Origin of the sequence: Streptomyces sp. NPDC015532 (genome assembly GCF_043078065.1) — a bacterium.
Lineage (GTDB): Bacteria > Actinomycetota > Actinomycetes > Streptomycetales > Streptomycetaceae > Streptomyces.
In genome coordinates this window covers 938,996-995,117 of the sequence record NZ_JBIBSY010000002.1, presented here as the reverse complement: position 1 = coordinate 995,117, position 56,122 = coordinate 938,996, and the positions used below count along the sequence as shown (strand labels likewise).

Sequence of the window (56,122 nt, the reverse complement as noted above, 5' to 3'; positions counted from 1 at the left end):
GCGTTACGCCTCATCGGCCGCCGACCTGGCGTCGGCGCGGGTGCTGGCCCGTCTGTCCGGCAAGAAGGTCGAAGCCCTGTCGGAGCGGACGGAGACGTCCACGACGTGGGTGAATGCCAGTGGCTCGCTGACCACGGAACTGTCGGCCGGTCCGGTGCGGTTCAAGGACGCGGGCAAGTGGCGCTCGGTCGATCTGGATCTGCGGGCGGTCGGCGGGCGGGTGGAGCCCAAGGCCCATCCGAGGGGCCTGAGTCTGGGCGGCGGCGAGGCCAAGGCCGGCGCGAGGCGGTCCGCTTCGGCGGCGCGTGATCTGGTGACGCTGGGCGAGGGCGACCGGCAGATCGCCCTGCAGTGGAAGGGTGATCTGCCCAAGCCGAAGCTGAAGGGCAACCGCGCGACCTACAAGGGTGCGGCCTCCGGCGCGGACGTGGTCGTCGAGGCGACCCGTACCGGCTTCGAGCAGTACGTCGTGCTCGACGCCCGTCCCGGCAGCGGCTATTCCTACACGCTGCCGCTGAAGGCCAAGGGCTTGAAGGTGCGTCAACTGAAGGACGGGAGCCTGCTCTTCACGGACAAGAAGGGCAAGAAGCAGGCGACCATGCCCGCCCCGGTGATGTGGGACGCGCGGGTGGACAAGGTGTCAGGTGAGCACACCCACCAGGCGCCGGTGAAGGTCAAGGTCGTCCGTGGCAAGGGGACGACCAACCTGGTGTTCACCCCGGACGCGAAGTTCCTCGCCGATCCCGAGACGCGGTATCCGGTCACGGTCGACCCCTCGACGTCCGCACTGTCCAACGTGTTCGACACCTATGTCCAGCAGGGCGAGACGGTCGACTGGTCCAGCGATGTCGAGCTGGACATGGGAAACCCGGGAACGACCAACAGCGACGGTACGCCGCGTACGGCCCGTTCCTTCATCACCTGGAACACCGCGCCGGTCTCGGACGCGCTGGTCTCCAGCGCGAAGCTGAGCCTGTGGAACTTCCACTCGGGCAACACCGACTGCAAGCCCTACCCGTGGGGTGTCTACAGCACGGGCAAGGCGTCCACCGCCTCGCGCTGGACCTCGCAGCCGACGTGGGCATCCACCGCCTCGGCGACCTCGACGGAGACCAAGGGCAATCCCGGCTGCACCTCGGCGCCGGACGGCTGGGTCAACGCGGATGTCGCCGATCTGGTGCAGACGTGGGCGTCGGCGAAGAACGCCACCTCCGGCATGGGCCTGCAGGCGCCGAGCGAGACGGCGACGGCTCAGTGGAAGCGGTTCAACTCGGCGAACGCCGCGTCGAATCCGCCCAAGCTGACCGTGACCTACAACTACCGGCCCAAGACCGGCACCGACCAGCAGGCCGGCCCGCCGTTCTTCCAGGACGCCTCCGGGACCTGGTACGTCAACACCACGACGCCGACGCTGAGTGACACCTTCGTCGACGTCAACAACGACAAGGTCGACGGCACCTTCGAGATCGACGACGCCACCACCAACGCACAGGTCGGCAACTATCTGGTGTCGCCGTTCGTGCCGTCGGGGCAGCCGGCATCGGTGACGGTTCCCTCGGGTCTGCTCACCAACGGCAAGACATACAAGTTCCGCACCAACCCCTACGACGGCCTGCACTACAACAACGACTGGTCGGCGTACGCGACGTTCACCGTCGACACCTCCGCCCCCTCCGCACCGACCGCGGTGACCTCCACCGACTATCCCTCCGCCTCGTGGGTCAAGGGCGTCGGCCAGGCGGGCGTGTTCAAGGTGACGCCTCCGTCGGGGGACCAGAACGGCATCGAGTGGTCACTGGACGGGACGACCTGGACGAAGGTGGCCACCAGCGGCACCACCCCGGTCAACGTCACCGTCAAGCCCGCCAAGGCGGGCACCAACACCCTGCAGGTGCGGGCGACCGACAAGGCGGACAACAAGTCCGAGGCCCTGTCCTACACCTTCCACGTCGGCCCCGGTGGCGTCACCAGCCCCGACGAGGGCACCCGCACCGCCGCGCGTCTGCCGCTGACCGCCGAGGCGGACGGCGCCAAGTACGACAAGGCGACCTTCTCCTGGCGCCGCGGCGAAGCCGACACCTGGACCATCATTCCCACCGGTGACGTGACGGTGGCCGGCCAGCCGCTGTCCGCCTGGCCGGTGGCTCTGACCAGCGGCAAGAGCCCGAAGCTGACGTGGAACGCCACATCGAGCGTCAACCCGGACGGGGCGGTGCAGATCCGGGCCGACTTCACCGGCCCCTCCAGCGCGTCGGTCTCCTCGGATCCGGTCAACGCCACCATCGACCGGACCGCCGACGGTGCCGCTGGCGAGGACGTTGGGCCGGGTTCGCTGAACCTGCTGACCGGCGACTACACGCTCTCCGACAACGACGCCTCCGTCTTCGGTCTGTCCGTCGACCGCAGCGCCTCCTCCCGCTCCCCGCGGGCGGCGGCCGGCACCGGCCGGCAGGCGCCGATCTTCGGAAAGGAATGGCTCTACGGCGCCGCCGGAGACCAGGCCACCACCCCGTGGACGGTGCTGCAGAAGACGTCGGTGACCTCGGTGAGCATCGGAGCGTCGGGCGACGACACACACCTGAACTTCACCCAGAACGCCGCGAAGACGGGCTGGACACCAGAAGTCGGCGCCGAGGACTACGACCTCACCGGTGACTTCAGCGGGACCTTCACCCTGAGGAACAGCGAGGGCGAGGTCACCACCTTCACTGCCGCAGGCGGCAGCACGTCGTTGTGGAACGCCTCCACCTCCTATCTGGACGGCCTGGCCGACACCACGACCACCGCGGTCAGCGAAGCGGTCACCCTGGGCGAGAACAAGACCTCACGCCCCAAACTGCTCATCGCCCCCACCTCGGCGGTCACCGCATCGGCGTGTGCGTCCGCGCCGTCGACGAAGGGCTGCCGGGTCCTGGAGTTCGTCTACTCCGGCTCCACCACGGCCACCGGTTCCGCGCTGGGAGACGTGAAGGACCAGGTGTCGGCGATCAAGCTGTGGTCGACCGCGCCCGGGGCCTCCGCCGCCACCGCGCAGACCATCGCGTCCTATGCCTATGACGACAGCGGCCGGCTGCGCGAGCAGTGGGACCCGCGCGTCACCCCCGCGCTGAAGACCGCCTACAGCTACGACAGCGCCGGCCACGTCACCACCCTCACCCCGGCCGGACAACTGCCGTGGACCTTCACCTACGGGCAGGCGGGATCCAACCCGGCCGCCGGCGCCGGCATGCTGCTCAAGGCCTCCCGCCCCACTCTCACCCCGGGCAGCGCCGGCCAGACCAACGGCACCGCCGCCACGAGCGTCGTCTACGGCGTCCCGCTGACCGGAGCCTCCGCACCGGAAAACCTCGGCTCCACCGCGACAGATTCCTGGGGGCAGACCGACAAGCCCAGTGACGCCACCGCTGTGTTCCCTGCCGACCAAGTGCCCGCGGACAACGACGGCAGCACCCTGACCGCGACCGCCTACACCCGTGCGGACATCCACTACCTGGACGCCTCCGGCCGTGAGGTCGACGAGGCCACCCCGGGCCACCACATCACCGCCACCGAGTACGACCAGTTCGGCAACACCGTCCGGGCCCTGAGCGCGGGCAACCGCGAACTGGCCCTCGGCGTCACCGCCGACCAGCGGACCCGGCTGACCATGCTCGGCATCATCAACCTGTCCTCCGCCGAACGCGCCCAACTGCTGTCGGCCGGCACGGTCTACAACGACGCCGGCACCCGGGTGCTCGAAGAAGACGGGCCCCTTCACCAGGTCGTCCTCGCCTCCAAGCTGGCGAACGGCGCGGCCACCGTCGCACAGGCCGGCAGTTCGGTCATCGCCCGTACCCAGACGCTCAAGGAGTACGACAGCGGTCGTCCCACCGACGGCACCGCAGCAGTACAGGACCAGGTCACCAAGCAGACCGTGGGCGCCCAGCTTCGGGCTTGGCCCACGCTGACCGCCGATCCCAAGGCCACGGTCATCGGCTACGACTGGGACAAGGGCGTGGCCACCACCAGCACCGCCGACCCGGGCGGGCTGGCGCTGACCACGACCACCACTTTCGACAGCCAGGGCCGCGTCACCAAGACCCAACTGCCAGCCTCCACCGGCACCGACGCCGGAACCACCCAGACCAGCTACTACACCGGCGACGGAACCGGCACCTGCGGCGGTAGGCCGGAATGGGCCGACGCCGTCTGTCAGACCGGCCCCGCCGCGGCCATCACGGGGGGCGGCTCGAACCCGACGCAGTTGCCTGTCAAGACCCTCGAGTACGGCACGCTCGGGCAGACCACCAAGGTCACCGAGACCGCCAACAGCGTCACCCGCACCACCACGAACGGTTACGACACCGCCGACAGGCCTACCACGGTGACCGTCTCTGGCGGGGTCGGGGCAGCCGTCCCGGCCACGACCAAGTCGTACGACCCCACCACCGGCGACGAGGTCAAGCAGACCTCCACGACGGGTGGCACCATCACCCAGTCGTTCGACCAGCTCGGCCGGCGGATGTCCTACACGGACGCCGACGGCGGTGTCACCAGCACCCAGTACGACGCGCTCGACAGGCCGGCCGTCGTCACCGACAACGTGCCGTCGACCACCACCTACACCTACGACACCGCCATCGACCCGCGGGGGCTGGCCACTTCGGTGACCGACTCCGTCGCCGGCACCTTCTCCGCCCGCTACGACGCCGACGGCGCGGTGGCGAGCCAGGGCCTGCCCGGCGGCTACACCGTGCAGCAGGACCTGGATCCGTCCGGACGTCCCGTCGCCCGCACCTACACCCGCAACAGTGACGGCACCGTGCTGGTGTCCGACAGCGTCGCCGCGACGGTGCAGGGCCAGGTGGCCACCCACACCGGCACGCCCGGTGTGACAGCCTCTCAGACCTACGCCTACGACAAGGCCAGCCGCCTCACCCAGGTGCAGGACACCGGCGTCGACGCGGTCTGCACCACCCGTTCCTACACCTTCGACAAGAACAGCAACCGCAAGGCGCTCGCGGCCGCCGTCGCGACCCCGGGCACCGACTGCACCACCACCGGGGCTGCGAACACCTCTTACACCTACGACAGCGCCGACCGGCTGGTGAACACCGGCTACACCTACGACGCCTTCGGCCGCACCACCGCACTTCCGGGTACCACGCTGGCCTACTTCGCCAACGATCTCGTCCAGCAGCAGACCGCCGGCACACAGCGTCAGACCTGGACCCTGGATTCCGGCCTGCGGTTCCGTTCCTGGACCACCGAGTCCAACGCCTCCGGCACCTGGGCCCAGACCGGATCCAAGCTCAACCACTACGACTCCGAGGGGGACGACCCGCGCTGGATCGTGGAGGAGACTGCAGGCGGGACCCTCAGCCGCAATGTCGACGGGCCCGACGGCGCTCTCGCCGCCACCACCGGAAAGACGGGTGGCACGGTCCTCCTGCTGTCTAACCTGCACAGCGATGTGACGCTCGCGTTGCCGGTCGACACCAGTGTGGCGCCCACCGTCTTCGACGCCGACGAGTACGGCAACCCGCGGGCGGATCAGGCGGCGACCCGCTACGACTGGCTGGGCGGCAAGCAGCGTTCGTCCGAGACCGTCACCGGTCTCACCCTGATGGGCGTCCGCCTGTATGACGCGAACACCGGCCGGTTCCTCCAGGTGGACCCGGTCGCCGGCGGCAGCTGCAACAGCTACGACTACGTCTGCGGCGACCCGGTCAACATGGTCGACCTCGACGGAAGAATGGCCGCCATCGCGCTCGTCGGAGCCGCCGGCCTCGGAGTGAGCGCCGGCACGGCACTCACCATCATCGGCGTCGCGGCAGTCGTCGCGATCATCGCTCTCATCTGGTGGTACGGCAAGAACTGGGCCATCCACAAAGTCCGGATCCTGTGGGCCAAGGCCAGCAAGAAGTCCGGCAAGGAGAGCGCGAGCGACATCCCCTCCTGGGCCAGAGGAAAGGCGAGAAAGGCCGGGGAGTCCATCGACGAAGCAGTCGACCGAATATTTCGTGAGCATTACGGCCGCAATCCGACTCAGCAGGAACGTCGGAGTGGGCACGAGTGGAAGAAGATCAAGAAGCATTTGACCCGGAAGTAGAGAGAGGTCCAGGAGGCGGCTGGTTGACCTCGGCCGCCTCCTGGCCGGTCATGAATGTCGCGGTCCGGAAATGCCGTGTCCGCACGTCGCCGGGACATGACATACTCCGTGCATGACTTCACGAAATCGCAGACTTCCCCGCGATCGCGCCTGGCCTCTCACTGTCACGGACATCGAAGAAGCTCTCGGCAGTAAAATGTCGCACGTCAAAGATCTGAGGTTTCTCACTGGGAACAGTGATGCCGGAGATGTCATCGGGATTGAATGGGTAGCTGCGCAGCACTTTAATTATGGACAAGGAACCCACCCGGATGCGGTCGGCTTCCGTATTGATGTCTTGCCGGTGCCGAAGAGGGATCGCGCTGATGTGCGTAACGCTTTGCGGACGCATGCGCTGCCTCGGATCGGCGAGTGGATCGACCGTGCTCTCGTCGCCGATGAAACCTGGCGATCGAGCAATCACAGCCGTTACTGGTTGTTCGTCGACGGAAGCGTTGCCCATCGCGACGAAGCGTGAGACCCGCTCCGAAATCGTTCGATCGTCAGTAGGCTGCGAAACCAGAAGGATATGTAACGGCGTATTGACGGCTGTCGGCCCACCTCGCGCCCGTATATAGTTCCCACGCATCCGTCGAACAAGACGAACGCCCTGACGCGAGTATTGCACGAGTGAACCTCTGCAGGGGTCGCTCGCTTTACGGAAACATCTGACATTTCCCCTTTCCTACCTCGAAGTGACATCGGCTCTTCCGTCCAGCGGACGGGCGAGTCGACTGATGCTTCCCGGTTGTCCTGGAGCACGAAAACACGTGAAGAAAAAGAAGGCAACGGACAGCGCTGCCCAAAATCGCGCGTCCCGGCGTCGATTGATCGGCTTAGCCGCAGCGACCGCGCTGACCGCGGGAGCCTTGACCGCCCTGGTGCCGACGGCCGCACAGGCCGGAACCGACGTACAGGCCAGAACCGCCGCTTCGTCCGGATCCAGCGCACGACAGCGTGCCTTCACGGCCGCCGCCGCCAAGTACCACGTTCCTGTCAGCGTGTTGCTCGCCGTGGCCTACCAGGAGTCGGCGTGGGACGCCCACGCCGGCCGGATGAGCACCAGCGGCGGCTACGGCCCGATGCACCTCACCGACGTCACCCCCGCGATGCTGGCCGGCGGTCCGGCCGGGATGGTGGGCCGGGCGGACCTCGCGGCCAGAGCGAAGGATCCGGCTCTGCACACACTGCGGGCCGCGGCGAGACTGACCGGCCTGCCCCTCGCCGAACTCCGCGACGAGCCCACCGCCAACATCGCTGGCGGGGCCGCGCTTCTGGCCTCCTATCAGCAGGCCGTGGCCGGTGGCCGCTCCGTGGACGCCGGCCGGTGGTACGGGGCGGTGGCCCGCTACAGCGGCTCGTCGCAGAGGCGGAGCGCCACCGCGTTCGCCGACCGTGTCTTCGCGACGATCAGGTCCGGGGCCACGCGTGTGACCCAGGACGGGCAGCGGGTGTCGCTCGGCGCCGACAGCAAGGTCCGTGCCGAGAAGGGTCAGTTGAGCGGGCTCTCCCTGACCGGCGTCGCGGCATCGGCGGCGACCGAGTGTCCGCCGGAGGTCTCGTGCACGTTCGTGCCGGCGGCTTCGTCCAACGGTCAGGTCTCCAGCCGTCCGGCCAACGGCATCAGGATCGACACGATCGTCATCCACGACACGGAGTCGTCGTACGAGTCGGCCATCGCGACCTTCCAGAAGGCGGGCGGCAGTTCCGCGCACTATGTGATGCGGGCCTCGGACGGCGCGGTGACGCAGATGGTGCCCACCAAGGACGTCGCCTTCCACGCGGGCAACTACTCGACCAACCTGCACTCCATCGGCATCGAACACGAGGGTTACGCCGCGCACGGAGGCACCTGGTACACCGAGGCGCAGTACGAGGCCACGGCATCCCTGGTGCGGTACCTCGCGGACCGCTTCGGCATTCCGCTGGACCGTGAGCACATCATCGGCCACGACAACGTGGCCGGCCCGAGCTCCAGTCTCGTCTCGGGCATGCACTGGGACCCGGGCACGTCCTGGGACTGGGAGCATCTGATGAGCCTGGTCGGCGCTCCGGTGACGGGAGAGCACGGGGTCGGTCCGGTCGGCTCGGCGGTGACGATCACCCCCGGCTTCACCGGGAATCAGCAGACCGTGCAGATCTGCCCCGGCGACGACCCCACCGGCGCCACTCCTTCGTGCGCCGGGCAGCAGCAGGCCTCCAACTTCGTCTTCCTGCGCACCGCTCCCAGCGGCACCGCCCCGCTCTTCGGTGATCAGGCCATCCACAAGGGCACGGCGGGCACCGACCGGATCAGTGACTGGGGTTCCACCGCGCAGGCGGGGCAGCAGTACGTGGTGGCCGACGTCGACGGCGACTGGACCGCCATCTGGTACAGCGGCACCAAGGTGTGGTTCTACAACCCGGACGGCAGCAACACCACTCCCGCGCACGACGTGACGCTGGTCTCCGCCGCGGGCAACGCGCCGGTGTCGGTCTACGGCTCCAGCTACCCCGACCGGGCGGAATACCCCGCGGGACTGTCTCCGTCGACGCAGGCACCGATCAGCTGGTACACCGTTCCCGCTGGTCAGGCGTACGTCGCCACCCGACCGCCCGTCAACACGGATGACTACTTCACCTCCGGGGCGATCGTCACCGGCGCCAGGCAGATGTACACCGTCCAGTACAACCACCGTGTCGCGCTGGTCTACTCGTCGGATGTGACAGCGACCGGCGCCTGACCCCGAACGCCGGCTCATCACGCCGACCTGCCTGACGCACCACCCGTGCCCGGCCGGTCTTCCGACGGGCCGGGCACGGAAGGTTCGCCAGGGTCCGAAGAGCCCGTGCCGGTCGGCGGCCGCCAGTGCACAGAGCAGGATGAGCCCGGCCATCGACGTGATCTATACCTCTGAATGTCCATGCGGTGCGGGCAAGTTGCGGATTTCACGGGTGTGCCGGCGACTGATTATGATCTTGGCCATGTCTGTGCAGAACTCGAACCCCGACAGAGCCCTGTCGCGCAAGCAGCGCCTTCAGGAGAAGCAGCGCCGCCAGTTGGCGGTGGTCGACACCGTGGACAAGGCCGAGGCCAAGGTTCGCAAGGCCGAGGTCGAGGTGGCCATGGCTGTCGCCGAGGCGGTGCAGGTGTTCGGCGGAATGCAGGAGGCGTCGGAGGGGCTCGACATGCCGATCCAGACGATCCAGCGCTTCCTCGGCATGGCACAGGACGAAGCGGTGAGCGCCGGCGACGCCGTCGAGTCCGTCGGCGGATCCTGACCCTGGTGTCGATGGTGGGCCCTCGCGGGAGGGCGCGGGCCCGCATTGCTGTAGGACGGCTTTCAGGAGGCCTCTTGGTCTGGGCCGCGCCCCAACTGCGTTGGTGGCGTGCCCGTTTGTACGAGGTGCACGCCTCGCGCCACTTGAAGGCCCTGTAAGCCCTTCGCGGGGCGCGGGAGCGTCACCCTCGACGAGATGGAGTCCCGTCGGCGGGCGGTGACGTGGGCACTCCCTCCCGGATTTCGTGCAACGCCTCGTCGAACATGGTGCGGGCCCTGGTGAACCAGTCCGCCAGCACGGCGATCTCATCCGGTCCGTAGTCACCGAAGAGCGACGCCAGCCGCTGATAGACAGGGCCGTAGATCTCCAGGACGCGCTCCTGAGCGGTCTCCTCCATGACCACGTACACGCGTCGGCGGTCGCCCGGGTCCGCGGTGCGCCGGATGTAGCCGGCCTTCTCCAGGCGGTTCAGCACTCCCGTCACCGCTCCCGTGGTCAGCCTGGCCCGTTCCGCGAGATCGCCCGCGACCAGTGATTCGCCGGCCATCGACGCCTCCATGAGGAAGCCCAGGCAGGTGAGGTCCGTGACGTTCAGACCCATCCGGCGGGCGACGTCCTGCTGTCCGAACTGGGCGGTGGCGATCATCCGGTCCATGGCGTAGAGAGCCTGGTCCGCCGTCGCGGCCGGGCGCTCCTTGTGATCACTCACGAGTCCTCTTAGTATCTAAGATAATTAGCTCGCGAGATAAGAGACCTCGCGACGGGGTCATCCCTACCATTTTCACAGCTCTCAAGGAGCGAGATCATGTTCATCCACGGTGACGACGACCACGACCTGGGCCACACCGTCGCCGGCTGGAGCGGTGCGGGCATCGCGGCGCTGGGGTTCGGACTGTGCGGACTCGCGATGGTCACGGCGTCCGGGCCCCTTGCGCTCGCGGGAGCGGCGGCGCTGGCCCTCGCCCTGCCGGTCACCTGGGCGCTTCACCTGGCGGGCTGGGGCAAGCCGAGCGGCCCGCGTCCTGCCGCCCAGTGGGACTGGCGCGTCAGGGACGTCACCGCCCGCGACGGCCACGGCGACTGTCTCGGCTGCCGCCTCGCGGGGCGAGGGGCCCCGCGCCGGCAAGCCGCGGAGCGACCTGCCGAGACGGTCGTCGCCGACGCGTGAGCGGGGCGGGTGCTCCGGTCTTCCCTGCGGGGCGTCGAGTTTGCCGTACTACCCGACTGCGGCGCCGATTAACCCGCGTTGAAGAACCCCGTCTCGTGGTCCCCTCTCGGCCGCGAGGATGAGGGGTTCTACGCGACACGGGAGTGGTGACCATGGGCAGGGCACGGAACGACGCCCCGGCGATCAGTCTGACCAAGATGCAGGAGCGGGCCCCGGATCTGGTGAGTCTGTACAAGGCGGCCGGGTCCAGCGTGCGCGCGCACGGTCTTGAGGGGGTGCGCGCCGCCGTGTATCTCGTGCTGGACCGCTCCGGTTCGATGCGGCCGTACTACAGGGACGGCACCATGCAGCATCTCGGTGAGCAGGTCCTGTCCTTGTCCGCGCACCTCGATGACGACGGCTCGGTGCCGGTGGTGTTCTTCTCCACCGACGTCGACGGATCCACCGATCTCAGGCTGGGAGGTCATCGTGGCCGTATCGACAAACTGCACGAGAACCTCGGCCACATGGGACGGACGAACTACCACTGGGCCATGGACGAGGTCATCGACCACTACCTGGCCTCCGGCAGCGACGCCCCGGCGCTGGTGATCTTCCAGACCGACGGCGGCCCCACCAGCAGGTCCGCCGCCGAGCGGTACCTGTGCAAAGCCGCACGCCTGCCGCTGTTCTGGCAGTTCATCGGCTTCGGCGACCCCGACGACAACGAGTTCGCCTTCCTCCGCCGCCTCGACAACCTCGCCGTGCCCCGACACCGCGTCGTCGACAACGCGGGCTTCTTCCACGCCGGCCGCGATCCACGAAAGGTGCGCGACGATCTGCTCTACGACCGGCTCCTCCAGGAGTTCCCCAGCTGGCTCTCGTCGGCCCGCACCGCTCAGGTCCTGCGGTGAGCGCTCCCGTGGCCGGGTCGCATCGAGCGTCCGGGCGCGACCTGGAACGCTGACCGGCGGGGAGCGACCTGACCCGTTGTCCTGGCCTCGTCCGCGAGCGGCGTCACGCGGTGCCGGATCCATGAGTGATCGCCAGCAGCGCCAGGTCGTCGCTTCTGCGGCCGCCGGTGTGCTTGTGCACGTCGGCCAGCAGGGCGTCGAGCAGGGCGTCCGGACGGGCGTGCCGAAACCGGTCGAACCTCCCGAGAGGGTCGTAGAAGTCACCCTTCGCGTTCCGGGCCTCCGTGAGTCCGTCGGTGTACAGGAGCAGCGTGGCGCCCTCCGGGAACGTCACCGTGTCGACCTGCTCCGGGCCGGTGGCCAGCGCGGTCAGGCCCAGGGGCAAGGCCGGCCGGCTGGGTTCGACGTACCGTACGGCGTCCGGAAGGACCAGCATGGGGGCCGGGTGGCCGCGGTTGATCATGCGGACCTCGTTGCCGAGCCGGGGGAACTCCACCACCACGCTCGTGATGAACCCTTCGAGTTCGGTCACACCCCCGTACTGCTGGATCTCAAGGTCGACGGCTCGCTCCAGCCGTTCCACGAGCGCGGTGAGACTGGGTTCTTGCAGGGCCGCCTCACGGAACGTGCCGATGCTGCCCGCGACCGCCCTGACCGCCTTCAGCCCCTTGCCGCGCACATCGCCGATCACGCACCGCACACCGAACGGCGTGTCGACCACCGCGTAGAGATCTCCGCCGATCTGAGCATCCGTCTGCGCGGCCTCATAGCGGGCGGCGAACAGCAGGGGACCGCTCGTTTCCGGCGGGTCCCGCAGGACGGCCCGCTGGACGGCGGCGGCGATGTCACGCGCCGACCGCAGCTGGGTGTGCAAGTGATACAGAAGGCGATTGAGGAAGACCGCGATCACGGCCACCGTCGCGACCATGGACAGTTCGCTGAACTCGGTCGCGGTTCCGTGGAAGCCGAAGTACCCGAACATGGCCAGGTCGAGGAGGAACGCCGTCACACCGGTGATGACGGTCCCGCTCAAGGACAGCAATGCGGCGGACGTCAGGATCGCGGCCGCGTAGAGAGCCGCCGCGCTGACCGTGGGCGGCGTGACGAAATCGATCACCACGGCCGCGAGCAGCAGAACCGCCGGCAGCAGGAGCCTCCACTTTCCCAGCCGCTGCCACATATCCAGCCCGGCCACGCGCTGCTCCAGACGTCGACTGAACTCCCTGCCGGCTCAGGCTATGGCGCCCCCGCCCGCCCCGCCGCCGCATCGCGCCCCGGCTCGCACGCCACGCCGTGGCTTTGACCCGAACGCCGCACAGCGGGGAGACGCACCGCGGCCGACCGGGCGGCGAGTGCCGCTGACGCCGGGCCGGCACCTTGACGGCCGTTCGCCCGGCGACCCTCGAATTCGCGCCCCGAGCGGCGCCGACTGCCTGAATAATTCGGCACCGGTACACATGAAGAGGGGCTCCGGTGACGCGTCGCACCAACACGTCATGCCTGGGTGTGGCCGTCAAGGGCTATCTGCTGCTGAACCTGTGGGTCGCCGTCGGATACGCCCTCGCTCTGCCGGTCACCATGCCGGATCTGATGGCGTCCCAGGAACCGCCGCTGCACGTTCAGGGCCCGGCGCAGTACGCGGTCGTCTACGGCATCCCCGTCGTCGCCGCCGCGGGCGTGGCCCTGTTCGCGAGCCGCCGACGGCCGTGCGCCCGATGGGTTCTCCTCGCCCGGGCGGCAGCGGTGCTCGTGCTCGGCCAGATCGCCGCCCGCTGGGCCGCGGCCCGGTTCGACGCGCCCGAGTGGAGTGCGCGCGCGATGGCCCAGTGCGGTGCCGCGGGTCTGACCGCGTACCTGTGTCTGGTGGCGGTGCGCTGGTGGGACCGCCGTGGTCTCAACCCCGGCGGCCGGCGTCCGGGGCCGGGCGAGATCTGGCACGCGGCGGTGCCGTTCCGGGACACCGAAGGTCGCAAGGAGCGCTATTGCGTGGTCATGAGGAACCGTCGTCACCACGCGGAAGTCCTCAAGATCACCAGTCAGAACAAGGACCACCGCCACGATCACATCCGTATGCCCGGCGACGGCTGGGACGTCAGCTCGGGCAAGGACCACTGGGTCGAGATCGGCCTTCAGCCGCTCAAAGTCCCCTATCAGGACTTCACCGACGGCCGCCCCAAGGGCCGTTGTCCCCGATCGGTCTGGCGCCGGCTGCGGGCCGGGAGCCCGGCACCCGCGGCATCCGGGGTGTGAGAGACCCCGGCGTTCGGGACCGGCATCCGGGCGTCAGGACCCCGGCATCCGGCACCGATAGGCGAGGTGTGAGGGCAGTGGAGCGGGTTTGCGGGTCACAGCAAGGACACGAAGCGTTCGCGATCATCCACTCCAAGTCACACAGGCGCCAGAATGGCGGCGCTCCGAGCCGTCCTCGGGGGAACCAGGCGCACAAGCTCCGTCGCTGTTGGCCGCAGTGATCACCAGGCGGACCTCCTGGCCGAAGACCCTCACCGGACCGGAACGTTCAAGTAGCCAGCCCGAGCAGGGGAGAACCCGCCATGCAACGCCGTGCCGTCATCGCCGCCGTCACCGCCCTGCTTGTCTCTGTCCTCGGCGCATGCAGCAGCGCCGCGCAGTCCAAGCGTTCCAAATCGTCGCCCTCGTACGCCGCCGACAGTGTCAACGCGCGCTGCCGGGCGCAGGACTGGCCCCAGCGCATGCCCGACGTCGAGGGCCGGCCGTTCGACCCGCTCGGCAAGGACCTCATCTGCTTCGACAACATCGAGGCCGTGGCGCCGGACGGACATGACGTGATGACCGACGCGGGAAGCGGGCTGGGTGCCTGGACCGTCGTTTCCAGCACTCCGGGCCCGGGAGCCAAGGTCCGGATCACCACACCGATCACGCTCGAGCTCCGCAGGGGATGAAAGCCCGAGGGAAGCGACCGCGGCCCCGCCCCGCCTGAGAGGGGCGCCCCGCCCCACCTGGGAGAGGGGCGCCCGGCCGGCCATGGCCATGGGTGCCCCTGTCCACGGTGTGAGCGCTAGCCGATGAGGGTCGCCTTCGGGCGTACCACGCAGAACTCGTTCCCCTCCGGATCGGTCAGCACGGTCCACGACTCCTCGCCGCTCTGCCCCACGTCCGCCCTGCGGGCCCCGAGCGCGAGGACGCGCTCGATCTCCGCCTCCCGGTCCTCGGCCGGGGAGGTCAGATCGAGGTGCAGGCGGTTCTTGACGACCTTCCGGTCCGTGACCGGCATGAAACAGATGCCCACCGGTGCCGTCTCGTCCGGCCCGATCACGACCTCCCGCTCCCGCTCGGAGAGGATCCGCCACCCCAGCACCGCGGCCCAGAACCGAGCCAGTGAGGGGAGGTCGTGCGCGTCGATGACGATGTGATGCAACGAGAGGGGCATATCCACCAATGTGCCCGGGTTTCACCCGGTAGCCGCGTCGGCACACCGGGCCGCGTCCGTCGGAGGGATCGACGGGTCGGACGGGTCGGACGGCGTCGCGTGCCCCGGCGGTACGACCGGCGGCCCCGCTGTCCGGAGGAGGCCGCGGCGGGCGGCTCTACCGCCCGCCGGCCCGGAAGTAGTGACCCTTGTCCAGGTCCTCGATCAGGCCCGGCTCGGTCGGGTGCCAGTCCAGCAGGTCGCGGGTCCGCTCGCTGGAGGCCGGGCTGTCGAGGCCGAGGAATCCGGCCAGCCAGGTGAAGTGCTCGGCCGCCTCCTCGGCGGGGACGGAACGGGTGGGCACGTCGAGGTGGCGCCCGATGACCTCGGCGACCGAACGCAGGGGCACGCCGTCCTCGGCGCTCGCGTGGAGGACCGATCCCGCCGGTGCGCCTTCCAGGGCGAGGCGGAAGAGCCGGGCCGCGTCGACACGGTGCGTGGCGGGCCAGCGCTGGGTGCCGTCGCCGATGTAGCCGGCGACACCCTTGTCGCGGGCGATGCCGATCAGGGCCGCCATGAATCCGTTGTCGCCCTCGCCGTGCACGGTCGGGGGGAGCCGTACGACGGACGAGCGGATGTTCCGCTCGGCGAGGGCGAGGGTCACGTGGGCGGTGCCCATCCGGGTCCTCGGGCCGCCCGGCAGATGTGCGGACACCTCGTCCGGCGTCCGCCCGTCGGCTTCCGTGCTCGGGCGGCCCGAGGCCAGTCCGACCAGTCCCGACGCGATGAGCAGCGGTCGCCCGGAGCCCGCGAGCGACTCGCCGAGGAGCTCGACGGTGCGGCGGTCCGCGTCGGCGGCGTCCTGGAAACCGCCGGTGAACGCGAGGTCGTGCTTGAACGCGAGGTGGATCACGCCGTCCGACGCCGCTGCCGCCTCGCGCAGGACGTCGAGGTCGTCGAGGGTGCCGGACACCGTGTCCGCCCCGGCCTTCGTCAGGGCCGCGGCCGAGGCGTCCGAGCGGGCGAGCCCGACAACCTGGTGACCCGCGCCGATGAGCTCGGGGACGAGTGCGGAGCCGATCCATCCGGATGCCCCGGTAACGAAAACACGCATGAGAAAGCCTCCAGCCTGGGGTGACCGCCCGTGCGCCGAGCCGACGCGGGGAGGCCACCGGGTGATGTCAGTGACTGTCATCGAACGGTAGCACTCGATGTCAGTGACTGCCATCGAGTACGATGCCGGGCATGGGTCGATGGCAGCCAGACGCGCGCGGCCGCCTGGCACGGGCGGCACTGGAGCTCTACGTCGAGCGCGGCTTCGACCGCACCTCGGTGGCGGAGATCGCCGAACGGGCGGGGCTGACGGAGCGGACGTTCTTCCGGCACTACGCGGACAAGCGCGAGGTGCTGTTCGCGGGGTCGGGCGAACTGCGGGAGGTGCTCGCGCGTGCCGTCGCTCAGGCTCCCGAGTCCGCCACCCCGATGGACGCCGTGGCGGCGGCCCTCGAAGGTGCCGCGGCCGCGCTGGAGGCGCGCCAGGAGCACGCTCGGCAGCGGCAGTCCGTCATCGACGCCAACTCCGACCTCCAGGAACGCGAGCTGATCAAACTCGCGTCGATGTCCACGACCCTCGCGGACGCCCTGCGGCTGCGGGGTGTGGACGAGGCCTCCGCCGGCCTGGCCGCCGAGGTGGGGATCGCCGTCTTCAAGTTCGCTTTCCGGCGCTGGGTCGAGCGGGCCGAGGAGAAGGAACTGGTCCAGTTCATCCGTGAGTCGTTGGCCAATCTGAGGGCGGTGGCCGCGGACGCGTGACCTCGGCTCGTGCTGACCGCGTTGACGGCCCCACCAGGCCTGCCGGGGCGCGTCCCGGCGGCCGGTGTCAGGGCACGAGCACGATCTTGCCGTGGGTCTGCCGCAGTTCCAGCTCGCGGAACGCGTCCCGGACCCGCTCCAGGGGGTAGGCGCGGGCGATCGGTACCTCCAGCTCTCCGCGCGCGGCGAGCCGGGCCAGTTCACCGACCACCACCGCGCAGGCCGCCGCGCCCTCGCCGTATGTGTGCGCGCCGACCCGGGCCGCCGCCTCCCAGTCGCGGATCGTGTTGACGCGCTCGGGCCGCACACCCAACTCCACGGCCAGATCCACGTATCCGTCGCCGAAGGTGTCGATGAACGCGTCGACCGTCCCGCCCGAGGCCTGCCGGATCCGTTCGGCCGCGCCCTCGCCGTAGCGCACCGGCACGACCCCCCGCTCCTTCAGCCAGGCGTGGTTCCGCTCGCTCGCCAGCCCGATGACCGTGGCACCGCGCCGCCGTACGAGCTGCACGGCGAGGGAGCCGACGCCGCCGGCCGCACCGGACACCACGACGGTGTCGCCTGGGCCGGGGTCCACCGCGAACACGGTGGCGTACGCCGTCGTGCCGGCCACGTACAACGAGCCGGCCACCTCCCAGGGGAGCCCCTTCGGGCGCGAGGCCAGCTTCACGTCCTCCACCACGACGAACTCCGCGTGGCTCGCCCTGTCGTGCGTGAAGCCGAGAACCTCGTCGCCCACCGCGAAACCCCGTACGTGCGGACCGGTCCCCACCACGACTCCGGCCAGATCGCTGCCCTGCCCGGAAGGGAAGGCCGCCGGCCAGCGGTCGTGCCGTGCTCCCTCGCGGATCATCGTCTCGCCGGGCTGGATCCCGGCCGCGCGGACCTCGACGAGCACCTCCCCGGGGCCGGGCGTCGGACGCTCCACCTCCTCCACCCGCAGCACGTCGATCCCGCCGTACGCGTGGAAACGGACCGCCTTCATCCTGTGATCACCGCTCTTCCTCGTTCGGGCGAAACGGGGGCGCCGCAGCTCTGGAAGGGCCGTCCGGCGACCATGCCTTCGGGGTCAACTGCCCTGCAGGGCAGTAGTGTTCCCGGAAACAAGCCATGCCGGCCGCTCACGCGTACCGAGAGGACTTCATGACTACGGACCCCGGCACAGCCCTGGTCGCCGAGCGGCCGTGGTTCGCGGTCAACGAGATCCTGGCGTTCGTGGTGGAGCTCGCGGCGCTGGCCTGTCTGAGCTGGTGGGGATTCACCGTCGGTCACAGCCGGTCGCTTCACATCCTGCTCGGCCTGGGCGTGCCCCTGACGGCCGTCGTGCTCTGGTCGCTGTTCGCGGCACCGAAGGCACGACTGCGGCCCGGGCTGCCCGTCGTGCTCCTGGTCAAAGCGGTGGTACTGGGTGGTGGTGCGGCCGCGGTGTACGGAGTGGGTCATCCCCTGGGAGCTTTGGTCATGGCGGTCGTCGTGGTCGCGAACACGGCGGTCGCCGAAACCCTCCGCCGCAGGGTTCCCGGCCGCCCCGTGGGGTCGGACGGCGCGGCCGGCTCACCGGGGTCCGGCTGAGACCCGCCGGAGCGGGCTCACGTGTCGCGAGCCGGGATCACGCCTCGAATTCGGTGAGGTCGATCGCGTGGACGGTCAGGGGGAAGTCGTACACGGGGTGGACCGTCTCCCTCTCCGGCTTCATGCCGAGCTTGCGGACGACGTTCAGCGAGGCCTCGTTGCTGATCCGGTCGACGCTGATCACCCGGTCGAGGCCGCGGTCCTGGAGGGCGAACTCCAGTGTGGCGTGGGCGGCTTCGGACGCGTAGCCCTGGCCCCAGAACGGTGAGCCGAACCGCCAGCTGATCTCCACGGCGGGCAGGACCTCGGGCAGGTACTCGGGCACCGACAGCCCCGCGAAGCCGGCCAGCTCACCCGAGGCCAGCAGTTCGACGGCGAAGATGCCGAAGCCCTCCTCGTCCCATTCGTCCTCCCACCGCTCGATCTCCTCGGCCGTGGCGTCGAGGTCGAGGACCGAACCGTCGCCGATCCAGCGCATGACCTCGGGGTCCGCGTTGATGTCCGCCATGGGGGCGAGGTCGTCGTCGTACCAGCGGCGGAGGAGGAGGCGGGGGGTGCGGATCTCGGTCATGGCGTCCATCCTGCCCTACAGGTGAGAGCACACCCGCGGCAGGCCGAGCGGGTCATTGTTTTGCACGGGTCGACCGGGGCAACCGGCCGTCATGGAGACGAATGACGGTGCGGAAGAAATGATCGAGACCCAGGGCGACGAGCATCACGTCGTGCTCAGCGCCGACACCAACGGCGACGGAAAGACCGACGTCTGGATGACCGACACCACAGGAGACGGCAAGGCCGATCTCTACCAGTTCGACACCACCGGTGACGGGCACATCGACCTGACGATGGTCGAACGGGGCGACGAGCCGGGCGTCGACCGGGTCGTCGTCGAGGGCGACGGCGGCCACCCGATGGAGAGCTGACCCTTCGTCACAACACCACGCCCGTCCGCCGGTCCTACGGCGTGCCCGTCCCCGTCAGCGGTCGCAGGGCGGCGGCGCCGGCCCGCAGGATCGCGGACACGGGCGGCCCCATCCAGCGGGTCAGTTCGCCCGGCAGCGCGGGGTCCAGTTCGATCGTCACCCGGACATAGCGCGTGTGCAGCCGCGCGACCTTGGCGTGACGGGGTGCGGCGGCATCGGGTTCCCGTTGCAGGGCGGCCCGGTAGGTGTCCTTGCGCTGGTTCACATCGTGTCCTGACGCTTGATGAGTTCGTCCGCGAGATCCATGTACGCCGATCCCTTGACCGTGACAGGGCTGCCGAACGACTGGGAGTACAGGTCGAGTCGGGGAATGTGGGTGGACAGCACGTCGAAGCCGCGTTCCGTGAGCGCTTCGCGGGCGTCCGCGTCGGGACCGGTACGGGTGGCGTCCGGACGGTTCGTCCGGTTCAGCAGGACGGCGGAGCGGGCCGGCCGGGCCCGCAGGGACTGGACGTCGCCCATCTCGCGGCCGATGGGCGCCATGCGGTCCAGTTCGATGGGGGACGGTGTCACCGGCACGATCCACTCGCTCGCGTACCGCATGACGCTCCGGGCGATGTGGGCGTGATCCTCCATCTGGGGGGCGTCGAACACCACGGCCTCCCGGTCGCCGAGGAAGTCGTTCACGCGCCGGTGCACGTCGCCCACCGGGAGGGAGAACACGGGGAAGGGGAAACCTCCCGCCAGTTCGCTCCACCGCAGCGCCGAGGACGCGGGGTCGCTGTCCACCAACAGGGGTGAGAAGCCCGACTCGTGCAACGCGTGGGCCAGCCACACCGCGCTCGTCGTCTTGCCCACTCCGGGTTTCAGGTTCACAAAGGCATAGCTCATCGACACAGGGAGCCACGCTAGTGACCACGGGGGACCGGCGGTCGCCCAAGCGGGGGGTACCGTCTCGTCGTTCACCCCGCCGCGCCCGTGAATCATCCCAATGGATCAACGTGCTGTGCCGTCGCACAGACCCGCACCGCGGCCACTGTGCACCCGCCGCCCGAAAGCACCGCCCCCTGTTCGCGCCCCGGCGCGGCTGATGCCATGCCCGGCATGTCTTCCGCAGCTTCCGCGCCTCCCGCATCCTCCGTATCGCCCGCACGCCGCACATCTCCCGCCACTCCGTCCCCTCCGGTCCACGGAACACGGACGAGCCCGTGCGCGGCGGAGCCGTCGGAGGACCGCCGATGAGTTCCGGCGACGGAGAGTCGCTCGCCGTCATGGTCTTCCTCGGCTTCGTCGCCGTGTCCCTGCTGTTGTGCGGCCTGGCGGCGGCCGACCTGGACGACCCCGAGCACTTCTACGCGGGCGGCGGCGCGGCCTTCGGGCCGGTCGGAGGCGGGCTGGCCATCGCCGGTGACTACATCTCCGCGGCCACCCTGCTCAGCACCACCGGCGCGGTCGCCCTCGACGGGGCGGACGGCATCCTGTTCGCCTGCGCCACCGTCGTCTCGCTCTATCTGATGATGCGATTCCTGGGTGAACCCCTGCGCAGGAAAGGGGTGTTCACCCTGGGGGACTTCGTCGCCGACCGCCTCGGGGCCTCCGCCGACCGCCTCGGCGCCCCCTCCGTGCGCCGGGCGCTCGGTGTCACCTCACTCGTCGTCCTCACCCCGCTGCTCCTGGTGCAGCTCTCCACCGCCGGACGCATCATGGCGGCCATGTTCGGGCTCCCGGACGGCGCGCTCACCGGGTGCACCGTCGCGGGCGGGGCCCTGATGGTCTGTTACGCCGCCTTCGGCGGCATGCGCGGCGTCGGCTACGTACAGATCCTGAAGGTCGGTGTGGTGCTCACCGCAATGCTGCTGCTGGCCGGGGTCGTCCTGGCCCGGTACGGATGGTCGCCACCGGCCTTGTTCGATGCCGCCCAGGAGCAATCCGGAGCGGGTACGGCCTACGCGCGCCCCGGACTCCACTTCGGTGACTCCGTCGCCGGGCGCCTCGACCTGATCGGCTTCGAGGCCACCCTCCTGGTCGGAGCCGCCTGTCTGCCGCACATCACCATGCGGATGCACCCGGTCCGGGAGGCCCGTACCGCGAGGCGCGCGGTCGGCTGGGCGGTCGGCCCGGTGGCGGTGGTGTGCGCCGGGGTCGTGGTGGCCGGGCTGGGTGCCTGCGCCCTGATGGGCCGGGGCCCGGTGCGGGCCGCCGACCCCGGGGGAGCGACCGCCCTGTTGATGGTGACGGGTGTGCTGGACCCGGTCGCCGGGGGCGTCCGGCACAGCATGCTGTTCGCGATCGTCGCCTGCGCCGTCTTCGCGACCACCCTCGCCGCCGTCGCGGGCATCACGCTGGCGGCCGCCTCCAGTCTCGCCCGTGACTTCGGCGGGCGGCCCGCGCACGGGGGCGGGGGCCGTTCGCCCGCCGGGGAGATCCGCCGGGCACGGCTGGGGATCGTCCTGGTCGGAGCGGTCGCCGTCGTCGTGTCGGCGGGCCTCGGGGACCGCGGCAGGCTGACGCTGATCTCCTTGTCGTTCGCCGTCGCGGCCTCGGTGCTCGCTCCGGTTCTGCTGTACGCGCTCTTCCTGCCCGGTCACTCCGCCACCGGGGTGCGCTGGACCGTCTACGGGACCCTTCCGCTCATCGTGCTGCTGCTCACGGGATCTCCCGCGGTGTCGGGCACCCCGTTCGCGGTCTTCCCCGATCACGACGTCCGCTGGTTCCCGCTCCAGACACCGGGGCTCGTCACCGTTCCGGCCGGCTTCCTCCTCGGGCTCGTCGGCCGCACGCCCAGGCGCACCCGCACGCTTCGGACGTCGTGGCCGCGGTCCTCAACCGCCGTGGGTGCGGGACCTCTTGACGGGGCTGGTGCAGACCTTTAGCGTCACGGCACATGAGGTTCACAGGTGAACTTTGTGTTCATCCATGTGAATCTCGCCTTCCCCCACCGTCTGCTCCATCCGACCAGACGAAAGGCCCTGACCGTCATGGTGAACAAGCGACCACATACCCGAACACCCTCCTTCCTTGCCGGACGTGCCGCCCCTCGGCTCCTGACGACGGCCACCGTCGCGGGCGTCGTCGCCGTGGTCACCGTCCTGGGCACGTCCAGCGCCGGCGCCGCCGACCCGAACGTCGCGCCCGGCGGCAACTTCGACCTGGCGGTGTGGCAACTCCAGGAGCCCGTGGGCTCCCCGGGCTCACCCACCACCATCTCCTCCGCCCGGCTGCAGGGGGCGAACGGCTACCAGGACGCGTACTTCTACACCGACACCCGCGACGGCGCGATGACCTTCTGGGCGCCCGAGAAGGGCGTCACGACGCCGAACTCCAACTACGCCCGCTCCGAACTGCGGGAGATGAACCGCGGCGGCAGCGCGGCGAACTGGTCGCTCAGCGGCAGCCACCGGCTGAGCGCGACACTCCGGGTGGTGTCGGTCACCTCCAACGTGTGCGTCGGTCAGATCCACCTCGGCTCCGGTGGAACATCCACCAAACCGCTGGTGGAGCTGTACTACCGCGCGAGCGGTGACATCGTCGTCGGCACCGAGAACTCGCCCTCGGGCGGCCAGACGACCCACACGGTCGGACATGTGGCCGTCGGCAAGACGTGGACGTACACGATCGCCGTCTCCGGCGGGGACACCATCGACCTGACCGTCAACGGCAGCACCACGCACTACGCGATCCCGTCGTCGTTCTTCCCCTACAAGCAGTACTTCAAGGCCGGCTCGTACAACCAGTCGTCCTCGGAGAGCACCACGAAGGGGGCGAGGGTCGCCTTCTACGGCCTGCAGGTCGCGCACGGCTGACGATCCGTCGGACACGGCGAAAGGGGTGAGCACGGCGCGATGCCGGGCTCACCCCCTTGCCGTCGGGGCGTCCGCTCAGAGCGACGTCATCACGTGCTTGATCCGGGTGTAGTCCTCGAAGCCGTAGGCGGAGAGGTCCTTGCCGTAGCCGGACTGCTTGAACCCGCCGTGCGGCATCTCGGCGACGAGTGCCATGTGGGTGTTGATCCACACACAGCCGAAGTCGAGCCTCTTGGACATCCGCATCGCCCGCGCGTGGTCCTTGGTCCACACCGAGGAGGCCAGCGCGTAGTCGACGCCGTTGGCGTACGCGACGGCCTGGTCCTCGTCCGTGAACGACTGGACGGTCATGACCGGGCCGAAGACCTCGTTCTGGACGATCTCGTCGTCCTGCTTCAGGCCCGAGACCACGGTCGGGGCGTAGAAGTAGCCCCTGTCGCCGACCCGGTGGCCGCCGGCCTCGATCCGCGCGTGCTTCGGCAGACGCTCGACGAACCCGGTCACCTGCTGGAGCTGGTTCGCGTTGTTGAGCGGCCCGTACAGCACGTCCTCGTCGTCCGGCTGCCCGGTCCTCGTCCCGGCCGCGGCCTTGGCGAGGGCGGCGGCGAACTCGTCGTGCACCGACGCGTGGACCAGGACGCGGGTGGCCGCCGTGCAGTCCTGACCGGCGTTGAAGAAGCCGCCGATCACCAGGTCCTCGACCGCCTTGGCCAGGTCGGCGTCCTCGAAGACCACGGCCGGGGCCTTGCCGCCGAGCTCCAGGTGGACCCGCTTGACGTCCTTGGCCGGGATCGTGCGCCGCACCACCGACGAGGCACTGCTGCGCTTCCTGGGGGACCGGCCCCATCTGCTCCTGACCCGGGGCGAGGACCGCTATGTCCTCGGGGTGCCGGAGCTGGCGGCGGCGGTCGGTGAGCTGCCCGGGGTGGCGGCCGGGGCCAGTCGCACCTTCCAGCCGGGGGACGCGCTGAAGGTCGCGCAGCGCGAGGCCCTGTGGGCGGTGTCCAAGGCCGCCGAGTCGGGCCGTGCCGTCGTCCACTACGGCGACGACGGGGCGGGCCGCTGGCTGCCGGACGATCCCGCCGTTCTGTCGGCACTGGTGGACCATGTGCTCGGCGATGTGCTGCGGTACGACGAGAGTCACGACTCGCGGCTGCTGGTCTCCGCCCGCACCTGGATGGAGCGCGACCGCCGCACCGAGACGGCGGCCGCCGCGCTGCACATCCACCCCAACACCCTCGCCTACCGGCTGCGCCGCTTCGGCGAGCTCTCCGACCGTGACCTGACGTCGACGGGAGCTCTGGCCGAGGTCTGGCTGGCGATCCAGGCGGCGGGAGCGCTGGGCCTCACCGACTGAGCGGGGCGGTGAGTACGGCCGGGCCGGACCTGGCCGTCCGGGCCGGACCTGCCCGGTCGCGGCCTGCTGCCGGATGGGTGTGGATCAGCCCGCGCGCCGCGCGACCGCCTCGACCAGCCGTGTGATGTCGGCGAGATCGGCCTCGAACTCGGCGGTGAGGTCGAGGGGGAGGTCCAGCCACGGGTGGAGCGCGCTGTGGCCGGGGAGTTCGCTGTCGTCGAGATGGCCCCGACGGCCGCGCGGGTCGCCGGCGCCGGGAGCGAAGCGGCCCGAGGCCTCGGACGCGGCGAAACCGATGACGAACGTGCTGATCAGGCGCTCCAGCCGGGGCACCTGAGGCTCGGGGACCCCGGCCTCGATGAGTGCGGTGTAGATGATGTCTACCGCCCGCAGGCCGTCCGGGGTGACAGCCGGCCGTGAGAAGAGCAGGTGTGCGGCCCAGGGGTGCTCCTGGGTCACCTTCCGGGCCGCGTGCGCGAGGGCGCGGAGCCGTGCGTCCCAGGTGACGTGCTCGGCCGGATCCGCCGGCAGCAACGCGGTGAGCAGCCGTCCGACCATGCCGTCCAGCAGCGCCGACTTGTCCGTGACGTGCCGGTACAGCGCCATCGGCGTCACCCCGATGCGATCGGCCAGGGCGCGCATCGAGACGGCGTCGACACCGTGCTCGTCGGCGATGCCCACCGCGGCGTCCAGGATCTCTTCCCGTCTCCCACTCATGGGTCTACAGTGTAGACGTATACGGTGTAGACGTGTACGCCGTATACGGCCACGGCCGTACACACGTACGGCGCAGACCTCATGAAGGACGGACGATGCTGATCGCAGAGGGATTGGTGAAGCGCTACGGCGCTCGCCACGCGCTCGACGGGTTCGACCTGACGGTCCCGGCCGGGGAGATCGTGGGCCTGATCGGTCACAACGGCGCGGGCAAGACGACGTTCGTCGAGATCGTCGCCGGTCTCGTACGTCCCGACGCGGGCCGCGTCACCATCGGGGCGCTCGACGCGCTGCGGGACGGCCGGGCCGCCCGGCGCTCTCTCGGCGTGGCCCCGCAGGAACTCGCCCTGTACGGCGGCGCCACCGCGCGGGAGAACGTGCGGCTGTTCGCGGGGCTGGCGGGATTCCGCGGACGCCGCGGGGACGCCGAGATCGCCCGGGTCCTGGACGAGCTGTGCCTGGAGGCCGTGGCCGACCATCCCGTGGCCGCCCTGTCCGGGGGCCTGCGCCGCCGGGTCCAGGCGGCCACCGCCATGGTCGGCTCACCGTCCTTCCTCCTGCTGGACGAACCGACCGCCGGAGCCGATCCCGAAACCCGCACAGCCCTGCTGAACGCGGTCCGGGCCCGGGCCGAAGCGGGCGCGGCCGTCGTCTACACGACCCACTACCTGCCGGAGCTCGTCGACCTCGGCGCCACGCTGGCACTGGCACGGGCCGGACGGATCATCGCGCGCGGCACACAGGAAGAGCTCACCCGCCACCTGCCCGGTGAGCTCAGGGTCACCTTCGCCGACCCCGGCGAACCCGAGCTGCGCCGGCCGACCACGGATCCCGGTGCCGATCTGGCGGCCCTGCTCGCGTCCGGTCGTACCCCCGTGTCCGTCGACGTCCGCCGCCCCGGACTGGACGATCTCTACCGGTCCATGGAAGGCGCGGAGACCGCGCCGCGGACGGAGGTTCGTGATGCCGCGTGAGTCCGCCGCCCGCCTGGCCGTGCTGGTCCGCCACAACGTGCTGCTGATGGCGCGCGAACCCGGTCCCGTCCTGAGCCGGATGATCCTCCCGCTCGTCTTCGTCACCTTGCTGCGCCCGCTCTATCTGACCGGGCAGGGCCGCACGGCCGGAACGGAACAGGCGGTCGTCGGTACGCTGGTCACCTTCTCGCTGCTCGCCCTCGGCATCTGCGGCGGCGCGATCCTCACCGAACGGCTCGGCCGCACCTGGGACCGCCTGCGCGGAACCGCCCTGCGCCCCGCCGAGCTGCTGGCCGGCAAGGCCGTTCCGGCCTTCGTGGTCCTGCTCGCCCAGCAGTTCCTCATCGTCGGCTTCGCCGTGTGCTTCTTCGGTCTGCGTGTCCCGCACCCGTTCCTGCTGCTGGGCGTCCTGCTCAGCTGGAGCTGTACGCTCCTCGGACTCGGCACCCTGCTCGGTGTGCTGGTCCGCAGCCTGGGCGCGCTCTCGGCCGCCTTCGACATCGGCGGCATGCTGCTGAGCAGTCTCGGAGGGGCGCTGGTCCCGCCGGCCGCCCTGCCGGCCTGGGTCTCGGACGTGGCCCCCGCCTCACCCGGCTACTGGGCCGCTCGCGGCCTGCGTGCCGCCCTGTCCGGCGACACGTACGCCGTGGCGGAGTCCTGCGGCACGCTCCTGGCCGTGGCACTGGTCTGTGGCGCCGGGGCATCGGTCCGACTGGTGGGCCGCAGCGGCCGGTTGGTGGCCCTCTAGGCCTTTGGCGCCGTCACGGTCCTTCGGTTCGGCGCAGGCCCGCGACGAGTGTCCCGACCAGTCGGCGCGCGTCGTAGCGGGGGTCGTTGTGGGCGCCGATGCAGAGGTTGCCGACGCCGCGCATCAGTTGATAGGCCGTCAGGCCGGGGCGGATCTCGCCGGCTTCGGCGGCGGCGTCGAGGAGTCGGGTGCACACGGGGAGCAGCCGGTCGATGAAGTACTTGTGCAGGCTGTCGAACGCCGTGTTGTCGGGCTGAAGGGCGGCGGCGAGCCCGTGCTTGGTGACGAGGAAGTCGACGAACAGGTCGATCCACCGTGACAGCGCGGTGTAGGGGGACGCGCAGTCGTTCAGCAGGGCCGGACCCGCCTCGGCGCAGGCCTCGACCTGGTGCCGGTAGACGGCGACGATGAGATCGGCCCGCGTCGGGAAGTGGCGGTAGATCGTGGCCGTACCGACGCCGGCCCTGGCCGCGATGTCGCGCACGGGTGCCTCCACACCCGACGTGGCGAAGATCGCGGCGGCCGCGTCCAGCAAGGTCTCCTGGTTGCGCCGGGCGTCGGCCCGCCTGGGCCGTGCCGACGCCTTCCCCGTGGTGTCTTCGCTGTCGTTCATCGCGCCCTTCCCTGTACGGCCGGACAGCCAAACGGAACAGTGTTCCGTATCGCCTTGCTAAGCGGGACAGTGTTCCGTATCGTCAAGCGGGACAGTGTTCCGTTTGCTCATGATGGCAGACCGGGGACCCGGCGACCAATCTCGCCGCCGTCCTCACGCTTACCCGTATCGAAGGAGGCAGGGGCATGCAGTACCGCACTTTGGGCCGCACCGGCGTGCAGGTCGGCTCGCTCGCGCTCGGCGCGATGAACTTCGGCAGGATCGGGCGCACCACCCAGGACGAGGCCACCGCCATCGTCGATGCCGCCCTGGAGGGCGGGATCAATCTCATCGACACCGCCGACATGTACGGCGACGGCGAATCGGAGGAGATGGTCGGCAAGGCCATCGCCGGCCGCCGCGACGACATCGTGCTGGCCACGAAGGCGGGCATGCCGATGGGGGAGGAGCGCAACCACCGGGGCTCCTCGCGCCGTTGGCTGATCACCGAGCTGGACAACAGTCTGCGCAGGCTCGGTGTCGACCACGTCGATCTCTACCAGATCCACCGGTGGGACCCGGCCACCGGCGACGAGGAGACCCTGTCGGCCCTGACCGACCTGCAACGCGCGGGAAAGATCCGCTACTTCGGCTCCTCGACCTTCCCCGCCCACCGCATCGTGCAGGCCCAGTGGGCCGCCCGTGAGCATCATGTGAGGCCGTACGTCACCGAACAGCCCAGCTACTCCATCCTGCAACGGGGTATCGAGGCCCATGTCCTGCCCGTGACCGAGGAGTACGGGCTCGGTGTCCTGGCCTGGAGCCCGCTGGCCTCGGGCTGGCTGTCCGGCGCGGTCAGGAAGGGCCGGGAGATCACCACCAGCCGTTCGGCGTTCCTGCCGCAGCGCTTCGACCTCTCCGTCCCCTCCAACCAGGCCCGGCTGGATGCCGTGGAGCGTCTGGCGGTGATCGCCGAGGAGGCCGGACTCACGCTGATCCAGCTCGCACTCGGCTTCGCCACCGCGCATCCCGCCGTGACCAGCGCGCTGATCGGCCCCCGGACCCTGGAGCACCTGCGCACCCAGCTCGCCGCCGCGGACACCGTGCTCCCGGCCGACGTGCTCGACGCGATCGACGCCGTCGTGTCCCCGGGGACCGACCTCGCCGCTCACGAGAAGTTCGACACCCCGCCCGCCCTGCTCGACCCGGCACTGCGCCGCCGCTGACGGCCCGGTGGAACGGTCCTGACGACCCCGTCCGGGTCAGAGTTCCGGAGTGGGGCCGCCAGGAGTCCGGGGGCGAACGCGGTGTGCCGACCGGTGTACGCCTCGATCGGCCGGTGTGCGACGCGGTCAGCCGGTGTACGCCTCGAACTCGGACAACTGCCCGGCGGGCCAGCCGGTGTTGCCCGTGACGACCACGCGCAGATAGCGGGTGGGGGTGCCGGACAGGGTGAGGGTCGCGGTGTTGCCGCTCGACGGATCGAACCTGTATCCGGCCGACGCCTTGAGGGTGGTGAACGTGGTGTTGTCGGTGCTGCCCTGGAGGCTCAGGGTCTGGGTGCGCGTGGCCCACGCGGTCGCCGGAGGCAGTCTGAGGACGACGCGCTTGACCGCTTTCGCGGCGCCCAGGTCGACGGTGAGGGACTGCGGGAAGGCGTTGTTGACGCTCTCCCAGTAGCTGTTCGCGTTGCCGTCCACCGCGTTGGCCGCGGGGTAGACGTCCGTGTGGCTCGACTCGGTGACCGGCCGGTTCTTGGCGAGGTTCACGGTGGGGTCGGTGGGCGGGTCGGTCGGAGGATCGGTGGGCGGATCGGTCGGCGGAGGAGTGCCGCCGCCGGGTACTCCGCCATTGGTCCACTTCGGGGCCGGCCAGTTCCCCGTGCAGGCCGGCGGATCGGCGTACCAGCCGCTGTTGCCCGCGCCCCGGGTGATCTGGAAGCCGGAGCCGACACAGTTGTGGATCGGGTTGGACTGGCCGATGTTCGTGGCCGTGACGTTGCTGAAGGAGGCCGTCCCAGGGGCCTGGATCTGGAGTGCGTAGGTGCCGGCTCCGTCGATCCGCACATGGTCGAAGCGCAGACCGTTCGTGGCCCCCTCGATGTTCATGATCGCGGCGTAGGAGCTGTCGAGGATCTCGCTGTCGGTGATGTCGACGGTCGCGTTCAGGGGCTCGTTGAGTCCGCTGAACCAGACCGCGCCGACCCCGAACTGCCAGTTGTAGTCGTTGTTCCCGGCCCGTATCAGGGTGTTGCGGGCGGCCGTGATGGTGCCGGAAACGGCCGTGCCCTGGCCGGAGTTGACCCCGGGATAGCGGTTCGCGACATGCAGGCCACCGCCGTTGGTGACGGTGTCCGCCATGACGTTGTCGGAGAGGGTGATGTCCTTGCCGCCGTACGTGACGATGTTGTTCGCGAGGATCGGCAGGACCACCGTGTCGAAGGTGAACTTGTTCTTGACGTTCGGGACGCTCTCCGCCCACATCGCGAGGCCGTCGTCACCGGTGTTCCGTACGAACGTGTTGGTGACGGTGGAGTTGGTGACGCCCATGTGGAAGTTCACGCCGTCCGCGGTCTGATCGAGGATGCGGCTGTTCTTGATGGTGAGGTTGTTCATCGGGCCGTCCATCCAGGCCCCGCACTTGGTGTGCTGCATCCACACGTTGTCGACCGTGGAGTCGGACAGGGCGCCGCCGATCGCGTTGACCTGGTCGTTGTCCACGCGTTCGCGGATGTCGCCGATGATGGCGAAGTCCTTGAGCGTGACGTTCTTGCTGCCGCCCTGACCGGCGTACTTGCCGTAGACGCCGACGGCTTTCGACCGGTCCACCGGGTCGCGGCCGGTGAGGACGCTGTACCAGGGGCCGGCCCCGGCCAGCGTCACCTGGTCGACGACGATGTGATCGCGGACCTGGAACGTGCCCTGCGGGATGTACACGGTCCTGCCCTGCGCCTTGCCCGCGTCGACGGCCGCCTGGATCTTCGCGGTGGAGTCCGAGGCGCCGGTCGGATCCGCGCCGAAGTCGCCGACGACGTCGAGGGCTCCGGACGGTCTGCCGACCGGCGCGCCCACCTGTTCGAAGTCGGCGAGGTCGATGGTGAACGAGGGCGACTCGCTCGTGGAGGACACCTGGAGGCGCACCTTGCTGCCCGCCGGCAGCGTGGAGCCGAACATGGTGCGGGTCTCGTCGTAGAAGTGATGCGGATTGCTGTCGCCCGGGTTGTTGTTGAACGGATAGCCGCCGTAGTACCAGCCGTACTTGGAGGTCACCGGGACACTCTTGAGCCGGGTGCCGTCGACCTTGAGGTCGAGGCTCGCGTCGCGTCCGCTGCCCGCCGCGTTGTCGGGCAGCGAGTAGCGGAACGACATCGCGTTGGCCGGCGCGGTCAGCGTGAACTCGACGTACTCGCCCGTCGCGTCCAGCGTGACCGCCTGGCGTCCGGACGCCTCGGAGGGGAGATGACCGTAGAGCCGGTCCGGGCCGATGAGGGTGCCGTCGGTGGCGGCGTACTCGGCTTCCTGTTCCTTGAAGGGAACGGCCGCGCCCCGGCCGGAGATCCCGACGGGGGAAGGGGCGGGTACCCCCGCGGCGGCAGCGTGGGGGGCCAGGGCCACCGCGACGACGGTGCCGGCGGCGGCGAGTGCCAGCGACACGGACGCCGCCGTGCCGCGTCGCAGGGATCTGCCTTGGGGAAAGGGAGTCACAGGTGTGCGTCCTTAGGGCTCGTGGGGTGAGCGGACGCAAGAAGGCTAGGAGTGGGGGCAAGAGAAGTCTATGAACGTGCGCAAGATTGATACAGAGGTCCGCAATTAATCGACTGTCCTGCTGCCGGGGCTCCGTGTATCGCGGGCGTATCGAAAACCGCATACGCCACCGCAACCGGCCGTCCCTTTCACTGGCGGCATGAGTCACGACGCACCCTTGTCAGCACCGCCCCGCCGCACCCGCGGGATCGTGCTCCGCGGCCTGGCGGTCCTCGGCCTGGCGAGCGCGCTGTTCGTCATACGGGGGCCGCTCCTGATGTCCGCCCCGAGATGCATGGCCGGGCGCTGGCACGGCTGCTACGACACCTTCAACGGTGTGGTGCTCATGACGTTGGTCGCGCTGCCGATGGCGGTGCTGGTGGCGTGGGCGCTCGCGTACCGGCGGCACGCCGCGGGCTTCGGTTCGGCGTTGGCGTGGCGCACGTCGCTGGCCGAGGTGGGCATGGTCCACGGGACGGTGCCGTTCCTGTGGCTGACCATGATGCCGGGCCTCGCGCCGGGCGTCGCTCCCCGTCGGGTGAGCCTGGTGCCGCTGCGGGACCTGGTCGCGATGGGGACGCTCGGGATCGTCGGCAACCTGCTGGTCTTCGCGGCGCTGGGATTCTTCGCCCCCATGCGGTTCGCGGCGCTGGCGTCCGTGCCGCGGATCCTGGCGCTCGGGGCGGGCTGCTCGGTCCTGGTCGAGGTCGCCCAGTACGTCCTGTGGCTGGACCGGGTCTCCTCCGTGGACGACGTCCTGGTCAACGCCACCGGCGCCGTGCTGGCCGGGCTGGCCTCGCGCCGCTGGTGGCGCGCCCCGGCGGAAGCGTCGTCGGACGCACCTCGCCCCGCGCCGGCGCCGGTGGGCTGAATCGTGGGTCCGGTACGCACACGTCGTCGCGATACGCCGGCGACACGACGCACTGCTTAGGCTTCGGACATGCGTGTACTGATCGTGGAGGACGAGCCCTACCTGGCCGAGGCCGTCCGTGACGGTCTGCGGCTGGAGGCGATCGCCGCCGACATCGCCGCCGACGGCGACTCCGCCCTGGAACTGCTCGGCGTCAACTCCTACGATCTCGCGGTCCTCGACCGTGACATCCCCGGCCCCTCCGGCGACGAGGTCGCCCGGCGTATCGTCGCCTCCGGCAGCGGCATCCCGATCCTCATGCTCACCGCCGCCGACCGGATCGAGGACAAGGCTTCCGGGTTCGAACTCGGCGCAGACGACTACCTCACCAAACCGTTCGAGCTGCGGGAACTCGTGATGCGGCTGAGGGCGCTCGACCGCCGGCGCGCGTACGCCCGGCCGCCGGTCCGCGAGATCGCGGGTCTGCGCCTCGACCCCTTCCGCCGGGAGGTCTTCCGCGACGGACGCCATGTCGCGCTCACCCGGAAGCAGTTCGCGGTGCTGGAAGTCCTCGTCGCCGGCGAAGGCGGTGTCATCAGCGCCGAAGAGCTGTTGCAGCGGGCCTGGGACGAGAACGCCAACCCCTTCACCAACGCCGTCCGCATCACCGTGTCCGCCCTGCGCAAACGGCTCGGCGAACCATGGATCATCGCCACCGTGCCCGGCGTCGGCTACCGGATCGACACCGGAACGGACACCGTCACACACAGCGGGTCGGACACGGGGCCGGACACCGTCCCCCAGAGAGGGTCGGACACGGGGCCGGGCGCGGGGACGGACGCCACCCACCCCGGCGGCACGCATGGATAGACACCCGGGGCACAGCGCCCGGCTGAGACTGACCCTCAGCTACGCCGGATTCCTCTTCGTCGCCGGCACGCTCCTGCTGGTCGTCATGTGGGTGTTCGTGCTGCGCTGGCTTCCGACGAACGACCCCCGGCTCATCCAGAAGACGTACGGCGCCGTGATCATCGTCGGGCCCAGCCGCTCCGACCTCCTGCGCGGCTTCGCCCCCGCCGCGGCGGTCTCACTGGGCTTCCTGTTGGTTTTCGGCCTCCTCGGGGGATGGATCCTCGCAGGCCGGATGCTCTCGCCCCTCACGCAGATCACGGACGCGGTACGAAGGGCCGGGAGCGGGTCGTTGTCCCACCGCATCCGTCTGAAGGGCCGCCAGGACGAGTTCCGCGAACTCTCCGACGCCTTCGACTCGATGCTCGAACAACTCGAGTCCCAGGTCGCCGAGCAGCAGCGGTTCGCCGCGAACGCCTCCCACGAACTGCGCACCCCGCTGGCGATCTCACGGACACTGCTGGACGTCGCCCGCAAGGACCCCACGCAGGACCGGGAGGAACTCATCCGACGCCTGCACGCCGTGAATACGCGGGCGATCGACCTCACCGAGGCCCTCCTGCTGCTCAGTCGCAGCGAGAGCGGAAACCTTCCCCGCGAGAGCGTCGACCTCTCCCTCGTCGCCGAGGAAGCCGCCGAGACGCTGCTCCCCTTCGCCGAGGAGCGCCGGATCACGCTCGACGTCACCGGCGGGGCGGCCCGGACCAGCGGCTCCGCGGAGCTTCTGCTGCGGATGGCGACGAACCTCGTCCAGAACGCCGTCGTCCACAATCTCCCCGAGGGCGGCACCGTGTCGGTCCGCACCGGGACGGACGGCCGCGCGAGTGTGCTGCGGGTCGAGAACACGGGCCGTCCGCTCCCGCCGGAACTGGTACCCACCCTCACCGAACCGTTCCAGCGCGGAACGGAACGCGTCCGCACCGGCGAGCACGCGGGCGTCGGCCTCGGCCTGGCCATCGTGGCCGGCATCGTCCGCGCCCACGACGGGGCCCTCGAACTCGCCCCCCGCCCCGACGGTGGTCTCCTCGTCACGGTCAGGCTGCCCGGCGCGCCGTAGGCGGATCCCCGAGCGGGGCGCACCGCCCCGGGTGACGCCGATCAGCCGGCGGTTCCGTAGGCGGCCATGAACATGTCCACGAGTCCGTCGACCGCGTCCGTGTCGATCGGGCGGGTCGACATCAGGCTGCGGTAGTACAGGGCACCGCACAACACCTCGGCGGCGAACTCCAGGTTCGCGTCCGCGGTCAGTTCGCCGGCGCGCTGGGCTCGGCTGATCCGGTCGAGGGTGCTTCGCTCGACCGTGGCCAGGAAGCGTTCGTGCAGCGTCGCCCGTAGCGTGGCGTCTCCTTGTGCCTCGGCGATGACCGCGCGGTAGACGGGGCCGATCGGCGGGCTGGAGAGGGCCGCGCCGGAACGGAGGAACTGCTCGCGCAGATCCTCGCGGACGTTCCCCGTGTCGCGGTAGTCCAGGTCGCTGGTCCATACGCGGCTGAGCGCGTCGAGCAGCAGCGCCGCCTTGGAGGGCCAGCGCCGGTAGATCGTGTGCTTTCCGACTCCGGCCCGGCGGCCGACGGCCTCGATGCTCAGGCCCGCGTATCCGACCTCCGCGGCCAGATCGAGGGTCGCCTGCAGCAGCTCCTCGGTGCGCGCAGCACCCCGGCGCCGTGGCGCGGCGGGCGGTTCGGTCATGAGTCCACCCTATCGGCACGTGCCGTGCCGTTGACAAGGCCGGGTTCGCGCGGAATATTCGGTCCTATCGGCACGGTGCGTGTCGATGACGGACGGGTGGCGTGCCGCCACCCGCGTGCCCGAGAGTGCGGACAACGGATCCTCAAGGGGGAGTTCTGTCATGAGCAGCACGGACAGCGGCCGGCACGAGGGGTTCACGGCCGAAGAGCGGGCCGCGATGAAGGACCACGCCAAGGAACTGAAGAAGGAGGCCCGCCGCGGTTCGCGCGCGGACAAGGCGGCCGAGGCTGCGCGGGACGTCCTCGCGAAGATCGCCGAGATGGGGGAGTCCGACCGGATCATGGCCGAGCGCGTCCACGCCGTCGTCACGGCGAGCGCCCCTGTCCTCGCGCCGAAGCTCTGGTACGGCATGCCCGCCTACGCGCTGGACGGCAAGGTCGTGTGCTTCTTCCAGAGCGCGGAGAAGTTCAAGGCACGGTACGCGACGCTCGGGTTCAGCGATCAGGCGAACCTGGACGAGGGCACGATGTGGGCCACCGCGTTCGCCCTGACCGAGCTGACGGCCGAGGTCGAGGCGAAGATCGGCGCGCTCGTGAAGCAGGCGGTGAACTGAGGCACCGGACCACGGCGCCCGGACGAAGCCCGGGACACGTGTGCCTCGCCCGGAGTGACTGCGCCGGGCGAGGCGCGCGAGGTCGCCGGTCCCTGGGATCCAGGGCCGTTGAGCCCGTCCTCAGCGACTCTTGCGTACCCGGGCGGCCGCGCGGGCTTCCGCGGCCTTGCGGGCGTCCGCGGTCTTGCGTGACTCCTTGGCCTTTCCGGGACGCGTGCCGATGCCCCGGAAGGGCGCGTTGCCGGTGCTCGTCGTCGGCCCGGTGGGCGGGCGCTTGGCCCCGGTGATGGCGGTGAGCGCTGCCTCGCCCGAACGCACCTGGGTGACGGTCGGCCGGATGCCGGCCTCGGACATCAGACGGTTCACGTCGCGCCGCTGGTTGGGGGTGACCAGGGTGACCACCTTCCCGGACTCCCCGGCGCGCGCCGTGCGTCCGCCGCGGTGCAGGTAGTCCTTGGCGTCGGCGGGCGGATCGACGTTGACGACGAGGTCGAGCGCGTCGATGTGGATGCCCCGGGCGGCGACGTTGGTGGCCACCAGCACGTTGATCTCGCCGTTCTTGAACTGCGCGAGCGTGTGCGTGCGCTGCGGCTGCGACTTCCCGCTGTGCAGGGCGGAGGCACGGATGCCGCTGGCCCGCAGATGACGGGTGAACTGGTCCACGGCCGCCTTCGTGTCCAGGAACATCAGCACCCGGCCGTCCCGAGCGGCGATCTCGGTCGCCGTCGCGTACCGGTCGGCGCCGTGGATGTTCAACTGGTGGTGTTCCATCGTGGTGACCGACCCCGCCAACCGGTCGACCGAGGCGACGACCGGGTCGTGCAGGTAGTTCTGTACGAGCTGATCGACGTTGCGGTCGAGCGTGGCCGAGAACAGCAGCCGCTGACCGTCGGCGCGCACCTGATCCATGAGGTCCGAGACCTGCGGCAGGAAGCCCAGGTCGCACATCTGGTCCGCCTCGTCCAGCACCGTGATCCGCACCTGGTTCAGGAGGCAGTCCCGGCGTGACACCAGGTCCGTCAGCCGTCCCGGCGTCGCGACGAGCACCTCGACGCCGCTGCGCAGCTGAGCCTGCTGCCGGTTGATCGACAGCCCGCCCACCACCGTCCCCAGTCGTACGTCCAGGGTCTGCGCGTACGGTTCCAGCGCCTCGCTCACCTGCTGCGCGAGCTCCCGGGTCGGCACCAGGACCAGCGCCAGCGGCCGCTTCGCCTCCGCACGGCGGCCCGCGGTCCGGGCGAGCAGGGCCAGTCCGAAGGCCAGCGTCTTGCCGGACCCTGTCCGTGCCCGGCCGAGGACGTCGTGTCCGGCCAGGGCGTTCGGCAGCGTCGCGGCCTGGATCGGGAAGGGCTCCGTCACTCCGAGCCCGGTCATCCGGGCCACCAGCTCCGCCGGCAGGCCGAGAGCGTCGAACGACGCGGCGGGAGGCAGGCCCGCGGAGCGGGACGGTGGTGCCGAGGTGTCGTCCCCCGGCGCCGGCTGCTCTTCGCCGGCGTCGGAGAGTCCGGAGAGTCCAGGGGCCGGCGGCTTCGCGTTCATGGGGAACCTTCCTCAGTCTGACGCCCGGAACGCCCCGGGGCCCGTGCCACTCGGCACGGGCCCCGGCGACTTCGAAGCGTGTCCCCCATTTTACCAGCGGGCCGACGGGCGCCGGCCGGGCAGCCGGTGACAGGCGGCAGGCCTCTCCGTCCTTCGATGTGACCTTCTTCCTTGCCATCGGCGCCCCGGTGTGGCAAGCATCTCCGGAACGAGTCTCCGAAGAACTGTTATTCGAGGTTCCGCGGGCGGTCTCCCAGGCAACGGCAGCATCGTTCGGAGTCGAGGACAGGAAAGTTTTCATGAGGAGACAGCACGGGGTGGAGCCGGCGGCATTGGTGACTGCCGCCCGGACGGGCGACTCGGCGGCTCAGGACGCCCTGGTGAGCGCGTATCTCCCCTTGGTCTACAACATCGTCGGGCGCGCGCTGAACGGCTCCGTCGACGTCGACGACGTCGTGCAGAACACCATGCTCCGCGCCCTGGACGGCCTGGACGGCCTGCGTACGCCGGAGAGCTTCCGCTCCTGGCTCGTGGCGATCGCGATGAACCAGGTCCGGGCGCACTGGCGGGACCGGCAGCTCGCCCCGGACGGTGTGGAGGAGGCGGAGGAGCTCGCCGACCCCGGCGCCGACTTCGTGGACCTGACCCTGATGCGGCTTCAGCTCTCCGGTCAGCGCCGGGAGACCGCGCTGGCGACCCGCTGGCTCGCCCCCGACGACCGAGGCGTGCTCTCCCTGTGGTGGCTGGAATGCGCCGGTGAGGTGACCCGGACCGAGGTGGCCGAGGCGCTGGAGGTGTCGCCGCAGCACGCGGCGGTCCAAGTGCAGCGGATGAAGGCGCAGCTGGAAACGGCTCGCGTGGTGGTACGGGCCCTCGGCGCCCGCCCGCCCTGCGCGGAGCTGCGGGGTGTCCTCGCCTCCTGGGACGGCCGGCCCTCGGCACTGTGGCGCAAGCGCATCGCCCGGCACGCCCGCGACTGCGTCCGCTGCTCCGGCCTGTGGAGCGGACTGATGCCCGCGGAGGGACTGCTGGCCGGTCTGGCGCTGATCGCCGTGTCGCCGGGGCTGACCGCCGCGCTGCGCGACGCTTCCGGCGGGATGGCCGCCACGGGCTCGGCGTCACGGGACCCGGCCGCCGCGGGGCACGGGGAAGCGGGCCCGTCGGGGGCCGCCGGGCACCGGGCTCCCGGCGGAAGGGCGGCCTCGCGCGGCGAGGCTCGCCGGCGCCGGCGCGTACGGCGCAGGGCGCTGGGCGGTGCCCTGGTGGCGGTCTGCGTGGCGGGCGGCGGTCTCTGGTATCTGGAGATAGGGCCCGGAACACGAACCGACGGGGCGGTACCCTCGCGGACCGCGGGCGACCCCGTCATGGACCTCTCCGCTCCCGACGCCTCCGCCTCGGCGCCGGCGAGCGCCACGGCATCCGCATCGGCCTCGCCGTCGGCGTCCGCGTCGAAGAAGGCGAAGGCGAAGGCGTCCAGGACACCCCGTCCCGCCGAGCCGAGCACGTCGGCCGGCGCCCCCTCGGCCGCGCCGACCCGGAGGGTGTCCGGTGTGGCCCAGGCGCAGTCGGCCCCGACGACCACCGTGGCGCAGGTGGTCGCGCTGGTGAACAAGGAACGGGCGGCCGCCGGCTGCGGACCGCTCACCGAGGACCCGCAGCTGGAGGACGCGGCCCAGGCCCACTCCGACGACATGGCCGCACGCGACTTCTTCGAACACACCAACCCCGACGGCGCCGACCCCGGTGAGCGCATCACCGCCGCGGGCTACCGCTGGTCCACGTACGGCGAGAACATAGCCATGGGTCAGCAGACCCCTGCGGCGGTGATGGACTCGTGGATGAACAGCCCGGGACATCGCGCGAACATTCTCAACTGCTCGTTCAAGAACATCGGGGTGGGTGTGCACAAGGGGCCGGGCGGCCCGTGGTGGACACAGGACTTCGGGGCGAAGCTCTGATGCCCGGTACTGCGTCCCGGGCGCGAGGTTCGCTGGTCATGGCCCTGCCCGAGTTGCCACGGGGCCGGACGCGCCTCAACTGACGTGCCAGCCGGGTTCGAGACGGTCGAGGAGCGCGCGGAAGGCCGCGTCCGCCGGCTCCCGGCCGTCCTCGGCCTGGGCGGCGACGACCAGGCCGAAGGTCGTGTCGACCAGCAGGGTGGCCTCCGTCCCGGCCCGGACCCGTGACATGCCGAGGCTCTGGAAGACGGAGGTGAGCAGCTCCGTCCACTCGGTCAGCACGTCACGCAGGACGGGCCCGTACCGGTCGGGATCGATCAGGCTGGCGGCCATGATCTCGACGTAGAGGGGGAGGGCGGGGCGCAGGTCGGGGGCGTCGAACCGCCGCCAGATCTCCTCCATGAAACGGCGGAGGCCCGCCGGGTCCCGTGGGGACTCCTCGGCGGCGAGCGTCTCCCGGGCCCGCAGGAGCGGTCGCCTCTCGTCCAGGGCGAGGGCCTCGGCGACCATGCCCTCCTTGGTCCCGAAGTAGTACAGGAGCATGCGGTCGCTGGTTCCCAGGGCTCGGGCGAGCGGGCGCAAGGAGAGTCCGGCCAGGCCGTTGCGCACCAGGTACGCACGGACCCGGTCGGTCAGCTCGCGGCGTTTGGCCTGGTCGGAGGGTCGTGCCATGAGGGCTCCCGGCGGCCGCGGTGTCTCTGAGTGGTCGTGTGACACCAGACATATTCCATATGTGCCGGTGCGTACTCTTGGAAAGGATTCTTACTGTAGCGAGCGCTACATGCATATTTGTTATCGTGACGGGCGTTACGTGAACGCGTGACCTGACAATGTCCGGACCGGTCGTCGACGGGTCCGTGCCGCTCGGGCGGTGTGGTCGCCGGCAGTGCAGAAGGGACTGATTCCCATGGCCCCTGGGGCCATCGACCTCCTGGCGACACCTCGCCGGGGGCGCTTTGCCCGGCTCTGCCGCCGGCCCGAGCGAACGGGGCGTGAGGACGCCACGACACGTGATCAGCGGGACGAGGCATCGGCGGAAGCCGCACCCACCTCGTGGCTCGCCCGGAACCGGGCTCTTTGGTCGCGTGCCCTGAGCCCCATCCGCCCGTTCGACGCGCCCCGCGCCCGTGTCACCCCCTGGGAGGCCTCCTGGCCCCTGTCGCGGGAGCTGACCTCGGCCCGGCGGGCCCGCCGTCTGGTGACGGCACAGCTGGACGAGTGGGATCTGGAGGACGTGGCCGACACCGCGGAGCTCCTGGTCAGCGAGCTGGTCACCAACGCTCTGTGCCATACGCGCGGCCCCCTGCGGCTCAACCTGTGCCTGCGCGGCGACCGCCTGCTGTGCGAGGTCGAGGACACGGAGCCCGAATGTCCGGTACGGCGCGAGGTCGACGCCGACGCGGAGGGCGGTCGCGGGACCGAACTGCTCGACCTGCTCGCCGAGAACTGGGGCAGCACCTGCACACCGACCGGCAAGACCATGTGGTTCGAAGTGTCCACACGGACTCCGGCGTAGCACTCGCCGGGCCCCCGGCGGAGATCGCGCCCGCCCCGTCGATCAGGCGGCGGGCGGCGACCGTCCAGCCCCGGTGCTTCTCCCGGGAAGGGTGCTGAAAGGCCGCCGCGACCACTGTCCCGAGCGGCAGCCCCCGACAGGGCGCACGAGGGGTCGAGTGGTGGACCGGGCGTGTCCCTGACCGGCCGGACCGCTCAGGCGACGGTGGTCACCTGGGTGGCCAGGAAGTCGAGGAGCGCGGCGTTGAACCGTCCCGGCTGTTCCGCGCCGGGGAGGTGGCCGGCGCCCTCGATGACGGTCAGGACCGCGTGCGGGACGAGAGCGTGGATGGCCTCGGCGTCACTGACCGGTGTGTAGACGTCATCAGCGCCGACGACGATCAGTACGGGGGACTGCACGGCGGCGAGCGTGTCCCGGTAGTCGGGGCGTTCGGCCCGGCCGCGCAGGGCCGCCGCTGCGCCGCGGGGATCGGTGGCGCGCATCATGCGCAGGACGTGCTCGGCGACGTCGGGCAGCGCGGTGACGTTGTAGTCGGCGAGCATCTTGCCGATCACCTCGTCCGCGTAGCCGTCCATCCCCTCCGTCAGGAGGCGGTCGGCCATCCGGTCGCGGAGGACCTTGCCCTCGTCGGTCTCGGCCGGAGCGGAGGTGTCCGACAGGACGAGCGCGCGGACGCGGTGGGTGTGGACGCGTTGTATTTCCAGGGCGATCTGCCCGCCCATCGAGACACCGCCCACCACGGCCCGGTCGATGTCCAGGTGGTCCAGGAGCGCGGCGAGGTCGTCGGCGAAGTCGGAGAGATACACGGGGCCGGTCTCCACCCCGCTGGCGCCGTAGCCGCGCAGGTCCGGGGCGATGACCCGGTGCCCGGCCGCGACGAGCGCCTCGGCCTGAGGAGCCCACAGGGTCCGGTCGAAGGGATGCCCGTGGATCAGCAGGACCGGCAGCCCGTCCGAGGGGCCGGTGTCGTCGTAGTGGAGCGTCGTACCGCGCAAGGCTATGGAGGTCATGCCAGGCACCCTAGGGTCTGCCGTTTGGATCATGCGGCGGCACGCGGGGGCGGGGCACGCACATCTGCGCTGCCCGATCCGAGCGACAGCCCCTGGCCTGTCCGGTCACAAGATCATCGCGACGGCCGGAGTGGGTCACTGCCGCCACCGTGCGTACGGGGTAGGGCGGTTGCCCCGGCCCGTCGCGTCCGGGCATACCGGGTACGGCGGTGGCCCCGGCCCGTCGCCGTCCGGGCGCCTACCGGATACGGAGCTCGCGCTTACCCGAGGCGACCGGGCGCGTCCCGCGTCGAGCCGTCCGTCCCGGACGGCGATGGCCCGGCACGAGCGCGAGGTTGATCGCGTCGGCCGGGCCATCGAGATGCGCGGGAGGGGGCTACTCCGCCTCGTGCCGGGCTCCGTAGGAGTCCCCGGTGACGGTGTCGCCGTACTGGGCGCGCTCCTCGGCGGGCCACTGGGGCGGTGCCGACGACCAGTGGCCGGCCTGCGGGGCGCTGTGGGCCATCGGCGCCGGAGCGTCCTCGATGCCCGACACCTGCACCGGCATGGACTTTCCGCGTGCGACGACCTTGGAGCGCTTCTTGGCCGGCTTGTCCCAACCGCCGTCGCCGAGGATCAGGACCGGGTCGAACATGACGATGGCCGCGGCGAGGATGAGGAAGATGATCGGGCCCAGGAGCATCGGCAGCAGGAGCGAGGTGCCCTCCTGGCCGGTCACGGACGACTCGATGCCGTTGTGGAGGTGGACGCTCACGGCGGCCATGCCCGTGTAGTGCATGCCGGTGACGGCCAGGCCCATGACGAGGCTGGCGCCGAGCGTGCGGACGAAGCCCTGCACGGAGACGGCGGCCCACAGCGCGGCGGTCGCCGCCACGAGGGCGATGACCACGGACAGGGTCACCGTGAACGCGTTGTAGCTGAGCTCTCCGTTGAGCTGCATCGCGAACATGCCGAGATAGTGCATGGTCGCGACGCCGAGACCGGTGATGGAACCGCCCACGGTGAGGGCCGCTCGCGTGGCACCGCGGTGTCCGACGATGAAGACGCCCGCGGAGACCACCACGATCGCCACGGCGAGACTGAGCACCGTCAGCGGGATGTCGTAGGTGACGGGCGTCTCCGCCACGGAGAAGCCCGTCATGGCGATGAAGTGCATCGTCCAGATGCCGCAGCCCAGGGCGCTGGCTCCGAGGGCGAGCCAGCCCAGCCGCCATCCGGGCTCGTGATGCACCGTGCGCACCACACAGCGCAGCCCCAACGCCGAGCCCACACAGGCCATGACGTAGGCGGCCACCGGTGTGACCAGCCCGTAGCTGAAGCCGTCGATCGTGCCGTTCATCCGCTCCCTAACTCACGCTGTACCGTTGATATGCGAAGGCCATTGAGCCCTTTTCCTGGTAGCGATAGCAAATTCCTGAGCCCGTGCTGGTTGAAACTTGCAGGATCGTTATCGATCTACCGCGTTCACTCGCGCCCGCGGGCCGCGAGCCGCCCGAACCTCTGTCACGCTCCAGGTGTCCGGCCGGGAATTTCGACCGGCCCTTTCAGCCTTGTGCAGTGCGATGCCACGTCGTCGTGAGGGCGGGGCGGACGGACCGCCGTCGGCGCGTGAGAGGGCGCCCGTGCGCGTCCGACGAGGACTAGGAAGAAGGGGTGCGTGCGATGAGCCGGAACGAGGAGAAGGCGCTGCTGGCGGGCGGCTGTTTCTGGGGCATGCAGGATCTGATCAGGACGTTCCCGGGTGTTCTGGACACGCGGGTGGGATACAGCGGCGGCGACGTGGCCGATGCGACGTATCGCAACCATGGCACGCACGCCGAGGCGATCGAGATCACCTTCGATCCCACGAAGACCGACTACCGGACGATCCTGGAGTACTTCTTCCAGATCCACGACCCGTCGACGAAGAACCGGCAGGGCAACGACATCGGTCTCAGCTACCGGTCCGCCATCTTCTACGTCGACGACGAGCAGAAGCGGGTCGCCGAGGACACCATCGCGGATGTGGACGCCTCCGGACTGTGGCCGGGGAAGGTCGTGACCGAGGTCGCGCCGGCCGGCCCGTTCTGGCAGGCGGAGCCGGAGCACCAGGACTATCTCCAGCGCTACCCCGACGGCTACACCTGCCACTTCGTCCGTCCGAACTGGCGGCTGCCGAGGCGCGCGGAAGCCTGAGCGGTGCCCGACGGCCCGCCCGGTCCCGAGCGGGGTCTGTGAGCCCGCGCGGGCGGCGCGGGCCCCGGGCGGCGCCACGAGGCTGCCCATGGGCCTCGGCGGTCCCGACGTGGCTGCGCGTGGCCGTGGGCCGTCCGGACGTGGCGGCGTGGGCCTCGGGCCGTCCCGACGCGGCTGTACGGGCCTCGGGCGGACGCGGGGTCTCCGCTGCGGGCCGGTGTCCGTAGCCGGGTCCGTTGCGGATGCGATGTTGTGATCGTGCCGGTCGCGGGGGCTGCCCTCGGTCCCGCGACCGGCGGTGGGCCGGGGACGATCGGTCGTCGGGGGTGGCGGGCGTGTGTCATGACCGTGGCCGCCACCGCCAAGGCGGCCAGGACCTGGACGCGGGCCAGGAGGCGCGGGCGCGCCCCGCGACTCCCGCCTCGGACACGCGGGACCCCCCGCCGGCGCGCGCCGCTCTGGATGCGGGGAGCCGGCCCGGCGGTGCGGGCGGCCTCGCACCGCCCCGGCGGATCAGACATATTCGTTGCGTTTGAGCTCGATCACCCATGCGCGGCGTTCGCAGATCTTCCCGTCGCGCATGCGGAACACCTCGGCCATCGACATGCGCATCGGCTCTCCCGACTCACGCATCACCGTTCCGGTGAGTTCGGCCATGACCACGTCGTCCTCCTCGACCATGCGTACGACCTCCAGTCGGGGCGGCGGGACGAAGCCAGGACCCTCGATCGCCGCGTCGTATGCCTCCTTGCCGGTCAGATGGAACCCGCCGAAAACCGTCCACTCGATGTCATCGGTGAGACAGCTCAGAATCTGCGCGTGATCGTTCTTGCGGAAACCGTTCAAGTAGGTCTCGATGGTCCGCTTGTTCTCGGACGTGACTCCTGACATGACTCCTGCTTTCCATCGCGATGAAGGCGAAAGACGGCCGCACTGCTCTCCGAGGCGCCGACCCGGACCGTGAACCGTCGAGGCACCTCCATAGCGCTGTCGCGAGCGCGAGGCAAGCTGGGCTCACTCGAAGGTGTGGTGCCGTACGGCAGATGGAGTTCCGGCCCTCGAAAGGCGTAGTGTCATATGCCTGTTGCCCAGGGCAGTCGGGCAACGTGCAGGCGGGGGCCAGGGGAGAGGACGGCATCACGAGATGACGAGCACCGACTGGAGCGATCGAGGATTGTGCCGTACGGCCGATCCTGACGACCTGTTCGTCGAGGGCGCGGCGCAGAACCGGGCCAAAATGCTGTGCATCGGCTGCCCCGTGCTCACCGAATGCCTCGCCTATGCGCTGGACCAGCGCATCGAGCACGGGGTCTGGGGAGGCATGACCGAGCGCGAGCGCCGTGCCCTGTTGCGCCGTCGGCCTACGGTCACTTCCTGGCTGCACCTCCTGGAAACGGCCCGAGTGGAGCACGAACGCTCGCAGGACACCACGGCGGTCGCCCACAGGGCGAGTTGACCTGAAGCCCTACCCTCGGAACCGTGTATCGGTTCCGAGGGCGCGGTCGGCGCCCTGCTCGTCGCGGGGGAGCGGGGCCCGCCGGGTGCCGGGTCGTGCCCGTGGGCGTGACGGGCGCCGATGTCGTGCTCGTCGGCTATTTCTCCGCCAAGGAAAAGGATTTCGTCGCGCTCATGGATGCCGCTGCGGCGGAACTGACGGCGCGCGGTGCTCGGGTCGTCGGGCGGATCACGCAACGGCGTGGTGTCTCTAACGGCGGGGTCCGGAAGATGGCCCTGCCGTATTCCTCGCGCACGCTGCTGAGTTCCGGGAAAATCCTTGAAGTGGCCGCGCATTGTGAAGAAACCGATGCCGACCTGGTCGTCTTCGTCAATTACCTGACAGATCGACAGAGAAACGTGCTGTCAGGGATATTCGACCGCCCCGCAATGAGTCTCACCGAGATCATCGACGTCGGCTGAACGGGAATTGCGTACGCCGTCCGGCCCACCGTTCGCATGACGGCCCGCTGCGGACGGTGAGCGTCCGGATTCGTCCTGGAGGGCGAGCGTCAGCCGGGCCGTCCGCCTCCACCATGGCCTCGCCGCGACCTAGCCGGCCCCTCATGTCGCGATCCTCACCGCCTCACACGCCGCGATCCTCACCTTTCGCTTGGCCCGCACAAAATGAGGCGGGAAACGCCGCAACGAGACAGACCGCTGAAAAGGGCCAAATATTCAGAGGCCGTCACGCGTGCATTTTTTCCGGCCACCAATGTCGGTTAAATCAAGCCAGTTGTGTGGTCTGGCATTGTGCGCGGCCGTGCGTGCTGTCACCGTCGTGCGCGGAATGACAGCCCGATCATGACTTTCGAGAACCTCAACTCCGTTGGCACGTAGGGATGTTGATGTCTACGCGCGTCGACCCGGAAAAAGTGTCACTTTCTCCTCCCTTTCACCGGCCGCAGGCCAGAGGTGCGCGTCTGCCGGGCGGGCGACCCCTTCCACGAACGACACATCACGACAGTGCGCGGTTCCGGTCCGGACGATCTCCGACGGCAAACCGCCTATCCAGCGAAGGAGACGTTTCGCAGCCATGAAGACGAGTCCATTTCGTGTGCACGACGACAAAACACCCCTCCGGCACCGGGGTGCCACGAGCGTGAGACCTGGCTGGCGTGTCAGGACCGGAGTGTTCGCCGCCACGACGGCGCTCCTCTCGGCCGGCACCCTGCTCGGCGCCGGTCCTGCCTCGGCGGCACCCGCGGCGGTCAGGCTGACCTCCGCGTCCTGCCCCGGCGTGATCCAGCGGGGCCAGACGAGCGGTTGCGTCACGGAGTTGCAGAACCTGCTCAACGCCCACGGGGCCGGTCTGCTGGTGGACGGCGTCTTCGGGGCGAACACCCTCTACGCGGTGCGCGAGTACCAGGCCTCCACCGCGATCGCCGTGGACGGACAGGTCGGCCCCCAGACCAAGTCCAAGCTGTACGCGACCGGTGGCTCGGCCCCGGCGCCGATCAATCTCACGTCCTCGTCGTGCCCGGCGAACATCGTCCAGGGCAACAAGGGGGGCTGCGTCAGCGAACTCCAGCGGCTGCTCCGCCACTTCGGCTACTCCATCGACGTGGACGGCGAGTTCGGGCCCGCGACGGACAGCGCGGTCCGCGGCTTCCAGTCCGCGCACGGTCTTTCGGTCGACGGTCAGGTCGGAACGAACACCAAGCGTGAGCTCTACGACACCGACGAGTCGCCGTCCACCGCGCTGGACCTGCGATCGGGCTCCTGCCCCTCGAACATCGTGGAGGGGCAGAGCGGCGGTTGTGTCGCGACGCTTCAGGCACTGCTCAACGGCAAGGGCCAACACCTGGACGTGGACGGCGAGTTCGGGCCCCTGACCCTGTCTGCTGTGAAGTCGTTCCAGTCCTCGGCGGGCCTCTCCGTCGACGGGGAAGCCGGTCCGAACACCAAGGCCGCTCTGTACGCGAACATCAGCACGGGCGGCGGGAGCGGCGCGCCGGCTCCGATCAACCTGAACTCCGGCTCGTGCCCGGGCACCATCGTGAAGGGCCAGCGCAGCGGCTGTGTCACCGAGTTGCAGAGCCTGCTCAACCACCACGGAGCCGATGTCGCCGTCGACGGCGACTTCGGACCGCTGACCGACAGCGCGGTGCGGGACTTCCAGGCCGAGAAGGGGCTGTCGGTCGACGGCCAGGTGGGTCCGAACACCAAGGCCGCTCTGTACGGCGCCGTCACCCCGCCCACCTCGCCCCCGCCCGGCGGCGGCTACAGCAAGATCCTCGGTGTGGCCGCCGCCGAGGTGGGGACGGTCGAGGGCAGTGCTCGGGCGAACAGTTACGGCTCGTCCGTGGGCCTGTCGCTGTCCACCAGGAACTACGCCTGGTGCGCGACGTTCGTGAGCTGGGTGGCCAAGCAGACCGGGGCCAGTTCGTACCGCAGCAGCTACGTCGCGGGCTGGGTCAAGCAGGCGCGGGCCGGCAACTACCACCTTTCGGTGACGACGAACCCGCAGCCGGGCGACATCGTGGCCTTCGACTGGAACGGGGGCAACAACTACACCGGCGGGCAGGAGCACATAGGCATCGTGCGAACGGTGAGCGGCGGGTCCAGCTTCACCACCGTCGAAGGCAACACCGGCAACCCCAACGGCGGGTCGGACGGCGTCTACGTCAAGACGCGCGGTACGAACAGCGGATATGACGTCATGTTCATCCGAGTCCGCTGACCGGCTGACGGGACGAGCCATGAACCATCGTTCCTCACAGGATGGTTCATGGCCCCCGGTTCTCGGGGGCGTGCCCCTCGGGGAGCGGGCCTCCTGCGTCGCACCTGGGCCCCTCCCGTTCGCTCGTCACGCCTGACCGGAACTGTCGCCCGGGTTCGGCTCCCCCGCTAGGCTCAGGTCCATACCTGTGGTCAGCGGGAAGGGTGAAGCGCCCGTGACGTAGCCGTCGCACCGGTCATGAGCGCCAGATCCACCCCGTTCAGAGCACGGCAGCGCGACCGTCCGCGGCGGCGGCAGCCGGACTTCCGCAGACCGGAGACCGCCGCCGCGGACATGAGCCCGACTCGCCCCGTCACGCCGGATCACGGCGACCGGCGTCCCCCTCGGGCGCCGGTGGGCACAGACACCCACGTCCGCGTACCGACACCCCTCACAGAGGTCCGATGCCTACCCTCAGATTTGGCAAGTACCTGACATTAGCGACGGCAGCTCTCCTGCTCCTCGCCACGGCTCCCGGGGCGGTCGCCGCCACCGCGGTTCCCGCGGACCGAGTGCGGGGAATCTCCGCCGCCGCTCCGGCGGCCGAGACGTGGCAAGCGCCGCTCTCCACCCGCGGACGGTACATCGTGGACGCCGACGGCAACCGTTTCCGGCTGAAGTCGGCGAACTGGGACGGGGCGCAGGGCTCCTGGACGGGCAGCGGCAGTGTCGACGATCCGGCCAACCACCACGCGGGCCAGGACTCCTACGGCATCCCTCTCGGCCTGGACCGCGCCTCGCTGCCCCAACTGCTCGACGACTTCCACCGGCTGGGCATCAACAGCATCCGGCTGCCCTTCTCCAACGAGATGATCCACTCGACGACCCCCGTGCCGGACGTCGCCGTCACGGCCAACCCGGAGCTGCGCGGCAGAACGCCCCTCCAGGTCTACGACGCCGTGGTCGCCGCCCTCACCCGGAGCGGGTTCGCCGTCATCCTCAACAACCACACCAACACCTCGCGTTGGTGCTGCGGCGTCGACGGCAACGAGCGCTGGAACAGCGGTCAGTCCACCCAGCAGTGGACGGACGACTGGGTCTTCATGGCCCGCCGTTACGCCGGCGACCCGCGTGTGGTGGGCGCCGACCTCTACAACGAAGTACGCCGTGACGTACTGGACGACCCCAACTGGGGCCTGGGCGACGCCCACGACTGGTACGCGGCCGCCCAGCTCGCCGCGGACCGCATCCTCTCCGAGGCCAACGCCAACCTCCTCGTCGTCATCGAGGGGATCAACTGGACCGGTCTGCCGGTCGACGGCCTGCCGCACGGCCGTCCCACCCTCACCCCCGTGCGCAACCTCTCGCACACCCTCGTCGCCTCTCACAAGCTGGTGTACTCCGCCCACTTCTACGGATACACCGGCCCCAGCCACAGCGGGGCGACCGGAATCGGCGAAACCCATGACGCCCGCTACCAGGACCTCAACCGCGACCAGCTCTACCAAGTCCTCGGCGACCAGGCCTTCTTCGTCTCCTCCGAAGCGAACCAGCACTTCACCGCCCCCGTGTGGATCAGCGAGTTCGGCATCGGCGCCGGTGAGACCGGCGCGGCGGCCCGGACCTGGTTCGGCGACATCACCGACTACTTCGCCGACCACGACGTCGATTTCGCCTACTGGCCGCTGGTCAGCTGGGAAGGCCACGACGACTGGTCCCTGCTGCGCTACGACACCTCGGGCAACCGGTACGGCATCCTCGACCAGTCCGACTGGCGCGGTACCGCGTGGAACCGGCTCATGACCGCCCCGACCCGCACAGGGTCCATCTCGGCGGTCCCCGGCTGGCAGATGCTCGCCACCGACCACGGCGACCAGGTGCAGTCGCTGCGGGTGCGCGCGGGAGGCGACTGGAACTCGGGTGCGTCCAAGGCCACGTGTCCCGACGGTGAACGGCTGATCGGACTCGGCCACAGCGGTGTTCGCGCCCTGTGCACCGACGTCTCCACCGGCGACCTCCGTTCCGGGGCCGCCACCCAGACGGTCGTCACCGACGAGCGCCATGTTCCCGCGGGCGGCGACTGGGCCTCCGGGTACACCAAGCTCCAGTGTCCCGCGGGCAACTTCCTCATCGGCTACAGCCGCCGCGGGGGCCGCACCTCCGCGGCCCTGTGCGTTCCGCCCCGCACCTCGCTGGCGGGCACCGGGCGCACCGTGTGGTTCGACCGCTCCGACAACCGGCCCGCCGGCGCGGCCGGGGGCGACTTCGCGAACGGTGACTACAAGGGCCAGTGCGCCGACGACGAGTACGCCGCCGGAATCGCCTACACGACCCGCTTCGGCGCCGCACAAGGCCCGGCCGCACTGCTCTGCCGCAAACTGAACTGATCACGACCCGGCGGCCGTCGAAGCGGCGCGCGGACCGGGGCGAACGGCGCCGGAGCCGCGCCGGACCGTGACCGGCGTACAGCCGTCCCAGAACCGCCGGGACCCGGCGGACCGAGCCCGTGCGCACGGTCCGGCCGGGTCCCGGCGGTGTATTTCCGTCACGTCTCCGGGAGTCCCCGTCCGTCGATCCCGCGGGGTGGACCGCACCCTCCGGCGATCTCCCGCAGGAGCAAGCCGGCGATCCCGATGCGGCGGGCCGGAGCGTGCGCCCGGGCGGCAGGTCTCAGAACCGCCGGGCGGACTCCTCCGCGTGGGCCATGCGCCGCAGGCTCAGCAACACCGGTTCGTAGAGCACCGTGAGCGCGACGGCCGCCTCGATCTGCTCGGTCGGTGTCGGCAGCTCCTCGACCATGTCCAGGTCGGTGACCGCCAGTTGCGCCGCCAGCCGCCCGTACGGCAGCAACTGCTCGGTGTCGCAGGGGTAGCCGAGCCGGACCAGCGCCGCGACCGAGTCGATGAGCCGCCGGTGGGCGGGATCGAGCAGGTCCACGCCGGGGTCGCAGGACCAGCCCAGCCGCTCCAGCAACGCCTCCACCGAGCGGCAGGCGGTCGCCACCGCCGGATCGTCCTCGGCGGGCTTCTCGGCGCAGGGCAGCGCCCGGGTCGCCGCGCCCAGCCTCAGATGGTGGTCCAGCGACTCGTCCTCCGCGGCGGCGATCACCTCGCGCGCGTCGGCCACCGAGACCCCGCCGATCTGGATCAGCGCCCGTACGAGGCGCAGCCGCCGCAGGTGGTCGTCCCCGTACTCGGCCTGGGTGGCGGAGATCCGACGGCCCGGGTGGAGCAGTCCTTCGCGCAGGTAGTACTTGATCGTGGCGGTCGAAACACCGCTGCGCTCGCTCAGCTCCGCCAGCCGCATGCTCTTGCACCTTCCATCGGACAGTGACACTATCCAAGCATGGATCGTGCCACTATCCAACACGAGAACGGGGAATCTCATGGGTAATGCACCGATATCTGGCCGACGGGTCACGGCCGCCGCCGAGGGCGACGTGGTCGTCTTCCTCATCGGCATGCGCATCAACCGCTGGCGGGCCGTCCGCCACTGGCTGCCGGCGCTGACGGCGATGCCACGCATGCTGAAGGAGCTCACGCAGGACAGCGACAGCGGGCTGCTGGGCCACCGGAGTCTGAGTGGCGGTCCGCGCGTGTTCACCGTCGCGCAGTACTGGGAGTCGCGCGAGAAACTGCTCGCCTATGCCTCCGATCAGGCGGGGGAGCATCGCCCCGCGTGGGCGGCGTTCAACCGCCGCCTGCGGAGCAGCAAGGGCAGTGTGGGGATCTGGCACGAGACGTACATCGTCCCGGCGGGTTCGTACGAGTCGATCTACGTCGACATGCCGCCGACCGGTCTGGCCGCGGCATGGGGAGTCGAGCCTGTGGAACGCCGCGGGGAGCGGGCGGCGCAGCGGCTGGAGAGCCGGGCGTCTTGAGTGACCCGGTGCCGAACCGGAGGCCGGTGACCGGCATCCGGCACCGGGCCCGCGTGCCGGACCGGCGTGCCGAGTTCGCGCCCGCGTACTGAACCGGCCCGCCCAGGTCAGTCCCGCCCGAGCTGTGGACCGACGCGCCCAGGTCAGTCCCGCCCGAGCTGTGGACCGACAGGCCCGGGCTCGTCCCCCCGGCTCGGTTCCGCCCGGTCAGTCCTGGCCAACTCGGTTCCGTCCGGGTCGGTTTCGTCCCGGGTGAATCCAGATCCGCAACGGGCCGATCGGTTCGAAGCCGTGGCGCAGGGCGGCGGCCAGGTCGTCGCCGTGCTCGTAGCCGACCACGGGCAGGCCGGGAAACAGCGAGTGCACCGTGCTCAGTACGTCCGGCCAGGCCGCGTCCGGGCCACCGCCGTGTGCGAAGACGTTGGAGATCCCGACCACGTGGTCATTACGGCTCGCCACCGCTCCGGAGACCACCCGACCGTCGGCGGAGCGCCCGGCGAGCACGAAGGTGGCCGGATCGTCGAGAAGTTCGGGGCGGAACAGATCCGCGTCGCCGCCTTCGCCGGCCCAGGCCACTGCCCAGTCACGCAACGCTTCCGGGCCGTCCGCCACGTCCCAGGCGAGGGCCGGGGGGCCGGCGGGGGTCTGCGGCGGGCGGTGGATCCACTGCGCGTCGAACAGGACCTGGAAGCCGTCCCCCGTCAGGTCCAGGTCGGCGAAGCTGTCCTTGACCGAGGCGCCGGCTGCGACGGTGTCGATCCGCGGCAGCAGCGCGGTCGCGTTCGCGCCGGGTACCAGCGTCACCGAGTCCGGGTAGTACAGCGGCGTACGGGCCGGGGCGGCCCACGCCTGCTCCTTGAACTCGCTCTCCACACCGTGCGAAAGGCTCATCGCGGCGCACCACTCGGCGTTGTTGCGGGCGGCGGCACGGACCATGGACGAGGTCGACGTCTTCATGAGGGTTGATCATGGCATGTCCTGCCGGGTGCGCCCGGACCCGTCCCTCCGGCGGACCTCTCGCCCGGAGGGCGGTGGAGATCGGGGGAGGGGGTGAGGGCCCGAGACCGGGCAGGGATTCGGGCCCTCACGTCGCGCATCCGTCGGGGGCGTTTGCGCGCTGACCACTTCAACGAGCTTCATCACCGGGGGATACGTTTCCTTCGCCGCCGGACCCGTTCGGTGGTCCCGGGCGACGGCCCGACCGGACGGCACGGAACGGCGAATCGCGGACCACGGTCATCGGCGGGGCGACAAGAGACGTCGGGAACGTCTCAAGGCAGAGACTCCGCCAGTTTGTCGACGAGCGGCGAGGGGTGCGACAGCGCGGCCAGGTGTCCGCCGGGAATGGTCTCGGCCTCGATTCCGAGGCGGTCGCGGGCCACTCGGCGCTGGAAGTCCACCGGGAAGAACCGGTCCCCGGTCGCGGCGAGGACGCGTGTGGTGGTGTCGGGCCATCGCTCGATGTCGCAGGGCTGGTTGAAGGCGATGTCGGCCTCCGGCTGCTCATGGCCCGCCCCGGCGGCGGCGACCTCGGCCGGGACGTCGTGCAGGAAGTAGGTGTCCAGGTCGAATTCGGTGCCGTATCCGTCCGCTTCGGCGGCGGCGAGGCGGGCCGGTTCCGAACCGGTGTTGCCCCACCACTGTCCGGGCGTCTCGCCCGGGAGCGGCACCATCGCGTTGACGAGCACCAGTTGTCCGACCGGAACGCGGGCGCAGACCATCGGCGCCGTGAAGCCGCCCATCGACTGCGCGACGAGCACCGTATCGGCGTGATCGCCGATCGCCGCGGCCACGGTGTCGGCGTACTCGGGCAGCCCCGAGGACTCGTCCGCCGCGGGCAGGCCGACCGCGACCGCCTCGTGCCCCCTCGCCCGCAACTCGGACACCACACGATGCCAGTACCAGGCCGAACCCCCGGCCCCGGGAACCAACACGAACACGTTCGCCCTCCCTTCCATCCGTTTCACCCTGACGTTGCAGACCGCCGGGAGCGACGAGAGTCATCGGTGGCGGCGACGACCTGGCAGCCCTCTCGATCGATGGTCCAGCCGGACGGCAGGGCTTCGTCGCAGAACACGCGGACGAAGGCGTCCTCGGGCACGACATTGACCTGTTGGCAGGACACGCAACGCCGGAACTCGACCTGGTGGGTGAACCCGGACCCCTCACGAAACACCACCTCACCCGCGCCGAGCACGCGCTCCACCGTCAGCCGGCCGCCGCCGTCGGCGCGTCGGATGTGAGGGTCGGTGGTGGGCCGAACAGGACGCTGAGTACGTCGAGTTGACTGTCGATCACCTCAAGGGCGGTGAGGACGGCGACGGCGGAGCGGGCGGGGGGAGAGGTCGTTCCCGGTGGTCGCGGCAGCTCTTGGAAGGCCGCATCCGCGGCGGTGGGCGGGGGCGGGCGCCGTCCGATCGCCCGGCGCACGGTGAGCGCGTGCGCCGCGACCTGGGCGCGCCGCCGCGCCACGGCGGGGTCGGTGGTCAGCGCGTCCGGTGCCGATCCGGAGGCGTCGGTGAGGTCGTCGACGGGTTCGGCGCACTGCCGCAGTGCCGTCACGGACCGGAGCGTGAAGTGGTCCGGGTGCCACCGGGCGGACACGGTCTCGGGGACAGGCGCGGCGGCAAGGATCCGCATCGGGGCCGTGGCGATCGCCAACTGCTCCACCCGGTAGGCGAATCGGGCCCGCGCCAGACGGACGGCCTGGCCGTCGCGCCAGTCCGTCTCCAGGATGTCGCCCAGACTCGACAGCGCCGCCGCGGTCCGGGCCCGTATCACCGCCTCGGTCCGGATGGGCAGTACGAGCCAGGACGCCGCGATGCCGAGAACCGCGCCGACCGCGATCCCGGCCAGTCGGGTGTGCAGCAGGTCGCCGGGACTCTGCCCGAACCAGTCGTAGAGCAGCGACAGTACGGCGGTGACGCAGCCCGCCCAGTACGCGTAACTGAGTTCACGCAGCCAGGTGGCCACCGCGAGCACGACGAAGATGACGACGACCGCGGTGTCCGACCGCGGTCCGAACTCTCCGGAGGCGGCGGTCGCGACCACCGTGCCGGCCGCGGCGCCGAGCGTGCGCCAGGCCCCTTTGACCAGGACGTCGCCGCGGCTGCGCGCACCGCTGCACACCAGGAACGCCGTGAGGACCACCCAGGCCCAGTGGTCCGGCCACAGAGTCCGGCCGATCGTGAACGCGGCGGTGAGCGCCGCCGCCATCTGCAGGGCCATCCGGGTGCTCGGGGTCGGGCGGCGGCGCGGGGCGCCGGGCGCCGTGGTCACCTTCGCGGGCGGCGGCCGCGGTACGAGACCGGTGCGCTGTGCCGTCCACGTCACCACGGTTCCCCAGACGACCGCCGCCAGCGCGGTCACCGCCGCCCAGGCGGTGTGCTCGTGCCCGCCGGCGGGCACCGTTCCGGCGGGCACCACCAGGACCGCAATCAGCGGAAGTACGACGAGCGTGCCCGCTCGCGTGGCGCGGGCACCGAACCGGCGCACCCAGATCGCCCCCGCGACCCCCACGACGAACGCCGCGTCACCCGCGAGGGGATGCCGCTGGATCAAGGTGCTCAGCTCCGTGCCCGCCGCGGCCGCGCACGGCAGCACGACGCAGGCGAGCAGCCGGTCCGTCCGGTCGAAGAGCCGCTGCACGCGACCGAGCGCCGAGGCGATCACCACCGCCTGCACCACGCTGTCCACGCGCAGCCCCGCCTGGTGCTCGACGAGCAGGGCCCAGCCGTAGGTGCCCAGGACCGTCACCATGGTCACGGCCGTCGTCCGCAGGTGCGTCCCCCGCGGATCGAAGTGCACCGCACGACGCGTCGACCTCAGAAAACTACGCAACACGTAGGACCACCGCCAAGAAAGCCGCTGAAATCAGCCATCGGGAGACCTTCCCTCGGGCGGTATCGTAAGTGATACCTTAGCAATGTGACGGGAGAGCGAACAGAACACGAGGACGCGGAACGCGCCGTGGCCGAGCGTGACGCGAAACAGGCCCTCGTCGAGCGCGACGCGGAACAGGCCGTGGCCGGGCGGCGGGACGGCCGGGCCTCCGCCGAGATCCGGCAGGGCGTCATCCGGCTCGCCCGCAGGCTGAGCGCGGAGCGCCCCGCGGACGGACTCAGCCTCAACAAGAGCAGTGTCCTCGGCCACCTGCGCCGCAACGGCCCGATGTCGGCCGGTGCGCTGGCCGCCGCGGACCATCAGCAACCGCAGTCCCTGACGCGGGTCTTCGCGGACCTCGAACAGGAAGGTCTGATCAGCCGGACGCGCGACGCGCAGGACGGGCGACAGCGTGTGGTGGAGCTGACCGAAGCGGGCCGTGCCGCCCTCGCCCGCGACATGGCGCAGCGCGACGCCTGGCTCGAGGTCGCCCTCGTCGATCTCACCGAGACGGAGCGTCAGGTCCTCCTGCTCGCCGCCCGCCTGATGAACGGCCTCGCCGACTCCCCGGCCGCCGTGCCCGGCTCCACGACCCGACCCCACTGACGGAGGCCCCCGTGTCCTGGTCCGACCACGCCATCTGGTGGCATGTCCACCCCTTGAGCTTCCTCGGCGCGGAGGCGGACGCGCTGCCCGAGGGCGCGCCCGTGCGGCACCGGTTGCCGGTCCTCGCGGACTGGCTGGACCATCTGCTCGGACTCGGCTGCAACGGCCTCGCCCTGGGGCCGGTCTTCGCCGCCGAGACCCACGGCTACGACACGACCGACCACTTCCGCGTCGATCCCCGCCTGGGCACCGAGGCCG

General features: G+C 70.4%; 53 protein-coding genes and 1 pseudogene (2 of these 54 cut by a window edge). 30 read left to right on the top strand and 24 right to left on the bottom strand.

The features are described from left to right. Positions 1–6,091: the 3' portion of a DNRLRE domain-containing protein gene (locus tag ACF07B_RS11115; RefSeq protein ID WP_392178683.1), read on the top strand. 86 nt of this gene lie to the left of the window's left edge; 6,091 of the gene's 6,177 nt are visible here — the last part of the coding sequence; its start codon lies off the left edge, out of view; it ends in the stop codon at positions 6,089–6,091. 118 nt (positions 6,092–6,209) lie between these two features. Here ACF07B_RS11115 and ACF07B_RS11110 read toward each other — a convergent pair whose 3' ends face one another. Further along, a complete protein-coding gene (locus ACF07B_RS11110) occupies positions 6,210–6,593 on the bottom strand; it encodes a hypothetical protein (RefSeq protein ID WP_392178682.1) in 384 nt (127 codons plus the stop codon). A gap of 274 nt (positions 6,594–6,867) precedes the next feature. Here ACF07B_RS11110 and ACF07B_RS11105 point away from each other — a divergent pair, with 274 nt between their 5' ends. Both ACF07B_RS11105 and ACF07B_RS11100 read left to right on the top strand, forming a co-directional pair. Continuing rightward, on the top strand, positions 6,868–8,853 hold the full coding sequence (locus ACF07B_RS11105) for an N-acetylmuramoyl-L-alanine amidase (protein WP_392178681.1): 1,986 nt from the start codon (positions 6,868–6,870) through the stop codon (positions 8,851–8,853). 241 nt (positions 8,854–9,094) lie between these two features. Further along, complete coding sequence (locus ACF07B_RS11100; protein ID WP_392178680.1) at positions 9,095–9,391, top strand: hypothetical protein; 297 nt, start codon at positions 9,095–9,097, stop codon at positions 9,389–9,391. A gap of 181 nt (positions 9,392–9,572) precedes the next feature. Here ACF07B_RS11100 and ACF07B_RS11095 read toward each other — a convergent pair whose 3' ends face one another. Further along, complete coding sequence (locus tag ACF07B_RS11095; protein ID WP_392178764.1) at positions 9,573–10,046, bottom strand: MarR family winged helix-turn-helix transcriptional regulator; 474 nt, start codon at positions 10,044–10,046, stop codon at positions 9,573–9,575. A 150-nt stretch (positions 10,047–10,196) separates the two neighbouring features. Between ACF07B_RS11095 and ACF07B_RS11090 the strand changes: the two genes are divergently transcribed. Both ACF07B_RS11090 and ACF07B_RS11085 read left to right on the top strand, forming a co-directional pair. After that, positions 10,197–10,559, top strand: a complete 363-nt coding sequence (locus ACF07B_RS11090) for an HGxxPAAW family protein (RefSeq protein ID WP_392178679.1) — start codon at positions 10,197–10,199, stop codon at positions 10,557–10,559. A gap of 152 nt (positions 10,560–10,711) precedes the next feature. Further along, entirely contained in the window at positions 10,712–11,452 is a 741-nt protein-coding gene (locus ACF07B_RS11085) for a vWA domain-containing protein (protein WP_392178678.1), read from the top strand. Positions 11,453–11,555: 103 nt separating this feature from the next. Here the strand turns inward: ACF07B_RS11085 and ACF07B_RS11080 are convergent, their stop codons facing one another. After that, positions 11,556–12,647 carry a PP2C family protein-serine/threonine phosphatase gene (locus ACF07B_RS11080; protein ID WP_369481760.1) on the bottom strand — a complete coding sequence of 364 codons (1,092 nt, stop codon included), beginning with the start codon at positions 12,645–12,647 and terminating at the stop codon, positions 11,556–11,558. Between the two features lie 278 nt (positions 12,648–12,925). Here ACF07B_RS11080 and ACF07B_RS11075 point away from each other — a divergent pair, with 278 nt between their 5' ends. Next, the gene (locus tag ACF07B_RS11075) at positions 12,926–13,702 is read left to right on the top strand and encodes a hypothetical protein (protein WP_392178677.1); all 777 of its coding nucleotides are present in this window, start codon (positions 12,926–12,928) and stop codon (positions 13,700–13,702) included. A gap of 302 nt (positions 13,703–14,004) precedes the next feature. Then, a complete protein-coding gene (locus ACF07B_RS11070; protein ID WP_369481758.1) occupies positions 14,005–14,373 on the top strand; it encodes a hypothetical protein in 369 nt (122 codons plus the stop codon). A 116-nt stretch (positions 14,374–14,489) separates the two neighbouring features. Here ACF07B_RS11070 and ACF07B_RS11065 read toward each other — a convergent pair whose 3' ends face one another. After that, positions 14,490–14,861: a VOC family protein gene (locus tag ACF07B_RS11065; RefSeq protein ID WP_369481757.1), complete on the bottom strand. Its 372-nt coding sequence runs from the start codon at positions 14,859–14,861 to the stop codon at positions 14,490–14,492. Positions 14,862–15,018: 157 nt separating this feature from the next. Next, positions 15,019–15,954 (bottom strand): SDR family oxidoreductase, encoded by a 936-nt coding sequence (locus ACF07B_RS11060; protein ID WP_392178676.1) that lies wholly within the window; start codon positions 15,952–15,954, stop codon positions 15,019–15,021. 131 nt (positions 15,955–16,085) lie between these two features. On the opposite strand from ACF07B_RS11060, the gene ACF07B_RS11055 reads away from it, so the two are divergent. Then, the gene (locus ACF07B_RS11055; RefSeq protein WP_392178675.1) at positions 16,086–16,652 is read left to right on the top strand and encodes a TetR family transcriptional regulator; all 567 of its coding nucleotides are present in this window, start codon (positions 16,086–16,088) and stop codon (positions 16,650–16,652) included. Between the two features lie 67 nt (positions 16,653–16,719). Here ACF07B_RS11055 and ACF07B_RS11050 read toward each other — a convergent pair whose 3' ends face one another. Then, entirely contained in the window at positions 16,720–17,637 is a 918-nt protein-coding gene (locus tag ACF07B_RS11050; protein ID WP_392178674.1) for an NADP-dependent oxidoreductase, read from the bottom strand. 158 nt (positions 17,638–17,795) lie between these two features. On the opposite strand from ACF07B_RS11050, the gene ACF07B_RS11045 reads away from it, so the two are divergent. Further along, entirely contained in the window at positions 17,796–18,224 is a 429-nt protein-coding gene (locus tag ACF07B_RS11045) for a YrdB family protein (RefSeq protein ID WP_392178673.1), read from the top strand. Between the two features lie 37 nt (positions 18,225–18,261). On the opposite strand, the gene ACF07B_RS11040 is transcribed toward ACF07B_RS11045, so the two are convergent. Continuing rightward, complete coding sequence (locus ACF07B_RS11040) at positions 18,262–18,795, bottom strand: GNAT family N-acetyltransferase (RefSeq protein ID WP_369481752.1); 534 nt, start codon at positions 18,793–18,795, stop codon at positions 18,262–18,264. Between the two features lie 91 nt (positions 18,796–18,886). Between ACF07B_RS11040 and ACF07B_RS11035 the strand changes: the two genes are divergently transcribed. Continuing rightward, positions 18,887–19,147: a hypothetical protein gene (locus ACF07B_RS11035; RefSeq protein WP_369481751.1), complete on the top strand. Its 261-nt coding sequence runs from the start codon at positions 18,887–18,889 to the stop codon at positions 19,145–19,147. A gap of 34 nt (positions 19,148–19,181) precedes the next feature. Here the strand turns inward: ACF07B_RS11035 and ACF07B_RS11030 are convergent, their stop codons facing one another. Together ACF07B_RS11030 and ACF07B_RS11025 are read right to left on the bottom strand one after the other, a co-directional pair. Next, positions 19,182–19,412 (bottom strand): hypothetical protein, encoded by a 231-nt coding sequence (locus ACF07B_RS11030; RefSeq protein ID WP_392178672.1) that lies wholly within the window; start codon positions 19,410–19,412, stop codon positions 19,182–19,184. Next, complete coding sequence (locus ACF07B_RS11025; RefSeq protein ID WP_369481749.1) at positions 19,409–20,038, bottom strand: AAA family ATPase; 630 nt, start codon at positions 20,036–20,038, stop codon at positions 19,409–19,411. The genes ACF07B_RS11030 and ACF07B_RS11025 overlap by 4 nt, the downstream gene beginning before the upstream one ends. Before the next feature lie 347 nt (positions 20,039–20,385). Here ACF07B_RS11025 and ACF07B_RS11020 point away from each other — a divergent pair, with 347 nt between their 5' ends. Both ACF07B_RS11020 and ACF07B_RS11015 read left to right on the top strand, forming a co-directional pair. Further along, positions 20,386–22,020, top strand: a complete 1,635-nt coding sequence (locus ACF07B_RS11020; RefSeq protein ID WP_392178671.1) for a cation acetate symporter — start codon at positions 20,386–20,388, stop codon at positions 22,018–22,020. 24 nt (positions 22,021–22,044) lie between these two features. Continuing rightward, complete coding sequence (locus tag ACF07B_RS11015) at positions 22,045–22,950, top strand: polysaccharide lyase family 7 protein (protein WP_392178670.1); 906 nt, start codon at positions 22,045–22,047, stop codon at positions 22,948–22,950. A 75-nt stretch (positions 22,951–23,025) separates the two neighbouring features. Here the strand turns inward: ACF07B_RS11015 and ACF07B_RS11010 are convergent. Further along, positions 23,026–23,736: pseudogene (locus ACF07B_RS11010) on the bottom strand (aldehyde dehydrogenase family protein); the annotation flags it as partial. A 7-nt stretch (positions 23,737–23,743) separates the two neighbouring features. Between ACF07B_RS11010 and ACF07B_RS11005 the strand changes: the two are divergent. Next, positions 23,744–24,307: a PucR family transcriptional regulator gene (locus ACF07B_RS11005; RefSeq protein WP_392178763.1), complete on the top strand. Its 564-nt coding sequence runs from the start codon at positions 23,744–23,746 to the stop codon at positions 24,305–24,307. Positions 24,308–24,391: 84 nt separating this feature from the next. Here the strand turns inward: ACF07B_RS11005 and ACF07B_RS11000 are convergent, their stop codons facing one another. Continuing rightward, complete coding sequence (locus tag ACF07B_RS11000) at positions 24,392–25,024, bottom strand: TetR/AcrR family transcriptional regulator (RefSeq protein WP_392178669.1); 633 nt, start codon at positions 25,022–25,024, stop codon at positions 24,392–24,394. Positions 25,025–25,119: 95 nt separating this feature from the next. Here ACF07B_RS11000 and ACF07B_RS10995 point away from each other — a divergent pair, with 95 nt between their 5' ends. Next, positions 25,120–25,998 carry an ABC transporter ATP-binding protein gene (locus ACF07B_RS10995; RefSeq protein ID WP_392178668.1) on the top strand — a complete coding sequence of 293 codons (879 nt, stop codon included), beginning with the start codon at positions 25,120–25,122 and terminating at the stop codon, positions 25,996–25,998. After that, positions 25,988–26,746, top strand: a complete 759-nt coding sequence (locus ACF07B_RS10990; protein ID WP_392178667.1) for an ABC transporter permease — start codon at positions 25,988–25,990, stop codon at positions 26,744–26,746. The genes ACF07B_RS10995 and ACF07B_RS10990 overlap by 11 nt, the downstream gene beginning before the upstream one ends. A gap of 13 nt (positions 26,747–26,759) precedes the next feature. On the opposite strand, the gene ACF07B_RS10985 is transcribed toward ACF07B_RS10990, so the two are convergent. Beyond that, positions 26,760–27,359: a TetR/AcrR family transcriptional regulator gene (locus ACF07B_RS10985; protein WP_392178666.1), complete on the bottom strand. Its 600-nt coding sequence runs from the start codon at positions 27,357–27,359 to the stop codon at positions 26,760–26,762. A 185-nt stretch (positions 27,360–27,544) separates the two neighbouring features. On the opposite strand from ACF07B_RS10985, the gene ACF07B_RS10980 reads away from it, so the two are divergent. Continuing rightward, on the top strand, positions 27,545–28,564 hold the full coding sequence (locus ACF07B_RS10980; protein ID WP_392178665.1) for an aldo/keto reductase: 1,020 nt from the start codon (positions 27,545–27,547) through the stop codon (positions 28,562–28,564). Positions 28,565–28,690: 126 nt separating this feature from the next. Here the strand turns inward: ACF07B_RS10980 and ACF07B_RS10975 are convergent, their stop codons facing one another. Continuing rightward, complete coding sequence (locus ACF07B_RS10975) at positions 28,691–31,042, bottom strand: discoidin domain-containing protein (RefSeq protein ID WP_392178664.1); 2,352 nt, start codon at positions 31,040–31,042, stop codon at positions 28,691–28,693. Positions 31,043–31,241: 199 nt separating this feature from the next. On the opposite strand from ACF07B_RS10975, the gene ACF07B_RS10970 reads away from it, so the two are divergent. From ACF07B_RS10970 to ACF07B_RS10960, 3 genes are all read left to right on the top strand, one after another. Then, the gene (locus ACF07B_RS10970; RefSeq protein WP_392178663.1) at positions 31,242–31,952 is read left to right on the top strand and encodes a VanZ family protein; all 711 of its coding nucleotides are present in this window, start codon (positions 31,242–31,244) and stop codon (positions 31,950–31,952) included. A gap of 69 nt (positions 31,953–32,021) precedes the next feature. After that, positions 32,022–32,801 (top strand): response regulator transcription factor, encoded by a 780-nt coding sequence (locus tag ACF07B_RS10965; RefSeq protein ID WP_369485553.1) that lies wholly within the window; start codon positions 32,022–32,024, stop codon positions 32,799–32,801. After that, a complete protein-coding gene (locus ACF07B_RS10960) occupies positions 32,794–33,897 on the top strand; it encodes a sensor histidine kinase (RefSeq protein WP_392178662.1) in 1,104 nt (367 codons plus the stop codon). Before ACF07B_RS10965 ends, ACF07B_RS10960 begins: the two co-directional genes overlap by 8 nt. A 41-nt stretch (positions 33,898–33,938) precedes the next feature. Here ACF07B_RS10960 and ACF07B_RS10955 read toward each other — a convergent pair whose 3' ends face one another. Continuing rightward, complete coding sequence (locus tag ACF07B_RS10955; RefSeq protein WP_392178661.1) at positions 33,939–34,529, bottom strand: TetR/AcrR family transcriptional regulator; 591 nt, start codon at positions 34,527–34,529, stop codon at positions 33,939–33,941. Positions 34,530–34,689: 160 nt separating this feature from the next. On the opposite strand from ACF07B_RS10955, the gene ACF07B_RS10950 reads away from it, so the two are divergent. Then, positions 34,690–35,142, top strand: a complete 453-nt coding sequence (locus ACF07B_RS10950; RefSeq protein WP_369485550.1) for an iron chaperone — start codon at positions 34,690–34,692, stop codon at positions 35,140–35,142. Between the two features lie 120 nt (positions 35,143–35,262). On the opposite strand, the gene ACF07B_RS10945 is transcribed toward ACF07B_RS10950, so the two are convergent. Continuing rightward, positions 35,263–36,681 (bottom strand): DEAD/DEAH box helicase, encoded by a 1,419-nt coding sequence (locus ACF07B_RS10945; protein ID WP_392178660.1) that lies wholly within the window; start codon positions 36,679–36,681, stop codon positions 35,263–35,265. 299 nt (positions 36,682–36,980) lie between these two features. On the opposite strand from ACF07B_RS10945, the gene ACF07B_RS10940 reads away from it, so the two are divergent. Next, positions 36,981–38,639, top strand: a complete 1,659-nt coding sequence (locus ACF07B_RS10940) for a sigma-70 family RNA polymerase sigma factor (RefSeq protein WP_392178659.1) — start codon at positions 36,981–36,983, stop codon at positions 38,637–38,639. A 75-nt stretch (positions 38,640–38,714) separates the two neighbouring features. On the opposite strand, the gene ACF07B_RS10935 is transcribed toward ACF07B_RS10940, so the two are convergent. Beyond that, entirely contained in the window at positions 38,715–39,311 is a 597-nt protein-coding gene (locus ACF07B_RS10935; protein ID WP_392178658.1) for a TetR/AcrR family transcriptional regulator, read from the bottom strand. Positions 39,312–39,546: 235 nt separating this feature from the next. Here ACF07B_RS10935 and ACF07B_RS10930 point away from each other — a divergent pair, with 235 nt between their 5' ends. Next, complete coding sequence (locus ACF07B_RS10930) at positions 39,547–40,155, top strand: ATP-binding protein (RefSeq protein ID WP_392178657.1); 609 nt, start codon at positions 39,547–39,549, stop codon at positions 40,153–40,155. Positions 40,156–40,349: 194 nt separating this feature from the next. Here ACF07B_RS10930 and ACF07B_RS10925 read toward each other — a convergent pair whose 3' ends face one another. Further along, on the bottom strand, positions 40,350–41,165 hold the full coding sequence (locus tag ACF07B_RS10925; protein ID WP_392178656.1) for an alpha/beta fold hydrolase: 816 nt from the start codon (positions 41,163–41,165) through the stop codon (positions 40,350–40,352). A gap of 376 nt (positions 41,166–41,541) precedes the next feature. Next, entirely contained in the window at positions 41,542–42,504 is a 963-nt protein-coding gene (locus ACF07B_RS10920) for an MHYT domain-containing protein (RefSeq protein ID WP_392178655.1), read from the bottom strand. Between the two features lie 323 nt (positions 42,505–42,827). Between ACF07B_RS10920 and msrA the strand changes: the two genes are divergently transcribed. Beyond that, positions 42,828–43,340, top strand: coding sequence for a peptide-methionine (S)-S-oxide reductase MsrA (gene msrA, locus ACF07B_RS10915; protein ID WP_369485543.1), 513 nt, complete (start codon positions 42,828–42,830; stop codon positions 43,338–43,340). A 513-nt stretch (positions 43,341–43,853) separates the two neighbouring features. Here the strand turns inward: msrA and ACF07B_RS10910 are convergent. After that, a complete protein-coding gene (locus ACF07B_RS10910; protein ID WP_392178654.1) occupies positions 43,854–44,231 on the bottom strand; it encodes a nuclear transport factor 2 family protein in 378 nt (125 codons plus the stop codon). Between the two features lie 253 nt (positions 44,232–44,484). Between ACF07B_RS10910 and ACF07B_RS10905 the strand changes: the two genes are divergently transcribed. The 4 genes from ACF07B_RS10905 to ACF07B_RS10890 all read left to right on the top strand — a co-directional run bounded on the left by ACF07B_RS10905 (position 44,485) and on the right by ACF07B_RS10890 (position 49,883). Further along, positions 44,485–44,796 (top strand): WhiB family transcriptional regulator, encoded by a 312-nt coding sequence (locus ACF07B_RS10905; protein ID WP_369482755.1) that lies wholly within the window; start codon positions 44,485–44,487, stop codon positions 44,794–44,796. A 95-nt stretch (positions 44,797–44,891) separates the two neighbouring features. After that, positions 44,892–45,257 (top strand): hypothetical protein, encoded by a 366-nt coding sequence (locus ACF07B_RS10900; protein WP_392178653.1) that lies wholly within the window; start codon positions 44,892–44,894, stop codon positions 45,255–45,257. 679 nt (positions 45,258–45,936) lie between these two features. Beyond that, positions 45,937–47,517, top strand: a complete 1,581-nt coding sequence (locus tag ACF07B_RS10895) for a peptidoglycan-binding protein (protein ID WP_392178652.1) — start codon at positions 45,937–45,939, stop codon at positions 47,515–47,517. A 443-nt stretch (positions 47,518–47,960) separates the two neighbouring features. Then, positions 47,961–49,883, top strand: coding sequence for a glycoside hydrolase family 5 protein (locus ACF07B_RS10890; RefSeq protein ID WP_392178651.1), 1,923 nt, complete (start codon positions 47,961–47,963; stop codon positions 49,881–49,883). Between the two features lie 283 nt (positions 49,884–50,166). On the opposite strand, the gene ACF07B_RS10885 is transcribed toward ACF07B_RS10890, so the two are convergent. Beyond that, on the bottom strand, positions 50,167–50,802 hold the full coding sequence (locus ACF07B_RS10885; RefSeq protein ID WP_392178650.1) for a MerR family transcriptional regulator: 636 nt from the start codon (positions 50,800–50,802) through the stop codon (positions 50,167–50,169). A gap of 79 nt (positions 50,803–50,881) precedes the next feature. Here ACF07B_RS10885 and ACF07B_RS10880 point away from each other — a divergent pair, with 79 nt between their 5' ends. Then, positions 50,882–51,376 (top strand): DUF4188 domain-containing protein, encoded by a 495-nt coding sequence (locus ACF07B_RS10880; protein WP_392178649.1) that lies wholly within the window; start codon positions 50,882–50,884, stop codon positions 51,374–51,376. Between the two features lie 207 nt (positions 51,377–51,583). On the opposite strand, the gene ACF07B_RS10875 is transcribed toward ACF07B_RS10880, so the two are convergent. The 4 genes from ACF07B_RS10875 to ACF07B_RS10860 form a co-directional block, all read right to left on the bottom strand. After that, a complete protein-coding gene (locus ACF07B_RS10875) occupies positions 51,584–52,333 on the bottom strand; it encodes a hypothetical protein (protein WP_392178648.1) in 750 nt (249 codons plus the stop codon). A gap of 314 nt (positions 52,334–52,647) precedes the next feature. Further along, positions 52,648–53,316 carry an alpha/beta fold hydrolase gene (locus tag ACF07B_RS10870; RefSeq protein WP_392178647.1) on the bottom strand — a complete coding sequence of 223 codons (669 nt, stop codon included), beginning with the start codon at positions 53,314–53,316 and terminating at the stop codon, positions 52,648–52,650. Between the two features lie 23 nt (positions 53,317–53,339). Then, the gene (locus tag ACF07B_RS10865) at positions 53,340–53,573 is read right to left on the bottom strand and encodes a hypothetical protein (RefSeq protein WP_392178646.1); all 234 of its coding nucleotides are present in this window, start codon (positions 53,571–53,573) and stop codon (positions 53,340–53,342) included. An 11-nt stretch (positions 53,574–53,584) separates the two neighbouring features. Beyond that, the gene (locus tag ACF07B_RS10860) at positions 53,585–55,135 is read right to left on the bottom strand and encodes an FUSC family protein (protein ID WP_392178762.1); all 1,551 of its coding nucleotides are present in this window, start codon (positions 55,133–55,135) and stop codon (positions 53,585–53,587) included. A 168-nt stretch (positions 55,136–55,303) separates the two neighbouring features. Here ACF07B_RS10860 and ACF07B_RS10855 point away from each other — a divergent pair, with 168 nt between their 5' ends. After that, on the top strand, positions 55,304–55,864 hold the full coding sequence (locus ACF07B_RS10855; RefSeq protein WP_392178645.1) for a MarR family winged helix-turn-helix transcriptional regulator: 561 nt from the start codon (positions 55,304–55,306) through the stop codon (positions 55,862–55,864). A gap of 11 nt (positions 55,865–55,875) precedes the next feature. Continuing rightward, positions 55,876–56,122: the start of an alpha-amylase family glycosyl hydrolase gene (locus ACF07B_RS10850; protein WP_392178644.1), read on the top strand. Its footprint extends 1,070 nt past the window's final position; the window shows 247 of its 1,317 coding nt (coding positions 1–247); its start codon is at positions 55,876–55,878; its stop codon lies off the right edge, out of view.

Coding starts and splice junctions, on each gene's coding strand:
- ACF07B_RS10920 (WP_392178655.1), bottom strand. CDS start 42,504: ATGAACGGCACGATCGACGGCTTCAGCTACGGGCTGGTCACACCGGTG.
- ACF07B_RS11070 (WP_369481758.1), top strand. CDS start 14,005: ATGCAACGCCGTGCCGTCATCGCCGCCGTCACCGCCCTGCTTGTCTCT.
- ACF07B_RS10880 (WP_392178649.1), top strand. CDS start 50,882: ATGGGTAATGCACCGATATCTGGCCGACGGGTCACGGCCGCCGCCGAG.
- ACF07B_RS11105 (WP_392178681.1), top strand. CDS start 6,868: ATGCTTCCCGGTTGTCCTGGAGCACGAAAACACGTGAAGAAAAAGAAG.
- ACF07B_RS11000 (WP_392178669.1), bottom strand. CDS start 25,024: ATGAGTGGGAGACGGGAAGAGATCCTGGACGCCGCGGTGGGCATCGCC.
- ACF07B_RS10960 (WP_392178662.1), top strand. CDS start 32,794: ATGGATAGACACCCGGGGCACAGCGCCCGGCTGAGACTGACCCTCAGC.
- ACF07B_RS11090 (WP_392178679.1), top strand. CDS start 10,197: ATGTTCATCCACGGTGACGACGACCACGACCTGGGCCACACCGTCGCC.
- ACF07B_RS10945 (WP_392178660.1), bottom strand. CDS start 36,681: ATGAACGCGAAGCCGCCGGCCCCTGGACTCTCCGGACTCTCCGACGCC.
- ACF07B_RS11100 (WP_392178680.1), top strand. CDS start 9,095: ATGTCTGTGCAGAACTCGAACCCCGACAGAGCCCTGTCGCGCAAGCAG.
- ACF07B_RS10875 (WP_392178648.1), bottom strand. CDS start 52,333: ATGAAGACGTCGACCTCGTCCATGGTCCGTGCCGCCGCCCGCAACAAC.
- ACF07B_RS11110 (WP_392178682.1), bottom strand. CDS start 6,593: ATGGGCAACGCTTCCGTCGACGAACAACCAGTAACGGCTGTGATTGCT.
- ACF07B_RS11025 (WP_369481749.1), bottom strand. CDS start 20,038: ATGAGCTATGCCTTTGTGAACCTGAAACCCGGAGTGGGCAAGACGACG.
- ACF07B_RS10860 (WP_392178762.1), bottom strand. CDS start 55,135: ATGGTGACGGTCCTGGGCACCTACGGCTGGGCCCTGCTCGTCGAGCAC.
- ACF07B_RS10950 (WP_369485550.1), top strand. CDS start 34,690: ATGAGCAGCACGGACAGCGGCCGGCACGAGGGGTTCACGGCCGAAGAG.
- ACF07B_RS11065 (WP_369481757.1), bottom strand. CDS start 14,861: ATGCCCCTCTCGTTGCATCACATCGTCATCGACGCGCACGACCTCCCC.
- ACF07B_RS10890 (WP_392178651.1), top strand. CDS start 47,961: ATGCCTACCCTCAGATTTGGCAAGTACCTGACATTAGCGACGGCAGCT.
- ACF07B_RS10905 (WP_369482755.1), top strand. CDS start 44,485: ATGACGAGCACCGACTGGAGCGATCGAGGATTGTGCCGTACGGCCGAT.
- ACF07B_RS10980 (WP_392178665.1), top strand. CDS start 27,545: ATGCAGTACCGCACTTTGGGCCGCACCGGCGTGCAGGTCGGCTCGCTC.
- ACF07B_RS10995 (WP_392178668.1), top strand. CDS start 25,120: ATGCTGATCGCAGAGGGATTGGTGAAGCGCTACGGCGCTCGCCACGCG.
- ACF07B_RS11020 (WP_392178671.1), top strand. CDS start 20,386: ATGAGTTCCGGCGACGGAGAGTCGCTCGCCGTCATGGTCTTCCTCGGC.
- ACF07B_RS10955 (WP_392178661.1), bottom strand. CDS start 34,529: ATGACCGAACCGCCCGCCGCGCCACGGCGCCGGGGTGCTGCGCGCACC.
- ACF07B_RS10925 (WP_392178656.1), bottom strand. CDS start 41,165: ATGACCTCCATAGCCTTGCGCGGTACGACGCTCCACTACGACGACACC.
- ACF07B_RS11085 (WP_392178678.1), top strand. CDS start 10,712: ATGGGCAGGGCACGGAACGACGCCCCGGCGATCAGTCTGACCAAGATG.
- ACF07B_RS10930 (WP_392178657.1), top strand. CDS start 39,547: ATGGCCCCTGGGGCCATCGACCTCCTGGCGACACCTCGCCGGGGGCGC.
- ACF07B_RS11040 (WP_369481752.1), bottom strand. CDS start 18,795: ATGACCGAGATCCGCACCCCCCGCCTCCTCCTCCGCCGCTGGTACGAC.
- ACF07B_RS10990 (WP_392178667.1), top strand. CDS start 25,988: ATGCCGCGTGAGTCCGCCGCCCGCCTGGCCGTGCTGGTCCGCCACAAC.
- ACF07B_RS11055 (WP_392178675.1), top strand. CDS start 16,086: ATGGGTCGATGGCAGCCAGACGCGCGCGGCCGCCTGGCACGGGCGGCA.
- ACF07B_RS11095 (WP_392178764.1), bottom strand. CDS start 10,046: ATGGACCGGATGATCGCCACCGCCCAGTTCGGACAGCAGGACGTCGCC.
- ACF07B_RS10970 (WP_392178663.1), top strand. CDS start 31,242: ATGAGTCACGACGCACCCTTGTCAGCACCGCCCCGCCGCACCCGCGGG.
- ACF07B_RS10940 (WP_392178659.1), top strand. CDS start 36,981: ATGAGGAGACAGCACGGGGTGGAGCCGGCGGCATTGGTGACTGCCGCC.
- ACF07B_RS11045 (WP_392178673.1), top strand. CDS start 17,796: ATGACTACGGACCCCGGCACAGCCCTGGTCGCCGAGCGGCCGTGGTTC.
- ACF07B_RS10910 (WP_392178654.1), bottom strand. CDS start 44,231: ATGTCAGGAGTCACGTCCGAGAACAAGCGGACCATCGAGACCTACTTG.
- ACF07B_RS10885 (WP_392178650.1), bottom strand. CDS start 50,802: ATGCGGCTGGCGGAGCTGAGCGAGCGCAGCGGTGTTTCGACCGCCACG.
- ACF07B_RS11035 (WP_369481751.1), top strand. CDS start 18,887: ATGGAGACGAATGACGGTGCGGAAGAAATGATCGAGACCCAGGGCGAC.
- ACF07B_RS11050 (WP_392178674.1), bottom strand. CDS start 17,637: ATGAAGGCGGTCCGTTTCCACGCGTACGGCGGGATCGACGTGCTGCGG.
- ACF07B_RS10935 (WP_392178658.1), bottom strand. CDS start 39,311: ATGGCACGACCCTCCGACCAGGCCAAACGCCGCGAGCTGACCGACCGG.
- msrA (WP_369485543.1), top strand. CDS start 42,828: ATGAGCCGGAACGAGGAGAAGGCGCTGCTGGCGGGCGGCTGTTTCTGG.
- ACF07B_RS11060 (WP_392178676.1), bottom strand. CDS start 15,954: ATGCGTGTTTTCGTTACCGGGGCATCCGGATGGATCGGCTCCGCACTC.
- ACF07B_RS10965 (WP_369485553.1), top strand. CDS start 32,022: ATGCGTGTACTGATCGTGGAGGACGAGCCCTACCTGGCCGAGGCCGTC.
- ACF07B_RS10985 (WP_392178666.1), bottom strand. CDS start 27,359: ATGAACGACAGCGAAGACACCACGGGGAAGGCGTCGGCACGGCCCAGG.